At 61.9% G+C, this 57,671-nt stretch carries 45 protein-coding genes (1 of these 45 only partly in view); 21 read left to right on the plus strand and 24 right to left on the minus strand.

Features of this window, described 5'->3' with window-relative positions; genetic code table 11:
* From treS to treY, 6 genes are all read left to right on the plus strand, one after another.
* Positions 1-2,728 carry the 3' portion of a maltose alpha-D-glucosyltransferase gene (treS, locus tag ACTJLB_RS28450; RefSeq protein ID WP_204523781.1) on the plus strand. It extends 734 nt beyond the left edge of the window, so the window shows 2,728 of its 3,462 coding nt (coding positions 735-3,462); the start codon falls outside the window, past its left edge; its stop codon occupies positions 2,726-2,728.
* Positions 2,721-4,931 (plus strand): 1,4-alpha-glucan branching protein GlgB, encoded by a 2,211-nt coding sequence (gene glgB / locus ACTJLB_RS28455; protein WP_440785250.1) that lies wholly within the window; start codon positions 2,721-2,723, stop codon positions 4,929-4,931. The genes treS and glgB overlap by 8 nt, the downstream gene beginning before the upstream one ends.
* Before the next feature lie 144 nt (positions 4,932-5,075).
* Entirely contained in the window at positions 5,076-7,295 is a 2,220-nt protein-coding gene (gene glgX / locus ACTJLB_RS28460; protein WP_020071038.1) for a glycogen debranching protein GlgX, read from the plus strand.
* 66 nt (positions 7,296-7,361) lie between these two features.
* Positions 7,362-9,281 (plus strand): malto-oligosyltrehalose trehalohydrolase, encoded by a 1,920-nt coding sequence (gene treZ, locus ACTJLB_RS28465; protein ID WP_440785251.1) that lies wholly within the window; start codon positions 7,362-7,364, stop codon positions 9,279-9,281.
* Positions 9,278-11,497, plus strand: a complete 2,220-nt coding sequence (gene malQ, locus ACTJLB_RS28470; protein ID WP_440785252.1) for a 4-alpha-glucanotransferase — start codon at positions 9,278-9,280, stop codon at positions 11,495-11,497. The genes treZ and malQ overlap by 4 nt, the downstream gene beginning before the upstream one ends.
* Positions 11,494-14,349, plus strand: coding sequence for a malto-oligosyltrehalose synthase (gene treY, locus ACTJLB_RS28475; protein WP_440785253.1), 2,856 nt, complete (start codon positions 11,494-11,496; stop codon positions 14,347-14,349). The genes malQ and treY overlap by 4 nt, the downstream gene beginning before the upstream one ends.
* Positions 14,350-14,410: 61 nt before the next feature.
* Here treY and ACTJLB_RS28480 read toward each other — a convergent pair whose 3' ends face one another.
* Both ACTJLB_RS28480 and ACTJLB_RS28485 read right to left on the minus strand, forming a co-directional pair.
* Positions 14,411-15,754: a hemolysin family protein gene (locus tag ACTJLB_RS28480; protein WP_020071042.1), complete on the minus strand. Its 1,344-nt coding sequence runs from the start codon at positions 15,752-15,754 to the stop codon at positions 14,411-14,413.
* A 92-nt stretch (positions 15,755-15,846) separates the two neighbouring features.
* A complete protein-coding gene (locus ACTJLB_RS28485) occupies positions 15,847-16,650 on the minus strand; it encodes a sensor histidine kinase (protein WP_087752729.1) in 804 nt (267 codons plus the stop codon).
* Between the two features lie 182 nt (positions 16,651-16,832).
* Between ACTJLB_RS28485 and ACTJLB_RS28490 the strand changes: the two genes are divergently transcribed.
* A complete protein-coding gene (locus ACTJLB_RS28490) occupies positions 16,833-17,174 on the plus strand; it encodes an FKBP-type peptidyl-prolyl cis-trans isomerase (protein WP_006047612.1) in 342 nt (113 codons plus the stop codon).
* Positions 17,175-17,207: 33 nt separating this feature from the next.
* Positions 17,208-17,990 carry an AraC family transcriptional regulator gene (locus tag ACTJLB_RS28495; RefSeq protein ID WP_020071044.1) on the plus strand — a complete coding sequence of 261 codons (783 nt, stop codon included), beginning with the start codon at positions 17,208-17,210 and terminating at the stop codon, positions 17,988-17,990.
* A gap of 124 nt (positions 17,991-18,114) precedes the next feature.
* On the opposite strand, the gene ACTJLB_RS28500 is transcribed toward ACTJLB_RS28495, so the two are convergent.
* The 17 genes from ACTJLB_RS28500 to leuC all read right to left on the minus strand — a co-directional run bounded on the left by ACTJLB_RS28500 (position 18,115) and on the right by leuC (position 37,273).
* Positions 18,115-19,305, minus strand: a complete 1,191-nt coding sequence (locus tag ACTJLB_RS28500) for an O-succinylhomoserine sulfhydrylase (protein WP_440785254.1) — start codon at positions 19,303-19,305, stop codon at positions 18,115-18,117.
* 322 nt (positions 19,306-19,627) lie between these two features.
* Complete coding sequence (gene purF / locus ACTJLB_RS28505) at positions 19,628-21,178, minus strand: amidophosphoribosyltransferase (protein ID WP_020071046.1); 1,551 nt, start codon at positions 21,176-21,178, stop codon at positions 19,628-19,630.
* A 144-nt stretch (positions 21,179-21,322) separates the two neighbouring features.
* A complete protein-coding gene (locus tag ACTJLB_RS28510; protein WP_020071047.1) occupies positions 21,323-21,817 on the minus strand; it encodes a CvpA family protein in 495 nt (164 codons plus the stop codon).
* A 7-nt stretch (positions 21,818-21,824) separates the two neighbouring features.
* Positions 21,825-22,784 carry an SPOR domain-containing protein gene (locus tag ACTJLB_RS28515; RefSeq protein ID WP_440785256.1) on the minus strand — a complete coding sequence of 320 codons (960 nt, stop codon included), beginning with the start codon at positions 22,782-22,784 and terminating at the stop codon, positions 21,825-21,827.
* A 29-nt stretch (positions 22,785-22,813) separates the two neighbouring features.
* A complete protein-coding gene (gene folC / locus ACTJLB_RS28520; RefSeq protein WP_440785257.1) occupies positions 22,814-24,124 on the minus strand; it encodes a bifunctional tetrahydrofolate synthase/dihydrofolate synthase in 1,311 nt (436 codons plus the stop codon).
* Between the two features lie 186 nt (positions 24,125-24,310).
* Positions 24,311-25,183, minus strand: coding sequence for an acetyl-CoA carboxylase, carboxyltransferase subunit beta (gene accD / locus ACTJLB_RS28525; protein WP_012428630.1), 873 nt, complete (start codon positions 25,181-25,183; stop codon positions 24,311-24,313).
* 79 nt (positions 25,184-25,262) lie between these two features.
* Positions 25,263-26,075, minus strand: a complete 813-nt coding sequence (gene trpA / locus ACTJLB_RS28530; protein ID WP_440785258.1) for a tryptophan synthase subunit alpha — start codon at positions 26,073-26,075, stop codon at positions 25,263-25,265.
* A gap of 50 nt (positions 26,076-26,125) precedes the next feature.
* Positions 26,126-27,037 carry a DNA-methyltransferase gene (locus ACTJLB_RS28535; protein ID WP_408425275.1) on the minus strand — a complete coding sequence of 304 codons (912 nt, stop codon included), beginning with the start codon at positions 27,035-27,037 and terminating at the stop codon, positions 26,126-26,128.
* A gap of 11 nt (positions 27,038-27,048) precedes the next feature.
* On the minus strand, positions 27,049-28,242 hold the full coding sequence (gene trpB, locus ACTJLB_RS28540; RefSeq protein ID WP_088176558.1) for a tryptophan synthase subunit beta: 1,194 nt from the start codon (positions 28,240-28,242) through the stop codon (positions 27,049-27,051).
* Between the two features lie 53 nt (positions 28,243-28,295).
* A complete protein-coding gene (locus tag ACTJLB_RS28545) occupies positions 28,296-29,021 on the minus strand; it encodes a phosphoribosylanthranilate isomerase (protein WP_087752690.1) in 726 nt (241 codons plus the stop codon).
* On the minus strand, positions 29,011-29,829 hold the full coding sequence (gene truA, locus ACTJLB_RS28550; protein WP_440785259.1) for a tRNA pseudouridine(38-40) synthase TruA: 819 nt from the start codon (positions 29,827-29,829) through the stop codon (positions 29,011-29,013). Before truA ends, ACTJLB_RS28545 begins: the two co-directional genes overlap by 11 nt.
* Complete coding sequence (locus tag ACTJLB_RS28555; RefSeq protein WP_440785260.1) at positions 29,826-32,138, minus strand: FimV/HubP family polar landmark protein; 2,313 nt, start codon at positions 32,136-32,138, stop codon at positions 29,826-29,828. Before ACTJLB_RS28555 ends, truA begins: the two co-directional genes overlap by 4 nt.
* 140 nt (positions 32,139-32,278) lie before the next feature.
* Positions 32,279-33,400, minus strand: coding sequence for an aspartate-semialdehyde dehydrogenase (asd, locus tag ACTJLB_RS28560; RefSeq protein WP_027805102.1), 1,122 nt, complete (start codon positions 33,398-33,400; stop codon positions 32,279-32,281).
* 405 nt (positions 33,401-33,805) lie between these two features.
* Positions 33,806-34,873 (minus strand): 3-isopropylmalate dehydrogenase, encoded by a 1,068-nt coding sequence (gene leuB, locus ACTJLB_RS28565; protein ID WP_029971412.1) that lies wholly within the window; start codon positions 34,871-34,873, stop codon positions 33,806-33,808.
* A gap of 86 nt (positions 34,874-34,959) precedes the next feature.
* Complete coding sequence (gene leuD, locus ACTJLB_RS28570; protein WP_020071058.1) at positions 34,960-35,613, minus strand: 3-isopropylmalate dehydratase small subunit; 654 nt, start codon at positions 35,611-35,613, stop codon at positions 34,960-34,962.
* 86 nt (positions 35,614-35,699) lie between these two features.
* On the minus strand, positions 35,700-35,858 hold the full coding sequence (locus ACTJLB_RS28575; RefSeq protein WP_440785261.1) for an entericidin A/B family lipoprotein: 159 nt from the start codon (positions 35,856-35,858) through the stop codon (positions 35,700-35,702).
* 5 nt (positions 35,859-35,863) lie between these two features.
* Positions 35,864-37,273 (minus strand): 3-isopropylmalate dehydratase large subunit, encoded by a 1,410-nt coding sequence (leuC, locus tag ACTJLB_RS28580; protein WP_027779578.1) that lies wholly within the window; start codon positions 37,271-37,273, stop codon positions 35,864-35,866.
* A gap of 407 nt (positions 37,274-37,680) precedes the next feature.
* Between leuC and ACTJLB_RS28585 the strand changes: the two genes are divergently transcribed.
* From ACTJLB_RS28585 to ACTJLB_RS28595, 3 genes are all read left to right on the plus strand, one after another.
* Positions 37,681-39,387 carry a putative bifunctional diguanylate cyclase/phosphodiesterase gene (locus ACTJLB_RS28585; RefSeq protein WP_440785262.1) on the plus strand — a complete coding sequence of 569 codons (1,707 nt, stop codon included), beginning with the start codon at positions 37,681-37,683 and terminating at the stop codon, positions 39,385-39,387.
* A 392-nt stretch (positions 39,388-39,779) separates the two neighbouring features.
* Entirely contained in the window at positions 39,780-40,745 is a 966-nt protein-coding gene (locus ACTJLB_RS28590; protein ID WP_408166866.1) for a LysR family transcriptional regulator, read from the plus strand.
* 242 nt (positions 40,746-40,987) lie between these two features.
* Positions 40,988-41,299: a DUF4148 domain-containing protein gene (locus ACTJLB_RS28595; RefSeq protein WP_087752696.1), complete on the plus strand. Its 312-nt coding sequence runs from the start codon at positions 40,988-40,990 to the stop codon at positions 41,297-41,299.
* Positions 41,300-41,409: 110 nt separating this feature from the next.
* Here the strand turns inward: ACTJLB_RS28595 and ACTJLB_RS28600 are convergent, their stop codons facing one another.
* Positions 41,410-41,976 carry a phosphate-starvation-inducible PsiE family protein gene (locus ACTJLB_RS28600; protein WP_440785286.1) on the minus strand — a complete coding sequence of 189 codons (567 nt, stop codon included), beginning with the start codon at positions 41,974-41,976 and terminating at the stop codon, positions 41,410-41,412.
* Between the two features lie 291 nt (positions 41,977-42,267).
* Between ACTJLB_RS28600 and ACTJLB_RS28605 the strand changes: the two genes are divergently transcribed.
* Both ACTJLB_RS28605 and ACTJLB_RS28610 read left to right on the plus strand, forming a co-directional pair.
* Positions 42,268-43,503, plus strand: a complete 1,236-nt coding sequence (locus ACTJLB_RS28605) for an NAD(P)/FAD-dependent oxidoreductase (protein WP_027805104.1) — start codon at positions 42,268-42,270, stop codon at positions 43,501-43,503.
* A 59-nt stretch (positions 43,504-43,562) separates the two neighbouring features.
* Positions 43,563-43,835, plus strand: coding sequence for a UBP-type zinc finger domain-containing protein (locus ACTJLB_RS28610; RefSeq protein ID WP_020071066.1), 273 nt, complete (start codon positions 43,563-43,565; stop codon positions 43,833-43,835).
* A gap of 53 nt (positions 43,836-43,888) precedes the next feature.
* Here ACTJLB_RS28610 and ACTJLB_RS28615 read toward each other — a convergent pair whose 3' ends face one another.
* The 3 genes from ACTJLB_RS28615 to ACTJLB_RS28625 all read right to left on the minus strand — a co-directional run bounded on the left by ACTJLB_RS28615 (position 43,889) and on the right by ACTJLB_RS28625 (position 48,252).
* Positions 43,889-46,723, minus strand: coding sequence for an AAA family ATPase (locus ACTJLB_RS28615; RefSeq protein ID WP_440785263.1), 2,835 nt, complete (start codon positions 46,721-46,723; stop codon positions 43,889-43,891).
* A 174-nt stretch (positions 46,724-46,897) separates the two neighbouring features.
* Positions 46,898-47,533, minus strand: coding sequence for an Hsp20/alpha crystallin family protein (locus ACTJLB_RS28620; RefSeq protein WP_440785264.1), 636 nt, complete (start codon positions 47,531-47,533; stop codon positions 46,898-46,900).
* A 143-nt stretch (positions 47,534-47,676) separates the two neighbouring features.
* Positions 47,677-48,252 (minus strand): HdeD family acid-resistance protein, encoded by a 576-nt coding sequence (locus ACTJLB_RS28625; RefSeq protein ID WP_288830832.1) that lies wholly within the window; start codon positions 48,250-48,252, stop codon positions 47,677-47,679.
* Between the two features lie 444 nt (positions 48,253-48,696).
* Here ACTJLB_RS28625 and ACTJLB_RS28630 point away from each other — a divergent pair, with 444 nt between their 5' ends.
* On the plus strand, positions 48,697-49,524 hold the full coding sequence (locus tag ACTJLB_RS28630; RefSeq protein ID WP_440785265.1) for a helix-turn-helix domain-containing protein: 828 nt from the start codon (positions 48,697-48,699) through the stop codon (positions 49,522-49,524).
* Between the two features lie 115 nt (positions 49,525-49,639).
* Here ACTJLB_RS28630 and ACTJLB_RS28635 read toward each other — a convergent pair whose 3' ends face one another.
* Positions 49,640-50,293 carry a BON domain-containing protein gene (locus ACTJLB_RS28635; protein ID WP_288830830.1) on the minus strand — a complete coding sequence of 218 codons (654 nt, stop codon included), beginning with the start codon at positions 50,291-50,293 and terminating at the stop codon, positions 49,640-49,642.
* Positions 50,294-50,725: 432 nt separating this feature from the next.
* Here ACTJLB_RS28635 and ACTJLB_RS28640 point away from each other — a divergent pair, with 432 nt between their 5' ends.
* From ACTJLB_RS28640 to ACTJLB_RS28670, 7 genes are all read left to right on the plus strand, one after another.
* Positions 50,726-51,256 carry a DUF1269 domain-containing protein gene (locus ACTJLB_RS28640; RefSeq protein WP_440785266.1) on the plus strand — a complete coding sequence of 177 codons (531 nt, stop codon included), beginning with the start codon at positions 50,726-50,728 and terminating at the stop codon, positions 51,254-51,256.
* Between the two features lie 245 nt (positions 51,257-51,501).
* Positions 51,502-52,140: an SDR family oxidoreductase gene (locus ACTJLB_RS28645; RefSeq protein WP_440785267.1), complete on the plus strand. Its 639-nt coding sequence runs from the start codon at positions 51,502-51,504 to the stop codon at positions 52,138-52,140.
* A 191-nt stretch (positions 52,141-52,331) separates the two neighbouring features.
* On the plus strand, positions 52,332-52,574 hold the full coding sequence (locus tag ACTJLB_RS28650; RefSeq protein ID WP_020071074.1) for a hypothetical protein: 243 nt from the start codon (positions 52,332-52,334) through the stop codon (positions 52,572-52,574).
* Positions 52,575-52,972: 398 nt separating this feature from the next.
* Complete coding sequence (locus tag ACTJLB_RS28655) at positions 52,973-54,187, plus strand: alkene reductase (RefSeq protein WP_440785268.1); 1,215 nt, start codon at positions 52,973-52,975, stop codon at positions 54,185-54,187.
* 89 nt (positions 54,188-54,276) lie between these two features.
* Positions 54,277-54,633: a host attachment protein gene (locus tag ACTJLB_RS28660; protein WP_440785269.1), complete on the plus strand. Its 357-nt coding sequence runs from the start codon at positions 54,277-54,279 to the stop codon at positions 54,631-54,633.
* A gap of 328 nt (positions 54,634-54,961) precedes the next feature.
* On the plus strand, positions 54,962-56,089 hold the full coding sequence (locus ACTJLB_RS28665; protein ID WP_020071077.1) for a porin: 1,128 nt from the start codon (positions 54,962-54,964) through the stop codon (positions 56,087-56,089).
* Between the two features lie 605 nt (positions 56,090-56,694).
* Positions 56,695-57,318 carry a hypothetical protein gene (locus ACTJLB_RS28670; protein ID WP_310071895.1) on the plus strand — a complete coding sequence of 208 codons (624 nt, stop codon included), beginning with the start codon at positions 56,695-56,697 and terminating at the stop codon, positions 57,316-57,318.
* The last annotated feature ends 353 nt before the right edge of the window (positions 57,319-57,671 follow it).

Consider the following 57,671-nt stretch of genomic DNA (forward strand, 5'->3'; position numbering starts at 1 on the left):
ACGCGAAGGCACGAACAACGAGAACCTGCCGGAAACGCATGCCATTCTGAAAAAGATTCGCGCGACTATCGACGCCGAATATCCGAACCGTATGCTGCTCGCCGAAGCGAACCAGTGGCCGGAAGACGTGAAGGAATATTTCGGCGACGAAGACGAATGCCACATGGCATTCCACTTCCCGCTGATGCCGCGCATCTACATGTCCATTGCGAGCGAGGACCGCTTTCCGATCACGGACATCATGCGGCAAACGCCGGACCTTGCCGAAACGAATCAGTGGGCAATTTTCCTGCGCAATCACGACGAACTGACGCTCGAAATGGTCACGGATTCCGAGCGCGATTACCTGTGGAATACCTACGCGAGCGATCGCCGCGCGCGCCTCAACCTCGGCATTCGCCGCCGCCTCGCACCGCTGATGGAGCGCGACCGCCGCCGCATCGAGTTGATCAATTCGCTGCTTTTGTCCATGCCGGGCACGCCCGTTATCTATTACGGCGACGAACTGGGCATGGGCGACAACATCCACCTTGGCGACCGCGACGGTGTGCGCACGCCGATGCAATGGTCGTCGGACCGGAATGGCGGCTTTTCTCGCGCCGATCCTGAGCAACTCGTATTGCCGCCCGTGATGGGTTCGCTTTACGGCTTCGACGCGGTCAACGTCGAAGCGCAAAGCCGCGATCCGCATTCGCTGCTCAACTGGACCCGGCGCATGCTCGCCACGCGTCGCGCGAAACAGACTTTCGGACGCGGCACGATCCGCTTCCTGAAGCCGGAAAATCGCAAGATTCTCGCGTATCTACGTGAGATGCCCAACGAGCCGCCGATCCTTTGCGTCGCGAATCTGTCACGCGCGCCACAAGCGGTGGAACTCGACCTGTCGGAATTCAACGGCTCGGTGCCGATTGAAATGACCGCCGATTCCGTGTTCCCCCCAATCGGCCAGTTGACTTACCTGCTGACGTTCCCGCCGTACGGCTTCCTGTGGTTCATGTTGTGTCCGGGCGGCCAGCGTCCGACCTGGTCGCAGGCGCACCCCGAGCCGTTGCCCGAATTCGTCACGATTGTGATACGCGAAGGTCAGGTCGGACCGACGCCCGAAAACGTGCGGCTCCTCGAATCCGAAGTGCTGCCTTCGTGGTTGAGCCGCCGGCGCTGGTTTGCATCGAAGGATCAGAAGATGCATGCTGTCCGGCTCGCCGCGTTGACCACGATCCCCAACGGAGGCTTCGCCTTCACCGAGATCGAAGCGGACGTTGGCGATCACACCGAACGTTATGTGGTGCCGATCGCAATCACTTGGGGTGGCGAGACGACCACGCCGCTGTTCCTTCAACTTGCGTTGGCGCGTGTGCGGCGCGGCCGCAACGTCGGGCATCTGACCGACGCATTTGCGTTGCCGATCTTCGCGCACGGCGTGATGCGCAAGTTGCGCGAACGCGCGGTCATACCGACCGTGCAGAAAAGCGAGATCAGGTTCATTCCAACGGAGCGTTTCGCTGAACTCGAAAATCTCGGCGAACGTCCGGAAATTCGGTGGCTCGCGGCGGAGCAAAGCAACAGTTCGCTCATCATCGCAGACGCTGCGGTACTGAAACTGGTGCGGCGCCTCGTGAGCGGGATTCATCCGGAAGCGGAGATCAGCCGCTATCTGACGCAGCTCGGTTATGCGAACACCGCGCCGCTCTTTGGCGAAGTGGTGCGCGTCGATCCCGAGGGCGTGCCGCATACGCTCGCGATTCTGCAAGGCTATGTCGACAACCAGGGCGATGCCTGGAACTGGTCGCTCGATCATCTGCGCCGCTCGGTGGACGAACTCGCAATCGCCGTCGATACCGACGCTTCATCGACGCCCGACCGCGGCAACGAAACTCTTCTGCTGGAAGGCTACTCGTCGTTGGCCGGCATCATCGGCAGGCGCCTTGGACAGTTGCACGTCGCGCTCGCCTCGCCGACCGACGACCCGGCATTTGCACCCGAACAGGCGAGTGCCGAGCAAGTGAAGGCATGGGTTGACGGCACGCAGTCGATGCTCGCGAGCGCGCTCGACCTGCTCGCGCCGCGCGTCGACCAGATGCTCGATGCGGAGACGAAAGCCCTCGCGAAAAGCCTGGTCGACCGGCGTGCCGCGCTGGTCGAGGCCGTCAACAAACTGGTTTCGCCCGACACGCAAGCGCAGCGGATTCGCATTCACGGCGACTTCCATCTGGGCCAGGTGCTGGTCGCACAGGGCGACGCCTATCTGATCGACTTCGAAGGCGAGCCGGCGCGCTCGCTCGAAGAGCGTCGGCAGAAGTCGAGCCCGCTGCGCGACGTGGCCGGCCTGATGCGTTCGCTGTCGTATGCGAGCGCCGCGGCGCAGTCCACGATGGAAAGCGCGCCGCAGCAGACCGCGGATCGCAAACGTTCCCTGTTCGACCGTTTCCGCGTGCAAGCCACGGAAACATTCCTGAAGGAATACCGCGCGGCCACCGCCGAAGCACCGACGCCGCTCGTCGCGCCGGAGGCGGAACAGGCACTACTCGATCTGTTCCTGATCGAGAAGGCTGCGTACGAAATCCGCTATGAAGCGGCCAACCGTCCGGCATGGCTCAGCTTGCCGGTGCGCGGACTAGCCGCGCTCGCAGGCCGTTTGCTCGGCGACAAAACCACGTCGCACGATCCGTCAACCCAGGCGCAAGACGCCGCCACACCGCCTCATCCGGCCGAGGGCGACTATGAGTGAACACGATCCGGCCGCAGGCCTCCAGCCGCTCGATATGGATGCGCTCGTCGAAGCGCGTCACCCCGATCCTTTCTCGCAGCTCGGACTGCATCACACCGACAGTGGTCCCGTGGTGCGCGCGCTGTTGCCCAACGCGGCGCACGTCAGCGTGATTTCGCGCGCCGACGGCTCGTTGCTCGGCGAACTTCAGGAGTTGCGTCCGGGCCTTTTTGCGGGCCGCGTGAGCGCGGCGGTGCCGTACCGTCTGCGTATCGACTGGCATGGCACGGAGCAGGAAATCGAGGACACGTATTCGTTCGGCCCCGTTCTCGGCGATGAACCGCTCGGGCGCCTCGCGGGCGGCGACCCTTATGCCGTGCTCGAATGTCTCGGCTCGCGTCCGATGGAAGTGGACGGCGTGCCCGGCGTGCGCTTTGCCGTATGGGCGCCGAACGCGCGGCGCGTCTCCGTGGTGGGCGACTTCAACGCGTGGGACGGCCGGCGTCATCCGATGCGCCTGCGTCATCAGGCGGGCGTGTGGGAATTGTTCGTGCCGCGGGTCGGGCCGGGCACGCGCTACAAATACGAGCTGCTCGCACGCGACGGCCATCCGCTGCCGCTGAAAGCCGACCCTTGTGCAATGCAGACCGAGAAGCCGCCAGGCACGGCCTCGGTCGTCGCACATGTCGACGAGATCGAGCAGTTCCCGTGGAGCGACCAAGAATGGATCCAGTCGCGCGGCGAAAAGCAGACGCCGCGCTCGCCGATTTCCATTTACGAGGTGCATGCGGAATCGTGGCTGCGCATCGCCGAAGAAGGTCAGCGAGGCCTGAATTGGGAAGAACTCGCCGAGCGCCTGATTCCCTATGTGAAGACCATGGGATTCACGCACGTGGAGTTCATGCCGGTCGCGGAACATCCGTTCGGCGGATCGTGGGGCTATCAGCCGCTTGGGCAGTTTGCGCCGTCCGCGCGCTTCGGCAAACCGGAGCAGTTCGCCGCCTTCGTCAACAAGGCGCACGAGGCCGGACTCGGTGTGATTCTCGACTGGGTGCCCGCGCATTTCCCGAACGACGCGCACGGCCTCGTCGAGTTCGACGGCACACCGCTTTACGAGCACGCCGACCCACGTGAGGGCTATCACCAGGACTGGAACACGATGATTTACAACCTCGGCCGCAACGAGGTGAGCGCGTTCCTGGTGGCCTCGGGCCTCGCGTGGCTGAAGCGCTATCACGTGGACGGCCTGCGCGTGGACGCCGTTGCGTCGATGCTTTACCGCGACTATTCGCGCGCCGCCGACGAATGGGTGCCGAATATTTACGGCGGGCGCGAAAACCTCGAATCGATCGCGTTTCTGAAGCGCCTCAATCATGAAGTGGGCTACGTGCCAGGCGTGCCCGGCGCGATCACCATCGCCGAGGAATCTACCGCCTGGCCAGGCGTGACGGCGCGCGTCGAAGACGGCGGCCTGGGTTTCAACTTCAAATGGAACATGGGCTGGATGCACGACACCCTGCACTACATGCAGGAAGATCCCGTCTATCGGCAGTACCACCATCACAACATGACGTTCGGCATGGTCTACGCGTATTCCGAGCGCTTCGTGCTGCCGCTCTCGCACGATGAAGTGGTGCACGGCAAAGGCTCGCTGCTCGGCAAGATGCCCGGCGACACGTGGCAGAAGTTCGCCAATCTGCGCGCGTATTTCGGCTTCATGTGGACGCACCCTGGCAAGAAGCTGCTTTTCATGGGCGGCGAATTCGGTCAGATCGCGGAATTCAATCATGACGCGTCCCCGCACTGGCATCTTCTCGACGACGCTCATCACCATGGCGTGCAGTTGCTGGTGCGAGACCTGAACCGTTTGTACAGCCACGAACCGGCGCTGCATCTGCTCGACAGCGAGCCAGGCGGCTTCGACTGGCTGGTGGGCGACGACAGCGCCAACAGTGTGTTCGCGTATCGCCGCACGGACGGGGCGGGTCGCGAACTCGTCGTGGTGTGCAACATGACGCCGGTGCCGCGCGTCGGTTACCGCGTCGGCATGTCGCGCGAAGGACGCTGGTCGGAAGTGCTCAATACGGATGCAGGCGTGTACGGCGGCTCGAATATGGGCAACGGCGGTCTTATTCATACCGAGGCGATTCAGAGCCACGGCTGGCCGCATTCGGCCTCCCTGACCTTGCCGCCGCTGGCGACGATCGTGCTGCGAGCCGATTGAGCGGAGACTGACAGGGAACCGGGCGCGACCGGGCGCCGCCCGGTCATGCCGAAGCGAGCGCGCGGCCGCGTGATAACCGGCCGCGCGCTCGTTGCATGAAGGCCCGCGCTAGCGCTGCATCAAACAGAACAAGGAAGCGGAACCATGTCGCATGCAATGCCCGACCGGCTTCTGCCTGGCTCGCCGTATCCGCTCGGAGCCAGTTGGGACGGCCTTGGCGTCAACTTTGCAGTGTTCTCGGCGAACGCGCAGAAAATCGAGCTTTGCCTGTTCGATCCCACGGGTCGCAAGGAGATCAAGCGCTACCCGCTGCCCGAATGCACCGACGAAGTGTGGCACGGCTATCTGCCTAACGCGCATCCGGGCACCGCTTACGGCTTTCGCGCGCACGGTCCGTATCAGCCGCAGCATGGGCATCGTTTCAATCCGCACAAGCTGCTGCTCGATCCGTACGCGCGCAAGCTCGTCGGCCAGTTCCGCTGGTCGGATGCGTTGTTCGGTTATCGCGTGCATTCGAATCGCGCGGATCTTTCAATCGACCGGCGCGACTCGGCGCCCGCGATGCCTAAATGCGTCGTGATCGACGAAGCGTTCGACTGGTCGCACGACAAGCGCCCTGATGTGCCGTGGGGCGAAACCATTATTTATGAAGCGCATGTGCGCGGCGCGTCGATGCTGCGCCCCGATTTGCGTCAGCATGAACGCGGTACGTTCGCGGCGCTGTCGTCGCCGGACTTTATCGAGCATTTGCTGAAGCTCGGTGTGACCGCCGTCGAATTGCTTCCCGTACATGCATTTCTGAACGACCGCTTTCTGGTTGAACGCGGCCTGCGCAACTACTGGGGCTACAACACAGCGGCATTCTTCGCGCCCGAGCCGTCGTATCTCAGCACGCACCGGCTCGACGAAATGCGCATTGCCGTGCGCCAGTTGCACGCGGCAGGCATCGAAGTGATTCTCGACGTGGTGTACAACCACACGTGCGAAGGCAACGAAATGGGCCCGACCGTCTCATGGCGCGGCCTCGACAACGCAAGCTACTACAGGCTGATTCCCGGCGACGAACGGCACCATATCAACGACACCGGCTGCGGCAACACGGTGAATCTGCCGCATCCGCGCGTACTGCAAATGGTGATGGATTCACTGCGCTACTGGTCGACGGCCTTCAATATCGACGGCTTCCGTTTCGATCTCGGCGTAACGCTCGGGCGCGAGCAGCATGGTTTCGATCCGGGCTCGGGCTTCTTCGATGCGCTGCGCCAGGACCCGATCCTCTCGCAACGCAAACTGATTTCGGAGCCGTGGGACATCGGTCCGGGCGGTTATCAGCTTGGCAATCATCCACCGGGTTTTGGCGAATGGAACGACCGTTTCCGCGATACCGTGCGCCGTTTCTGGCGTGGCGACGCGGGCCTTCGGCCGGATCTCGCAGCGCGCCTGACCGGTTCTGCCGATTTCTTCAACCGGCGTTTCAGGAAGCCGTGGGCGTCGATCAATTTCGTCGCGTCGCATGACGGTTTTACGCTTGCCGACATTACTGCGTATGAGCACAAGCACAACGAGGCGAATCGCGAAGGCAACAACGACGGTCACAACGAGAATTGCAGCAGCAACTGGGGCGTGGAAGGACCGACCGACGACCCGGCGATTCTCGAAACCCGAAAACGCGTGGCGCGCTCGATGATGGCCACGCTGCTCGTCGCACTCGGCACGCCCATGATGCTGGCCGGCGACGAATTGTTGCGCACGCAGAACGGCAACAACAATGCGTACTGCCAGGATAACGAACTGTCCTGGATCAACTGGGAAGCCGCGCAAGCGCCGGACGGCCGCCAGATGACCGAATTCGTGGCGCGCGTGATCGCGCTGCGCAAACGGCATCCGCTGCTGCGCGAAACGCGTTTTCTGTTTGGCGACCGTGAAGTGTTGCCGGGGCTTTTCGACATCGGCTGGTTCGACGAGAAAGGCGATCCGCTGACGATCGAAGCCTGGCAGGATCCGGAAGGACGCGCATTCACATTGCGGCGCGCGGGTCCGGGCCTGAATGGCGAAACGGAAGTATTGTTGATGATGCTCAACGCGAGTGCGGAAGGGCTGCGTTTTACGCCCCCTGCGCCGCACCTGGAATGGCACGTGCTGTTAGACACTGCGGATACGGAAAGCGCGCCGCACCGGCTCGCCGCGTTGGATATCGAAGTCGCGGCGCATGGCCTCGTGATACTGGCCGCGCAACCGGTCGGCGAGGCCGACTGGCAAGCGGGCTGGATAGCCGGCGCGCAGCATGGGCCACGTCTGTTGACTGCCCTGCCGCCCGATCCCGGCGAGCATCCGCCGACGAGCGACTCGTCGCCGACCACGTAGATCGCGGCGGCGATGCCGCCAACGGCGTGTGAGCAATCCGACAGCAAAACCGAATGGTGAAGAGTCATGTCAGAAAATCCAATCGACCCACACGCGCATCATTACGCTCATTGCCTGCCGTTTGGCGCGCAATTGCTGGGTCCCAAAGGGACGAGCCCACGCACACGGTTTCGTTTCTGGGCGCCGTCGTGCAAAAGCGTTCAGGTTGAAATCGACAACGGCCCCGCGAAAGGCGCGCATGAAATGACGCCGGCGGGAAACGGCTGGTTCGAAGCAAGCGTGGAAAGCGGCGCGGGCACGCTGTATCGCTTCCGTCTGGACGACGGCAATGCGGTGCCCGATCCGGCGTCGCGCTTCCAGCCGCAAGACGTGCACGGCCCGAGCGAAGTCATCGACCCGCGCGCGTATCGTTGGGAACATACGGACTGGCATGGCCGTCCGTGGGAAGAAACGGTGTTGTACGAGCTGCATGTCGGCGCAATGGGCGGCTATGCGGGCGTGCAGAAGCGCTTGCCGGCGCTCGCTGCGCTTGGAGTGACCGCCATCGAACTGATGCCGTTGAACGATTTTCCCGGCAAGCACAATTGGGGCTATGACGGCGTGCTGCCGTACGCGCCCGACTCCGCATACGGCCGTCCCGAAGAACTCAAAGCGCTGATCGACGCCGCCCACGGTCTCGGCCTGATGGTGTTTCTCGACGTGGTCTACAACCACTTCGGACCTGACGGCAACTACCTGCATGAATACGCGCGGTCGTTTTTCCGCGAAGGCACGCATACGCCGTGGGGCCCGGCAATCGACTTCGACCGCACTGAAGTCAGCGATTTCTTCACGGACAACGCCATCTACTGGATCAACGAATATCGCATCGACGGGTTGCGTTTCGACGCCGTCCACGCCATCGACAATCACGCATGGCTGCGCGAGCTGTCCGATCATATCCGCGCGCACGTCCAGCATGGCCGCCACGTGCATCTCGTGCTCGAAAACGAGCACAACAGCGCGAGCCTGCTCGAGACGCACTTCGACGCTCAATGGAATGACGACGCGCACAACACGCTGCACGTGCTGCTGACCGGCGAAACCGAAGGCTATTACCACGCCTATGAAGATCAGCCGATTCGGCGTCTCGCGCGCGTGCTGTCCGAAGGTTTTGCGTATCAAGGCGATCCGTCGCCGATTCATGACGGGGCGCCGCGCGGCGAATCGAGCGGGCATTTACCGCCGACGTCGTTCGTCATGTTCCTGCAGAACCACGATCAGATCGGCAATCGCGCATTTGGGGAGCGCCTGCGCAAGCTGACCTCGGACGACGCATTGCGTGCGGCGACCGGGTTGCTGCTGCTGTCGCCGCAAATTCCGCTGCTGTTCATGGACGAGGAGTACGGCTCCACGCAGCCGTTCCTGTTCTTCACCGACTACACCGGCGATCTCGCCGATGCCGTGCGTGAAGGACGCCGCCGCGAGTTCGCGCGCTTCTCGTCGTTCAGCGATGAGAAACGCCGTGCGCAGATTCCCGATCCGAACGACGCAGGGACGTTCGCCGCATCGTCGCCGCCGGAGACCGCGACGGCACCCGCGCACGACGACGAAGCGAAAGACCGGCTGGACTGGATGCACTTCTACAAGTCCGCGCTGGCCGTACGCGCCAAACTGATTACGCCGCGACTGAAACACGGCAAGGCACTCGGCGCAACGGTGCTCACCGACGAGAACGGCGCTGACGCGAATGCGTTGATCGCGCGCTGGAAACTCGGCGACGGCGAGACGTTGTCGTTCGCGCTCAATCTGTCAAAGCAGAGTGTGCCGTTCAACGACGTGCCCGCGGGCAAGGTCATTTTCGAAACGCCGCCGCGCGTGCGCGAACAGATCGATGCGAACGTGTTGCCGCCGAATGCGTTCGTCGCGTGGCTGACCGGCGACATCGACGACTACGCGAGCGGTCACGATGCGCGCGTTGTCGGCAAAGAGGAGCGCCGCACGTGAGTACCCGACGCCCTAACGACACGATAGCCACACTTGCGACGCGCGCCGGCTTCGAGGTGGAGTGGGAAGACGCGCATCGCAAGGTGCATCGTGTGCCCGAGAACACGCTTGCAGTGCTGCTCGAACGGATGGGCTTGCCATGCGGCAATTCCACGCAGATCCGCCAGAGCGCCGCAGCGCTCGAAGCCGAACTGTCGGGCCGCAAGCTGCCGCCGCTCATGACTGCTGAAGTCGGGCGCGGCATAGCATTGCCTGCGTCGGCGCTGAAGTCGGGCAGCCACTACCGGATCGAACTGGAAAGCGGCTCGATCATCGACGGACGCTTTACCGCGCCCAAAGGCGAGCAGGCTTTGCTCGCGCCGATCGACGAACCCGGCTATCACACGCTCGTGATTCACGAACAGCGCGTCACGCTCGCGGTAGCGCCGTCGCGTTGCTATACCGTCGACGACGCGTGGCGCGCCTTGCGCAACGACGACGGCGGCGACGACGCCAGGACTCCGCCGCTATGGGGCATCGCCGCGCAGCTATACGGCCTGCGACGCACGGGCGATGGAGGCATTGGCGATTATTCGGCGCTCTCGCAATTTGCGACGAAAAGCGCGAAGCACGGCGTGCATGCGCTTGCCGTCAGCCCGACGCACGCCATGTTCAGCGCGGAGCCGAATCGCTTCAGCCCGTATTCGCCGTCGTCGCGTTTGTGGCTGAACGTCACGCATATCGATCCGGCCGCCGTGTTCGGAGCAGACGCTGCACGCGCCGCGATGGAGTCCGCGCAAGCCACCGACGCGTGGACGCAACTCGAAGCCTTGCCGCTGATCGACTGGCCGAACGCCGTGGTGCTGAAGCTGAAAGTCTTGCGCGCGCTGTTCGAGAATTTCTGCAGCCAGGAACGTGCGCAAGGCGGCAAGCAGGACACGCCACGCGCACTGGAATTTCACGGATTCTGCGAACGCGCGGGACGTGCGCTCGAAGATCACGCGCGTTTCGAAGCGCTACAGGCAGCGCAACTCGCACAAGGCGGCAACGGTCATTGGCGAAACTGGCCTGAAGCCTTGCGCGATCCGCGCAGTCCCGAAGTCGATGCGTTCGCCGAAGCGAATCGCCATGAAGTCGACTTCCATCTGTTCCTGCAATGGCTCGCGGCCAAGGGGTTGTCGCACGCGCAGCACGCAGCGCGGGAGGCAGGCATGGCCGTCGGGTTGATCGCCGACCTCGCGGTGGGATGCGACAGCGCCGGCAGCCACGCATGGTCGTATCGCGACGACATGCTGCAAGGCGTATCTGTCGGCGCACCGCCCGACCTGTTCAATCAGGCCGGTCAGAGCTGGGGACTCACCACCTTCTCGCCGCGCGCGATGCGCACGCAGGGCTTCTCCGCTTTCATCGACATGTTGCGCGCCGCGTTCGCGCATGCCGGCGGCATTCGCATCGATCACATTCTCGGTTTGCGGCGTCTGTGGCTCGTGCCCGAAGGCGAAAGCGCGCGCGACGGCGCTTATCTGCGCTATCCGCTCGAAGACCTCTTGCGTCTTATCGCGCTCGAATCGTGGCGGCATCGCGCAATCGTGATCGGCGAAGATCTCGGGACCGTGCCGCCCGGCTTCCGCGAACGCCTCGACGATCATGGCATTGCCGGCATCCGCGTGCTGTGGTTCGAGCGTGACGAAGACGGCACCGGCTTCAAGCCGCCGCAGTCCTGGGACCGCAACGCGGTTGGCACCACCACGACTCACGATCTGCCGACCGTCGCCGGTTGGTGGCGCGGCAGCGACATTACGTGGCGCAACAAGATTGGGCAGACGACGGCGCGCGCCGACGGCCGCGATCCGGAAGAAGCGGCGCAGGAAGAGCGCGCAAGCGACCGCGCCGAATTGTGGCGCGCGTTCCAGCAAGCCGGCGTCGCCGCGCCCGATGTCGAAGCGCCGCCGCCCGAGAGCCCGCCCGTCGATGAAGCCCTCGCATTCGTTGCGGCGACGCCGAGCCCGCTCGTCACATTTCCGCTTGAAGACCTGCTCGGTCAGACCGACCAGCCGAACCTGCCGGGTTCGATCGACGAGCATCCGAACTGGCGCCGTCGCGGGAATCTGTCTGTAGACGAGATGTTTGAAGACGACAATTTCTGCGACCGCCTTCTCGCCGTCGATCGGGCCCGCAGCACCGCGACTGTTTCTAATCCATCAGCCAACACTTCTTCGGGGCCTGACACGCCATGACCGTCCCGCGCTCCACTCTTCGCCTCCAGTTTCACCGGGGCTTTACGTTCGACGACGCCGCGAAGCACGTCGACTACTTCGCGGCGCTCGGCATTAGCCATGTGTACGCGTCGCCCATTACCACGGCCGAGCCAGGCTCGATGCACGGCTACGACACCGTCGATTACACCCAGGTCAGCGCCGAATGCGGCGGCGAGGCAGGCTTGAAGCGCCTCGTCGACAAACTCCACGCGCGCGACATGGGCCTCATCGTCGACATGGTGCCGAACCATATGGGCGTCGGCGGATCCAGCAACGCGTGGTGGCTCGATATCCTTGAATGGGGGCGACATAGCGCCTATGCACGTCACTTCGATGTCGACTGGCATTCGCCCGATCCGGCTTTGCGCGGCAAGGTGTTGCTGCCGACACTTGGCGGCCCGTATGGCGATGAACTCGCGTCGGGCCGTATCGCGTTGCACTTCGCGGCAGATAGCGGACGCTTTTATGTCGGCTACGGACCGCACGTCTTTCCGGTGTGTCCGACCGACTACGCGTCGATTCTGCAGAGCGCCGACCGCGCCGATCTCAGCGCACTCGCCGAACGCTTCCATGGACTGACGACGCAGCCCGCGGATCAGCCGCGTGCCGCCGAAGGGCGCGACGCTTTGCGTGAGTTCGTCGCGCAAAGCGGCAAGTCGGCAATCGATTCCGTGATCCAGACGTATTCCCCCGAAGACCCGCTCACGCGCGACCGCCTGCATCGGCTGCTCGAGCGTCAGCACTTCCGTCTCGCGTGGTGGCGCACCGCCGCCGACGAAGTCAACTGGCGGCGCTTCTTCGATATTTCGACGCTCGCCGCGGTGCGCGCCGAGCGGCCGGATGTGTTCGAAGCCGCGCATGCGCTGGTCTTTCGCCTTTATCAGGAAGGCACGATCGACGGTTTGCGGATCGACCACGTCGACGGACTCGCCGAGCCTCGCGAATACTGTCAGCGGCTGCGGCAACGTCTGACAGAGTTGCGCGACACCACGCCGTATGTAGTCGTCGAAAAGATTCTTGCGCGCGGCGAACCGCTGCGCGACGACTGGCCGGTGGACGGCACCACCGGCTACGACTTCATGAACGACGTGGGCGCGTTGTTGCACGACCCGGCGGGCGCGGAGCCGCTTGCGCAGGCGTGGACCGAACTCACGGGACGCAGCGCGAATTTTGCGGACGAAGCACTCGTCGCACGGCGCAAGGTTCTTGCGGAAAATCTTTCGGCGGAACTCGACCGCGCGGCGCGAGCGCTGCATCGCATTGCGCGCGACTCGCTCGCCACGCGCGATTACACCTTCACGACATTGCGCCGCGTGCTGACCGAACTGGTCGTGCATTTTCCGGTGTACCGCATTTATCCGCAAAACGGTCTACGCAGTGCCGCCGACAATGTGTTTTTCGAGCAGGCGCTGGCCGGCGCGCGCGCGACGCTTTCCCGCGCCGATCATGGCGTTCTGGAGCGCGTCAATGCATGGCTCGGCGGCAGCGTGGACGAAGCGCCCGCAGGGCGTCATGGCCAGCAGCAGCAAGGGCAGAACGGTGCACCGCCAAACCATGCGGGTTCGGCGCGGCGCACCGCGCAGACGCTGTTCTCGCAGTTGACTGCGCCGGTTGCGGCGAAGGCCGTCGAAGATACCGCGTGCTATCGCTACGGGCGGCTGTTGTCGCGTAACGAGGTGGGTGCCGATCCGGGAGAATTCGCGTTGTCAGTCGAGCAGTTTCATGCGGGCAATGTCGAGCGCTCGCAGCGCTTTCCTTACGCGATGCTCGCAACAGCGACCCACGATCACAAGCGCGGCGAAGACGTGCGCGCACGGCTCGCGGTACTCAGCGAGATCGCGCACGAGTGGAGCACGACCTCGCGTGCATGGTCGACGTTGAACGCGCCGCACCGGCGTTCGCCTGAAGGCACGCCGATCAGTAGCGTTGCACAGGACACTAGCTACGACTGGGCGCCCGGCCCCGCCGCTGAAGCGATGCTGTATCAGACGCTGGTCGGTTGCTGGCCACCGGACCTGAAGCCGGACGACGAAGCGGGCGTCAAGGCATTGGCTGAGCGCGTCGCGCAATGGCAACTCAAAGCACTGCGCGAAGCCAAGCTGCAGACCAACTGGTTCGCACCCGACGAAGCATATGAAGCCGGTTGCCGCGACTTCCTGTTCGACATCATGGCGCCGCAGCGGCGGGACGGCTTCCTCAAGGAGTTGGCCGCGTTCGTCGCGCGGATTTCGCGCGCCGGCGCGGTCAACAGTTTGCAGCAGACTGTCTTGCGGCTCGCATCGCCTGGGATTCCGGATCTTTATCAAGGTACCGAGTTGTGGGACTTCAGTCTCGTCGATCCGGACAATCGCCGGCCCGTCGATTTCGAGCAGCGTGCGACCTGGCTTGCCCAGGCGCCGCCTTCGGAGTTTCTGTCGACGTGGCGCAATGGACGTGTGAAGCTCGCCGTCGTGCAGCGAGTGCTCGCGCTGCGTGCGCATCTGCCGGAGTTGCTGAGTCAGGGCACGTACCTGCCGCTGACCGTGCGGGGCGCGCATGCGTCGAATGTGATTGCGTTCGCGCGGCGACATGGGAATGCGTGGGCTGTCGTCATAGCGAGCCGGCTCGCGGCCGGCTTGGTCGGCGAAGAAGGCGATCTGCCGATGGTCGATCCGGAGAAATGGCAAGACACGGCGGTCGAGATGCCGGCGGATCTGTCAGCGCGAGCGTTGTTCGACTGGCTGAGTCCGGCTGCGCCGAAGGTCGATGAAAACGGCTTGCTGTATTTGCGCGATGCCCTTGCGGCAATGCCGATTGCAGTGCTCGTCGAGGACGGCGTGCCGCGCAATTGAGAGCGGGCGTGATTGCCGGCTTGCCGAACCGGAACGAAGGCGGTGTTGGAGTCGTGAGACTCTAGCCGCCTTCGTCGTCGAATACCTTGGGGTACACCCGCACCAGCACGATGCGCGGACCCTTCATCTTTTTCACGACGACGTCGAAGCGATCGAATTCGACTCGCTGCCCTTCTGTAGGCAGATCGTTGAGCGCCTGAATGACGAGACCGCCAACCGATTCGGCCTTGCCTTCATCGATGTCGATACCCAGCGCGCGCTCCAGCGACACGACCGGCAAGCTGCCCTTGCCCATCAACGTGCCGTCGTCCATGCGAGTCCAGTCGGCGTCGCCCTGACGGAACTCGTCGTGAATCTGGCCGACCAGCGCGCCGAGCAGGTTGTCGAGCGTGAGGAAACCGATAGGCTTCGAGTTCTTGTGACCGACCAGCGCGAAGTGCGGCGCTCCTTTGCGGAAGCGGCGAAACAGTTCGAGCGCCGGCATTTCCGGCTTGACGTATTGAACTGGGCGCGCGTACTGCGAGAGATCGTCGAGCGTACTGCCGGCGTGGCGGGCCAGCAGCAGGTCCTTCAAATGGATCATGCCGGCTACGCGCTCGCCTGAGGCGTCTTCGAACAACGGGTAGCGGCTAAAGCGATGCCGCGCCACGACCTGCATGTTCTCGCGCAGCGGCAAGTCCAGCCGCAAGCCGATCATTTCGTACGACGGCCGCATCAGGTCGGACACCGTCATGCGCGAAAAGTCCAGCGAATGCGCAATGGTGTTCCACTCGTCCTGGCTATACGCGTCTTCCGGTGCGCCGCGTTCCGATGCAACGTTGGTGCGGCGGCTGCGCAGAATCAGCTTCAGCTCGTCGGTGGAATAGTGGGAGTCGTGTGCATGGTCGGCGTTCAGACCGGCGAGCCTCAGCACCGCATTGGCACTTGTGTTGAGCACCCAGATGGCCGGATACATTGCCCAATAAAAGCCGTACAACGGCGTGGCGGCCCACAGAGAGACCTTCTCCGCTTCGCGAATTGCGAGCGACTTCGGCGCAAGTTCTCCCACCACGATATGCAGAAACGAAATACACGAAAACGCGAAGAAAAGCGAAATGCCGTGGATCAGTTTCTCGGATTCCACGCCGGCGAGGCTGAAAAGCGGCGTGAGCAGTTCGGCAAACGCAGGCTCGCCGATCCAGCCCAGGCCGAGCGACGCGAGCGTAATGCCCAACTGACAGGCCGACAGATAAGCGTCGAGGCGGCCATGCACCTTGGCAAGCAGCCGTCCGCGCATGCCGTGCCTTTCGGCGAGGCTCTGCACGCGCGTCTGCCGCAATTTGACCAGGCCGAATTCAGCCGCAACAAAGAAACCGTTCAGGGCGACGAGAAACAACGCACCGATAAGGGCGACAACCTGGATCAAGGCGGAGAGCTCCGGCGACAAAAGTTGTCAGTATAGAGGTTGAAAGCTCGCCGAAAAGTTAATCGCGAACAACACGTGCAAGGCGCGGCCGTTCATCGGGGCGACGAAGCGCTCAACGGAACACGCAAAGCGAGCGTGGCCGGCGCGGTTTCAGTGGCGTCATGCTGGTCGAAGCTGCCGCCGTGCGCCTGCGCGACACGCTTGCAGAGCGCAAGTACCCATGCGATGCGGTTAGCTTCCCGCGTTTCCCGGGCCTGCTTGCGCGCGAACGCTTCGAGCACATGAGGCAGCGACGGATCGTCCAGTGCGGCGCTCGTCTGGTACGTGACAGCCGCATGCCAGCTGGTCGCATCCGCGCGCGATTCCAGCGTGACAGTCGCGCCTTCTGCGCTGGATTCGACGGCAAACGTGAGCATCAGCCACAGCGCAGCGGCAAGACGCTCGCGATCGCCATTCAGTTGCTCGGTGGCGAGCTGCGAGTTGATTGCGATCTCCACGCGTCGCGAACGCGCGAGTGCCGAGCGCACCTCTTCGGCGGTTTCATCGAGCAGCGGATGAAGCGGGAACGGCTCATAAACGAGCGCGAGCGTTTTGGTTTCCGCGCGCGTGGCGTCGACAATCGTTTCGAGCAGCTTGACCTGCTGATCGACGCCATTTCGGATGCCGGTGACCGCGCGCTGCGAATTGGGATCGTTGGCGTCGAGCTTACGTTCGAGCACGTAAGCCCAGCTATGGATAGCGTTCAACGGACCACGCAGATCGTGCGATACCAGCGAGAGCACGTGGTCGCGCATGAACAGCGCGGTTTCAGCGCGCAAATGCGCGGTGCGTTCGGATACGGCGAAGCCGGAAGTCACCGGTTGTGCGCCAGCGGATCCGGTTGAAGACGTTGTCACGATCGACCTCTCTGGCAATGCATCATGATTGGGGAGCCCCATTATAGGCATGCCGCCGGGCGTCACCACCCTGGCCGGATGGACGGCTGGAACGCAATCGTCGTGCCACGCGGCATTGTTCGACCGCACCACGTCAACGCGCCTACAATGTCGGTTTCACGTTTTGAACTGAGGAGCGACATATGTCGACTGTGACTACCGAATCCGGCTTGAAGTATGAAGACATCGTTGAAGGAACGGGCGCGGAAGCGGTTGCTGGCAAGACCGTCAGCGTGCACTACACCGGCTGGCTGACCGACGGCCAGAAGTTCGACTCGAGCAAGGACCGCAATGATCCGTTTGCGTTCGTGCTGGGCGGCGGCATGGTCATCAAGGGCTGGGACGAAGGCGTGCAAGGCATGAAGGTCGGCGGAACGCGCAAGCTGACCATTCCGCCGCAACTCGGCTACGGCGTGCGTGGCGCAGGCGGCGTGATTCCGCCCAACGCGACGCTCGTGTTCGAAGTCGAATTGCTCGACGTCTAAATCGTCGTTGCTGTTCGCCATGGCGCCTTTCCGATGACGCACGCCGTTGTTACCGCACCGAGCGTTTCGCTGCGCCGCTTCGAGGCGGCGCAAGCGTCGGACGTGCACGACTTTCACCAGGTCGTACTCGGGCTCCATGGCGCGATGGTGATGTCGGTGGACGGTGTCGCGCAACGCATCGACGCACACTGCGCCTGGCTCATTCCCGCGGGCGCGCGGCACGATTACGCGGGCCTCGGCGAGAACCGGCAGCTGGTGCTGGATCTTCCGGCTACGACGCTCGCTGTGCCCGAGCGTCTGTTTGACCGTGCGCGAGCCGTCGCCGTCGACGCGCCGCTTACCGAACTTATTCAGCGCATTGCGTCGCGGGCCGCGAACGGTGCGCCGGCGGACGATCTCGACGCCCGTCGTTTCCATTGGGATGCTGCCGCACGTCTGGGCGCGGCGCTGGTGGCGGGCGCGGCGATGAAATGCACCGACGCCGACGCGCCGGCCGCGGGACTCGACTTCGCGAGAATCGACCGCTGGCTGCGCGCGCATTTATCAGAGCCGCTACGTATCGCCGATCTCGCCGCGCACTGCGGCTTCGGCATGCGGCGCTTTCACCAGCTTTTTATAGAAGCGTTCGGCGAAACGCCGCATCGCTATTTGCAGCGGCTGCGGCTCGATACGTCGCTCACGCTACTCGCCGATCCGCGGCTTTCGCTGACTGACATTGCGTTGGACATCGGCTTCGGCGATCAGAGCGCTTATACGCACGCGTTCACGCGACGGTTTGGTCTCGCGCCCGGTCAATGGCGAGCGTTGCGGCATTGAGCGTCGCGCAGTTGAGCGTTGACCAATGACGCGGTGACACGCCACGCTTTGGGGCATGAAAAAGGCGCGCTGACCGACCATCTCAGCGCGCCATGTACCACTCTTTTCGATAACGCAGACTGCCTCAGCCTGCCAGACCGCGCTCCAGATCGGCCCGGATATCCGCTGCGTTCTCCAACCCCACGGCGAGACGAATCAAGCCTTCCGTAATGCCTGCAGCAGCGCGCGCTTCGGGTGTCACGCGGCCATGCGTTGTCGTCGCCGGATGGGTGATAGTCGTGCGTGTGTCGCCGAGATTGCCGGTGATCGAGCAGATTTTCGTGCTGTCGATTACGCGCCAGGCGTTCGCTCGCATCTGTTTCGGCGTGTCGCCCTTCAACTCGAACGAGACGATAGCGCCGCCCGCCTTCTGCTGACGCATGGCCAGCGCGTGTTGCGGATGCGATTCGAGGCCAGGATAAAACACGCGTTTTACGGCGGGATGGTCATCGAGCCAGCGTGCAATTTCGAGCGCGTTCGCCGACTGCTTTTCGACGCGCAGCGACAGCGTTTCCATGCCCTTGAGCAACACCCATGCGTTGAAGGCGGACAAGGTCGGCCCGGCGCTCCGCACGAACGGAAACACCTTTTCCATGATGAACTTCTTCGAGCCGACCAGCGCGCCGCCCAGCACACGCCCTTGGCCGTCGAGGAACTTGGTGGCCGAATGCATGACGACGTCGGCGCCAAGCTTGAGCGGCTGTTGCAAGGCCGGGCTGCAGAAACAGTTGTCGACCACGAACAACGCATTGGCGGCTTTGGCGATCTTGCTGATTGCTTCAATGTCGGCAACCTCGGTCAGCGGATTCGACGGCGTTTCGAGGAAGAACATTTTCGTCTCCGGACGCACGGCGTTTTTCCACGCGTCCAGATTGGTCGGATCGACAAACGTAGTGGTGATGCCGAACTTGCTGAAAATCTGCGAGAACATGCCGAGCGTGGAACCGAACAACGCCTGCGAACTGACCAGGTGGTCGCCCGCTTGCAGCGTGGACATCACGACGGACATGATCGCCGCCATGCCCGAAGCAGTCGCCATGCACGCTTCGCCGCCTTCGAGCGCGGCCAGACGGTCCTGGAACATCGAGACGGTCGGGTTGGTGAAGCGCGAATACGTGTAATAGTCCTCGGAATTCTTGAAGCGTTCGGCGGCGTCCGCTGCGCTCGCGAAGACGAAGCTCGACGTCAGGAATATCGCTTCCGAATGCTCGTTGAAGTCGCTGCGCACCGTGCCCGAGCGGACTGCCAGCGTATCGAAGTTCAGGGAGTCGTCCATGTTCGTTGTGGTTTCCAATGTTCCATGACTGCGTTCGGTGTGCGGCTAGTATGCGGTTGTATGCAACGAAACCGCGGCCGAACGGCAGCAACAAAAAAGCCCGCTTCTGTGCCGGCGCTTTTGCGTCGGTACAAGCGGGCTTCATATGCGGGGAAAGCTGGAGCGGAGGCGGATGGTTGCGGCTTGCCCACCATTCGCTTTAGCTGTTTTGGGTTGCCCCGCGTCCGCAAGCTGAGATCAAATCGACGCAAGCTGCCATGCTAACACGCTCGCGGCGCGGCGTGCAGCGAGGCGCGCCATGCCGCGAACGCCAGCGCTGAACTCAGCCCACCGACAACTGCAAATGCAGCTGCGAGCGCGCTGGACCGCCGCCGTCGATCGCTTCGCTCGCGGCGTCGCGATCCGACTGCGAAGACGGTGCGAGACGCGCGGTTTCGATGCGGTCGAGATACTCCGTGGTCACGTCGCCGGTCACGTAGTTGCCGTCGAAACACGACGCCTCGAACTCCTTCAGCGCAGGATTGATGTCGCGAACAGCTTGCTTGAGCGCGTCGACGTCCTGATAGACGAGATGGTCCGCGCCGATCATGCGTGCCACTTCTTCGTCCGAACGGCCATGAGCGACGAGCTCGCCGCGCGTCGGCATGTCGATACCGTAGACGTTCGGGAATTTCACCGGCGGCGCGGCCGAAGCAAAAATCACCTTGTTCGCGCCGGCATCGCGCGCCATCTGCACGATTTCGTGCGAGGTGGTGCCGCGCACGATAGAGTCGTCCACGATCAGCACGTTTTTGCCCTTGAACTCGATGCCCATGGCGTTCAGCTTCTGGCGCACCGACTTCTTGCGCACCGCCTGGCCCGGCATGATGAACGTGCGGCCGACATAACGGTTCTTGAAGAAACCTTCGCGATACTCGACGCCCAGCTTCTTTGCGACCTGCATTGCGGCCGGACGGGACGAGTCGGGAATCGGCATCACGACGTCGATTGCGACGTCAGGCAGCTCGCGCCTGATCTTCTCGGCGAGATAGTCACCCATGCGCAGGCGCACGTTGTAGACCGGCACGCCGTCGAGCACCGAATCCGGACGCGCCAGATACACGAGCTCGAAAATGCACGGGTTCAAGCTGGGGTTCGTCGCGCACTGCTGCGAATGCAGATTGCCCTCGATGTCGATGAAAATCGCTTCGCCCGGCGCGATATCGCGCACGAATTCAAAACCGATACCTTCGATCGCCACCGACTCCGACGCGAGAATCCATTCGACGCCTTCCGCCGTTTCCTGCTTGCCGAGGCAAAGCGGGCGAATGCCGAACGGGTCGCGGAAGCCGAGCAGGCCGTAGCCGGCGATCAGCGAAACAATCGCATACGAACCGCGCACCCGGCGATGCACACCCGACACGGCCTTGAAGAGCGCAGCCGGATCCAGTTGCAGGCCCGAGCTCGAAAGCTGCAATTCGTGCGCGAGCACGTTGAGCATGACTTCCGTGTCGGAATTCGTGTTGATGTGGCGGCGATCGATGCGGAACATCTCATCTTTCAGTTGCTGCCAGTTGGTCAGATTGCCGTTGTGCGCGAGGATGATGCCGAACGGCGCGTTCACGTAGAACGGCTGGGCTTCTTCTTCGCTCGACGCCGAGCCGGCGGTCGGGTAGCGCACCTGGCCGATGCCGGTGTTGCCCGGCAGGCTGCGCATGTTGCGCGTGCGGAACACGTCGCGCACCATGCCGTTGGCCTTGTGCATGTGGAAATTGCTGCCGTTCGCCGTGGCGATGCCGGCGGCGTCCTGACCGCGGTGCTGCAGGAGCAGCAGGCTGTCATAGATCAGCTGGTTGACCGGAGAATGGGAAACTACGCCTACGATGCCGCACATGGCATGTCCTTCAAAGGTACGAAATTCGTCAGAGCGGCCGGTGCCTCGCAAGCGCACGATATGACGCGCGGGTTCGCGACATGATGTAGAGGCAGCCGGTTTGAGCCGGATTCCTGCGGCGTTCCTTAGACACTCAATTGCTCGTCACACGCGGACGTAGGCAGCGAGCGTCTCCGGAAGCAGCGGTTTCATTACGTGCACGCCCTCTACCGCATATGGCCGCAGCAAGGCGTTGCGCCAGAATTCCTGTTGGGGCAATTCGGTCAAGCCTGCGAGGGCGACCAGAATCAGCACCAGAACGACCCCACGCACGAGGCCGAACATCAAACCGAGCGAGCGGTCCACGCCGCTCAGGCCGGTAGCCTGCACGATGCGGCCAAGCAGCGCGTTCAGCACGCTCGCCACCAGCACCACACCGATCGCCACCAACGCGAAGGCCAGCAGCCACTGTGTCAGCGCGCCGCCCGGCCACGTGGACGGGATATACGGCACGACATAACCGACGAAGCGGCAAGCAATGAAAAACGCCGCAATCCAGCCGATAAGCCCGAACACTTCGGACAAAAACCCGCGCCACGTGCCGCGCAAGGCCGACAAACCGATCACCGCCATTACAGCGTAGTCGAAGGCAGTGAACATCGCTCGCTTACTGTGCAGCGCCGTTGTTCGCGCCCGACGACAGGCCGGCCTCACGAACCTTTGCAATTGCGGCACTTGCCGCTGCCCGGTCCGCAAACGGGCCGGCACGCAAAAGTGTGAGCGTTGTGCCGTCAGCCTGTTTCCGATGTTCGGTATATGCGGGCACTCCGGCCGCTTTCAACTTGGTTGCCCAACTGCGCGCATTCGCTTCGTTTGCAAAAGCGCCGAGCTGCACAGCGAAACGGCTGCCCGGCGGCGACGCCGGCGTTCCCGAATTCGCGTCCGTATTGGCGACGGCGTTGGATTCCTCCGCCGATGGCGCGGCGGACGTTGCATTGCTGTGCGGTGCCGGCTTGCTGGCCGGCTTCGCGGCAACGGCTGGCGCCGCGGTGGCTGGCGCAGGTGCAGGCGCGGCGTTGGCGGCAACGGCGGGTGCCTGCGGCTTCACAGCCGGCTTGGCGGCGGGCGCAGGATTCGTGCTCGCTTCCGCCGGCTTGGCGTCCTGCTTTGCTTCCTGCGTCGCGTTCTTCTTTGCGCCGCCTGACTGCGTTTGCGCAGACGAAGTAGCGGGCGCGAGGCCTGAAGCCGTGAGCGCTGAGTCGGGCGTCGGATTGTCCGGCGCTACGCCAGCCTGAGTGTCTTCCTCGCGCCGCGCGAGCTTGGGCGCCGGGCGACTCGGAATGTCGATGGAGATGTCGTCTGTGACAGGCTTCGGATGCGAGTCGAGCACCATGGGCAGCACGACCACCGCCGCTACGACCATTGCGATTGCACCAACCAGCCGACGCCGCGCGCGCTGCTTTTCGGGCAACGTGGGGTCGAGCAGCATCGCATCGGCGTCGACGGTGCGCTCCGTGCGGCGGGTTCGCCGCTCCACGCGCTCGCTACGGGCAGCCCGGGTGGAACTGGTGTTTGCGTCGCGCCGGCTGGGCGCGTCGTCTTTCTTGCCGAACGAGAAAATTCCCATGAATCGCTTGGTTCGAGCGTGGCGCCCGTTCAGTGTTGCTGCGATTTACGGTAGGCCATAACGCCGGCTACCGTATAGAAACTGCCGAAAACCACGATTCTATCATTCTCTGACGCCCGCTTTAGCGCATCTTGGTACGCCTCGGCAGGCGTGGCGTAGCGCGTCACAGTGCTGTCGGCGCTGTCGCCCACGCCTTGCGCGTGCAAGGCGGCTTCCAGTTCTTCCGCCGATGCCGCTCGCGGCGTCGGCAAATCGGTCACACACCAGTGGTCGATCTCGCCCTTCAGGTGCGCGAGCACGCCGGCAATATCCTTATCGCCCATCATGCCGAACACGCCGTACGTGTACGGAAAAAAGCCCATGTTGCCGAGGTTCTGGCTCAGCACGGCGGCTGCATGCGGATTGTGGCCGACGTCCAGCACGACTGCCGGTTTGCCCGGCAGGACCTGGAAACGTCCGGGCAATTCGACGTTCGCGAGACCGAGCCGGATGTCCTGGGCCGAGACCGGCAGACGGTCGCGGAGTGCCTCCAGCCCGGCCAGCGCCGCGGAGGTATTGATCAACTGATTCGCGCCGCGCAGCGCCGGATAGGCGAGCGCGGACCGGCGCAGCGTCGGGCCGACGTAGCTCCATTGCTGGCGCTCGCTGCCGGCCTGCCCTTCGTAGCGGAAATCGCGGCCGAATAACCACAATTCGGCGCCAATCTGCGCGGCATAGTCGATCAGCGTTTGCGGCGGGACCGGGTCCGCGCAGATCGCCGGCTTGCCCGCCCGGAAAATGCCAGCCTTCTCGAGCGCGATTTTCTCTCGCGTGTCGCCGAGGTATTCCGTGTGGTCGATGTCGATGCTCGTGATGATCGCGCAATCGGTGTCCAGAATGTTCACCGCGTCGAGGCGGCCACCCAGACCGACTTCGAAAATCACCGCGTCCAGTCCGCGCGACGCAAATAGGCTCATGATCGCCAGCGTCGTGAATTCGAAGTAAGTGAGCGAGACCGGCTCGGCAAGGCTCGCCCGTGCGGTTTCGACCTTTTCGAAGTGCGACAGCAGTTCGGCGTCGCTCGCCATCTCGCCGTTTATCCGCGCGCGCTCGTTGAACGACAGCAAATGCGGAGAAGTATGACAACCCACGGTAAAACCGGCGCGCAGCAGGATCGATTCGAGGATCGCGCAAGTCGAGCCCTTGCCGTTCGTTCCGCCGACCGTGATCACCGGGCACGCGAACGACAGTTCCATCGCGTCGCGCACCTGACTGATGCGCGTGAGACCCATGTCGATGCCGACCGGATGCGCGGATTCAAGGTGCGTGAGCCACGCGTCGAGGGTGGGGAATGTGGTCATCGGGTGAATCGCGAGAAAATCATTGAGCGGTGCGACGAACATGCGCGGGACGGCACATGGTGCTGCAGGTGAGACCGTGATTATCCCGGAAATGGCAGCGCGCCGCTTGATTGCTCACGCGGCGCGCTGTTTTTACTGCTTTTCAACGAGGACGGCGTTCGACGGGCTGTTCCCGTCAAGCGCCGCTTACGCGACGGCGTCCGCCGGCTGATGGCTCAGCAACGCCATCAATTGAGCGAGTTCTTCCCGCAGCTTGCGACGGTCCACGATCATGTCGATGGCGCCCTTCGTCAGCAGGAACTCGGCGCGCTGGAAGCCTTCCGGCAGTTTTTCACGCACCGTTTGTTCGATCACACGCGGGCCGGCGAAGCCGATCAGCGCCTTCGGTTCCGCGATCACGACGTCGCCGAGGAACGCAAAACTCGCCGAGACACCGCCCATGGTCGGGTCGGTCAGCACAGAGATGAACGGCAGCTTGGCTTCGGCCAGCTTGGTCAGCATGGCGGTGGTTTTCGCCATTTGCATCAGCGAAAGCAGGCTTTCCTGCATCCGCGCGCCGCCCGAAGCGGTGAAGCAGATGAACGGCACTTTTTGCTCGAGCGCGTTCTGGGCGCCGCGCGCGAAGCGCTCGCCGACCACCGAACCCATCGAGCCACCCATAAACGAGAATTCGAAGCAGGCCACGACGACTGGCAGCGTGTGAATCGCCCCGCCCATGACGACCATTGCGTCGGTTTCGTCGGTGTCGTCCATCGCCTCTTTCAGGCGGTCCGGGTACTTGCGGCTGTCTTTGAACTTGAGCGCGTCGACCGGGACGATTTCCTGACCGATTTCGTATCGGCCTTCAGGATCCAGCAAGCCGTCCAACCGCTCGCGCGCGCCGATACGCATGTGGTGATCGCACTTCGGGCAAACGTGCAGATTCGCCTCGACGTCGTTGCGGTACAGCACGGCTTCGCACGACGGGCACTTGATCCACAGGCCTTCCGGAATCCCCTTGCGGTTTTTCGGGTCGGTTTGTTTGATTTTCGGCGGCAGCAGCTTATCGAGCCAGCTCATATTCAATCCTTCTGGGGTCAACGGTCGAGCAAACGGCGGGACAAACCCGCCGCTCGCACTACAGACGACAAAATTACTGTTATCGGGCGGTCGCGACGCTATCGAGCGCTTCGCGCACTTCGGCGACGAAGCGTGTGAGCGTCCCAGCGGCGGCTTCGGGAGCCGTCTGCTCGAGCAATTGCACGATACGGCTGCCGATTACAACGGCGTCGGATACTTCGGCCACGAGACGCGCCGTTTCGGCGTCACGGATGCCAAAACCGACGCCCACCGGCAAGGGCACGCGCGACTTGATGGCCGGGATTTTACTCGCGATGCTGGAAACGTCCAGATTTGCTGCTCCGGTCACGCCTTTCAACGAGACGTAATAGACGTAGCCGCTGGCTATTTTGCCGACTTCCGCAATACGTTCGTCGGTCGACGTGGGCGCCAGCAAAAAGATCGGGTCGATGCCCGCCGCGCGCATTTTTTCGGCGAAGTTAGCGCATTCTTCCGGCGGATAGTCGACTACCAGCACACCGTCGACGCCCGCTTCTTTCGCTGCCTTCGCAAAGGCTTCCGCACCCATGCGTTCGATGGGATTGGCGTAGCCCATCAGCACGACCGGCGTGGTGTCGTTGGTCTCGCGGAAGCGTTTCACGTCGGCGATCACGTGGCGCAGCGACACGCCGTGTGCGAGCGCCCGCTCGGACGACTGCTGGATGACCGGACCGTCCGCCATTGGGTCGGAAAACGGCACGCCGAGCTCGATCACATCGGCGCCGCCGGCGGCAAGCGCGTGCATGAATTCGACCGTGCGGGCTGGATCCGGATCGCCGGCCGTCATGAAAGGAATCAGGCCTTTCTTGCCTTGCGCAGACAGCGCGTCGAACGTGTTCTTGATACGGGACATGGTGTTATTCTCGATTAAGCGACTGCTGCGCTGGCGCTCGGTGCGTTGCGTCATTGAACTTCGGTTTGCCGCTGAGCCTTGGGTTTGGCCGGCCGACGCGTTGCGGGCGCGGCAGCAGCCGCGCTCACGCGTTCGCGCGCTATCGCGCAGTAACTTTCATTGATCTCATAGCCGACGAATTCGCGCTGCTGACGGGCGCAAGCGACTGCGGTGGTGCCGCTGCCCATGAAAGGATCGAGCACGCGGCCGCCCTTCGGACAACTTGCCAGCACCATTCGCTCGACAATTTCCAAAGGTTTTTGCGTGGGATGATCGACGCGCTCGGCGTGTTGCCGGTGCAGCCTCGATACAGACCAGACGTCCTTTGGATTATAGCCAAGCTCCAGCCACTTACTGCCCTCGAACAACTTACGCGAACGCGCCTTCTTCGTGACTGCATCGTACGGGATGCGGACGGGATCGAGGTCGAAATAGTAATCTTTCGACACCGCGAAAAAGCCGATGTTGTCATGCACCGAAGTAAACCGGCGCACCGTTCCGCCCATGCTCGGCACACGCCGGTCCCAGATGATTTCGTTGATCATCGTGAGCTTTGTCTTCAGGAAGCTGAAGATTTCCGGCGCGTACTGCCACGTGCAAAAGATATAAAGCGAGCCCGACGGCTTGAGCTTCGGGATTGCCAACTCAAGCCAACCACGCGTCCAGGCGAGAAAATCGTCGCCGGTTCGCATGTCGGAGTCGTTGCCGTAATCCTTGCCGAGCCCATATGGAGGATCGCATAGGATCAGGTCGATCGACCCGTCGGGAATGTTCGCTACATCGGTCAGAAAATCGCGGTTCAGCAACTGGATGCCCGCAGGCACCTGCGGCAAAAGCAGAGCAGGCGCCCCAGGCGTCAGCGGCGCGCCGGCCGGCGGTATTTCAGTGGTCGCCGGTTGCGGCTCGTCGAACTCGTCCCGCATCGGTGCGGTGCTCAGAACTGGATGCCCGATCGCTCGGCGACCGTGTGCATGTCCTTGTCGCCGCGGCCCGACAGGTTCACCAGAAGGTGCTTGTCTTTGGGCAGCGTCGGCGCGAGCTTCGTGGCGTAAGCCAGCGCGTGGCTGGACTCCAGCGCCGGAATGATGCCCTCGATGCGGCAGCAGTCGTGGAACGCCTTGAGCGCTTCTTCGTCGGTGATACCAACGTATTGGGCGCGGTTAATCTCTTTTAGCCACGCATGCTCAGGGCCGACGCCCGGATAATCGAGGCCCGCCGAGATTGAATGTGTCTCGATGATCTGCCCGTTCTCGTCCTGAAGCAGATAAGTACGGTTGCCGTGCAGAACCCCTGGACTGCCGCCGATCAGCGAGGCGGCGTGACGGCCCGACTCGATGCCGTCGCCCGCCGCTTCAACGCCGATGAGCTCGACCGCGGTGTCGTCGATGTACGGGTAAAAAATGCCCATAGCGTTCGAACCGCCGCCAACGCACGCGATCACCGCGTCCGGCTGCCGCCCGATGAGTTCGGGCATCTGCACTTTGCACTCGTCCCCGATCACACGCTGGAAGTCGCGCACCATCATCGGATAAGGATGCGGCCCCGCCACCGTGCCGATGATATAGAACGTGTTTTCGACGTTCGTCACCCAGTCGCGCATTGCTTCGTTCAGCGCGTCCTTCAGCGTGCGCGACCCCGACTCCACCGGCACAACCGAGGCGCCGAGCAGCTTCATCCGGTAGACGTTCGCGGCTTGGCGGCGCACGTCTTCGGCGCCCATGTAGACCACGCATTCCATGCCGAAACGCGCGGCGATGGTCGCCGTGGCGACGCCGTGCTGGCCGGCGCCGGTTTCGGCGATCACGCGCGGTTTGCCCATGCGCTTGGCCAGCAATGCCTGGCCGATCACGTTGTTGATCTTGTGTGCGCCGGTGTGGTTAAGGTCTTCGCGCTTGAGAAAAATCTGCGCGCCGCCCAGCAGTTCGCTCCAACGCTGCGCGTGGTAAATCGGCGAGGGCCGACCAACGAAGTACTTCAGTTCGCGCTCGTATTCCGCGACGAACTGAGGATCTTTCTGGAATTTCTCGTAGGCAGCACGCAGCTCGTCGAGCGCGTGCACAAGCGTTTCAGCGACGAACACGCCGCCAAACTGGCCGAAATGGCCTCTTTCGTCAGGCAAGTTGTACATGGTGATCACTCATATCTGGCGCGCGGCATTTTTTGGGGTGCCGCGCCGCGAAATCATCCGGCATCCGCCGCGCGCACCGCGCGCACGAATGCCGCCATCCGGGCGTGATCTTTCACGCCCCTGGCGCCCGGTACTTCGATGCCGCTCGAGACATCGACCGCGTACGGGCGCACGCGATGGATCGCGTCACTGACGTTTTGCGCGTTCAACCCACCACTCAAAACGGCCCGACGCGCGAGTTCTGCTGGAATAAGTGACCAATCGAAAACCTTCCCGCCGCCGCCATAGCCTTCGACATGGGTGTCGAACAGAAAGCCGCTGGCAGCTGAATAGTTGAGAGCCGATTTTACCAAATCGGCCGGTTGAGTATCCGCCGCAACTCGCAGCGCGCGCAACCAAGGCAAACCCGCAACGCCGGCGAGCGATTCGCATTGGTCCGCCGTCTCGTCGCCGTGGAACTGCAACAGCGAAAGCCCGACGTTGCTGACCACCTCGCGCATCCAGTCGGGCGTGGGGTTCACGAACAAGCCGACCACCGACACGAACGGAGGCACCTGATGCACAAGCTCGACGGCCTGCGCAACGCTCACCGAACGCGGGCTCGGCGGGTAGAACACGAGGCCGATGGCGTCGGCGCCGAGATCTATCGCGCAGCTGACGTCGGCGGGTTTCGACAGCCCGCACAGCTTGATGCGCGTTCGCCGCGGAATGCCTTGCTCAGGCGCGGCAGCGCCGGCTTCGTTCGCGAGGCTGTCAGTCCCGTGATTTTCAAAGTTCATGATGTGCCTGCTCGTTCCATACGGTACTCCACGGCACGCTGCCGGTCTGCGGCGCGGGCACCGCGAAGTGCTCAGGATAGCCCACTTGCGCAAGATACAACCCGTCCGGCATGAAGGTTGGCGCCGCCCATTCGCGGTCGCGGCTCGCGAGCACTTCGGCCATCCACGCGACGGGGCGCCGACCCTTGCCGACATAGACCAGGCACCCCATCAGGTTGCGCACCATGTGATGCAGGAACGCGTTCGCCCGGAAACGGAAATGGATGAAGTCGCCCTGTTGCTGAATGTCGATCTGGTACAGATGCTTGACCGGCGTCTTGGCCTGACATTGCGACGAGCGAAACGCCGAAAAGTCGTGTTCACCGATCAAAAGGGTCGCTGCCGCCCGCATCGCGTCTATATCGAGCGGCGTGTGCACCCAGCCGGCGCGCGCTGCGAGCATCGGCGAGCGCACGGGATGCACGTACAACAGATAGTGATACGTGCGCTCGAACGCCGAAAACCGCGCGTGGAACGCTTCCGGCATCGGCTTCGCCCACTGCACGGAGATCGTCTTCGGTAAAAACGAGTTCGTCCCGCGAATCCACGAAATGTCCGCTCGATCGAGCTCCGTATCGAAATGCACGACCTGGCCGAGCCCATGGACGCCCGTGTCCGTGCGGCCGGCGACTACGGTGTGCACCGGCGTCCGTGCGAATTCGCGCAGCGCCTTTTCGAGCTCGTCCTGAACCGTGTTGCCATGCGGTTGCGACTGCCATCCGCAGAACGCCGAACCGTCGTACTGGACGCCTAAAGCAATCCGCTTCACGACAACGGAGCGAGCGTCGAGAGCAACGCGCGGGCGTCGTTGCGCGTGGCCGGATCGTTTGACTCGATCACTTCGTTAATCAGCGTGCGTGCGCCGGCAAGGTCGCCCAGTTCGATGTACTCGGCCGCCAGGTCCAGCTTGTTGCGCGCGATGCGGGCCAGGTCGGCAGGCGTGAACGCCGGTAACGGCTGGGCCGGGCTTGGCGGCAACTCCAGATCGAAATCGAGCTTCAGCGCGCCGAAGCCCGCTGTACCGAGGTTGCCGGCACCGAGACCTGCCACGGCAGCACGGCCGGCGGTCCCGGCTGCGATTTCGTCCGCCGCATGCGGGGCTTCGTCCGCATCGGGCGGCAGCACGGCCTGGCGCGCCGTTGCTTCCTGCGACGCGACGGGCTGTGTGCTCAGCGACTCGGGCGCATGAACGGTTTCTGCCGCCGAGTCCACGCGCGGCGGCAAGGGCATATCGAGACTGCCGAATGCATCGAGCGCGTCGCGCGGGAAGTCCGCCGGCGCCTGGACGCGCGGCTGGTCGGCCGCTGCCGGCTGCGCGGGCGTGTCGACTTGATCGTCGTGGACTTGCGCGGTTGTCGCCAGCGGCTGCGGACTCAACGGCTCCATCGGCTCGGTCGGCAACGGCTCGTCGTCCCATTCGAGACGATGCGAAAGCGGTTCCGGCTCCCACGCTTCGTTAACCTGCTCGAGCGGCTCGAGCGGCGCGCGCGGCAGCGCGTCGGCGCCTAGCTCGGCGGCGGCGTCGAGGCTGGCGACCGTCGTCGCAGCGTCCAGTTCGTGGTGAACCTGCGCTGGCGGGGGTTCGGGTTGTTCCAGCGCAGCGGCTTCCGCGGGCGCGGCGTGGTCGTCGCTCAGGTCGGCGTTCGGCGCCGGGAAGTCCGCCGATGGCTCATGCTCTCCGGCTGGCTGCGCCGTCTCGCGCACGCCCGCGACCTGGTCGGCAGCGAATTGCGCAGTATCCCGCTCTGCTGCTCCCTGCTCTGCCGCCTGGCGCGCTTCAGCCTCGCGCGAAGCGGCTGCGCGAATTTCCGCCTCGCGCTCTGCGGCAACACGCTCCGACATTTCGCGAGCGGCGGCTTCGCCCTCGGCAGCTTCGCGCTCGGCGGCGGCCATCGCGGCCGCATGCTGCGCGGCGGCGGCGTCGGTCAAGTTAGGCTCGACCACCTCGTCTGCAGGCACAACACGATTAGGCTGCTCAGCCGCGCCGGACGGCGCTATGCCGTCCGCTGACGCCGCGTGTTCCTCCTGCGCCAGACGCTCACGCTTGCGCCGGCCAAGACGCAAGGCGGTCAACAGCACGACCAGCGCAGCGCCGACCGCCGCCGCGATAGCGAGGTTCGTCTGCGAAATGCCCGTATCGTTCGACGTGGTGGTCGCCGTACCCGGACGACCGGGCACGACCGCGGCAGACGACGCGCCCGCTGCCGATTGCGTGCCGCTTGCAACAGGCGCGACCGGCGCTGCTGGGGCCTTGCCGATGCCGTGCTTCTGCAACTCCATCAGCACGCGATTCTTGAGCGCGAGCAACTGCTGCAAGCTCGACACTTGTGCGCGCGGCTGCGAGGCGCCGGTGGCGGCGGCTGCCTCGCTTGCCGAGGGCTGGACCGAGCCGGCCCACACATGCGTGCCGCTCGCAGCCGATGCAGCTTGCGATCCGGCAGCAGTAGCAGCAGCCGACGATGCCGCGTCGCTCGTCACAGCGGAGCTTGCGTCGCTGGCTGAGCCCTGAACCGCAGGCGACGTCGCAGCTTGCGTAGCGGGGCTCTGCCCGCCTGCCGTACTCGCCGCTGCTGCATTGCCCGGCGCGGCGCTGCTTGCGCCGGATCCGACTGCCGCATTCGACGACGAGCCGTTGTCAGCCGTCGGCACCGATGCCGGACCCGCTGCAGACGCAGCAACCGCGCCGGACGCGTCCAGCGCTGGCACGTTCAGCACTGAGCCCAATCGCATGCGGCTTGGATCGTGGCCCATGAACGCGCTCGGATTCGCGTCGAAGAGCGCGCGGGCCGCGCGAGCAAGCGTGGCGCGGTCGTGTGACTGCGTGACGGCAATCGCCACGTCGTTCAGCGACTGACCGGGCCGCACCGTATATTGGCTCCCAGTCGCAGAGGAGACGGCCGCGGTTCCGGAGGCGGATACCGAAGCGCCGTCCGGCGCGCTCGCTGCGTCGACGGGCGCGGCGATGGCGCTGCTCGAAGCGGCGCCAGCCAGCATCAACGCCAAAGCGGCTGCGACCGCAAGGCGGCCGGTATCTGGGCGCGCAAACATGGCCCGAAGGGAAGAGAGTCGAAGATTCATCGGGACTCCTGGCGCGTCAGCGCGCGGCCCTTTTTTGCGGTTATAAAAAGACAAGATATTCGGAGCACACAAATGAAAAAAGCGCCGCGCAAGCGCGACGCTTCTTGAGTTTTCTACGCGTCGTGACCGCGTAGTTTACTTTACTTGTCGAGCACAATGCGAAGCATACGGCGCAGCGGCTCGGCCGCGCCCCACAACAGCTGGTCGCCGACCGTGAATGCCGACAGATATTCACCGCCCATGGCCAGCTTGCGCACCCGGCCGACTGGCACCGTGAGCGTTCCCGTGACCACTGCCGGCGAGAGGTCGCGCATTGACGCTTCGCGCTCATTCGGGACAACCTTGACCCAGTCATTGCCCGAAGCGAGGATGCTGTTCACTTCGTCGAGCGGCACGTCCTTGTTCAGCTTGATGGTCAACGCCTGCGAGTGGCAACGCATTGCGCCGATCCGCACGCACAGGCCGTCTACCGGAATCGAACCCGGGGTGCCCATGGCCGGCTTGCCGAGAATCTTGTTGGTTTCGGCGCCGCCCTTCCACTCTTCCTTCGACATGCCGTTGCCGAGGTCTTTGTCGATCCACGGAATCAGCGAGCCGGCGAGCGGCACGCCGAAGTTGTCGGTCGGCATGCGGTCGCTATTCATGGCGGACAACACGCGGCGGTCGATATCGAGAATCGCCGACGACGGATCAGCCAGATCTTCTTTGGCTGCACCGTATAGCGTGCCCATTTGTTGCAGCAGTTCGCGCATGTTCTGCGCGCCCGCGCCCGATGCAGCCTGATACGTCATGGCCGTCATCCAGTCGACGAGGTTTTCGCGGAACAGGCCACCGAGCGCCATCAGCATCAGGCTGACCGTGCAATTACCGCCGATGAAATTCTTCTGCCCCTTCACAAGCGCGTTCTTGATCACGTCGAGGTTGACCGGATCGAGAATGATGACCGCGTCGTCCTTCATGCGCAGCGACGAAGCCGCGTCGATCCAGTAGCCGTTCCAGCCGGCCGCGCGCAGCTTCGGGAACACCTCGTTTGTGTAGTCGCCGCCCTGGCAAGAGATGATTGCTTCGCACTTCTTCAGGTCTTCGATGCTTGTTGCATCTTTGAGCTTGGTCTCGTTTTTGGCGAACGACGGCGCGTTGCCGCCCGCGTTGCTGGTGCTGAAAAATACCGGTTCGATCAAGTCGAAATCGCCTTCCTGTTGCATGCGTTGCATCAGGACGCTGCCGACCATGCCGCGCCAACCTACGAGACCTACGTTCATGACTTCATACCCTTCGAGTGGAAACTTCCCCGCATCTTTGCCCGCAGTGACCGCGCGGGGAAGATGAGCGGGCACGACGGACGATCAGCGCTTCGTGATCGTTTTCGGGGTAATCGTTTTAATGGATGTTGCGGTGGTAATGGCGAGCTTAACCACACGGGCCGTTTTGCCGTGCAGTTTCGAAATCGAGGAGATTTGAGCCGTTTGTGCCATCGCTACAATATACACGAAAACCGGAATCCGGCGACGTCAAAGTCGGTCGCTGCCGTCCGTATTACGCACGAATCGGCCTTTTTGAAGGCCGATTCGCGTTTTTGAGGCCGATTAATGACCTGACTGATGAACTGACCGATCTTCCGTCAAGCCAGCCGCGCAGCCGTAAGCTTGTCGACGCGCGAGCGGTAGTTACAGCGCCGCGACGACGGCGTCGCCCATTGCGACAGTGCCGACCTGCTTGCAACCGGGCGTGAGAATGTCGCCGGTTCGGTAGCCTTGTTCAAGCACCTTCTTCACCGCATTTTCGATGCGATCCGCCTGCTCGGCCTTGTTCAGCGAATAACGCAGCATCATGGCAGCCGACAAAATGGTGGCCAGCGGATTCGCGACGCCCTTGCCGGCGATGTCCGGCGCGGAACCGTGCGACGGCTCGTACAAGCCCTTGTTGTTTTTGTCGAGCGAGGCCGACGGCAGCATGCCGATCGAGCCCGTCAGCATTGCCGCTTCGTCCGAAAGAATGTCGCCGAACATGTTGCCGGTCACGATCACGTCGAACGACTTCGGCGCCTTGACGAGTTGCATCGCGGCGTTGTCGACGTACATGTGCGACAACTCGACGTCGGCGTATTCCTTCGACACGTCGATCATGACGTCTTTCCAGAATTGCGACGTTTCGAGCACATTGGCTTTGTCCACCGAGGTCAGCTTCTTGCCGCGCTTTTGCGCGGCCTGAAACGCGACGTGGGCGATGCGGCGCACTTCGGGCTCCGAGTAGCGCATCGTGTCGAAGCCTTCCTTCGCGCCGGCGAACAGGCCGTCCGGCGCTTCGCGCACGCCGCGCGGCGCGCCGAAGTAGATGTCGCCGTTCAGCTCGCGCACGATCAGAATATCCAGACCCGAAACGATTTCTTCTTTCAGCGACGACGCACCGGTCAATTGCGGATAGCAGATTGCCGGACGGAAGTTCGCGAACAATTGCAGATGCTTGCGCAGACCGAGAATCGCCTGCTCGGGGCGCAGCGCGCGTTCGAGCTTGTCGTACTTCCAGTCGCCGACGGCGCCGAACAGAATGGCGTCGGCTTCCTTAGCGAGCGCGAGCGTGGAATCGGGCAGCGGATGACCCTTCGCTTCGTAGCCCGCGCCGCCAACCGGCGCTTCTTCCAGTTCAAACTTTTCGCCAAGCACGTTCAGAACCTTCACGGCCTCTTTGACGATTTCGGGACCGATGCCGTCGCCCGGCAGCACTGCGATCTTCATGCGAATTCCTTAATGATTGTCTTCCAGGCTTCGAGCCTGAGCTAACAGACGCGCCTTAAACACTCAAACACTCAAGCGCGCAAGTTTCAACCGACGATGCGATGCGCGAGCCACGGCTGCTTCGCAATACGCTCGGCTTCGTACTGGCGAATCTTGTCGGCGTGACGCAGCGTGAGGCCAATGTCGTCGAAACCGTTCAGCAGGCAGTACTTGCGGAACGCAGCGACTTCGAACGGATACTCAGTGCCGCCGTCCGAAGTGCGCACGACTTGCGCTTCGAGGTCGATGGTCAACTGAAAACCGTTGAACGCATACGTTTCGTTGAACAGGTGATCGACCTGCTGTTCGCTCAGCACGATCGGCAGCAAGCCGTTCTTGAAGCAGTTGTTATAGAAAATGTCGGCGAAACTCGGCGCGATGATCGCGCGAAAGCCGTATTGCTGAAGCGCCCAAGGCGCGTGCTCACGCGAGCTGCCGCAGCCGAAATTCTTGCGCGCGAGCAGCACCGAAGCGCCCTGATAACGCGGCTGGTTCAGGACGAAGTCCGGATTCAGCGGACGCTTCGAATTGTCCTGACCCGGCTCGCCGTGGTCGAGATAACGCCATTCGTCGAACGCGTTCGGACCGAAACCCGTGCGCTTGATCGACTTCAGGAATTGCTTCGGAATAATCGCGTCCGTGTCGACATTCTCGCGATCGAGCGGGGCCACGACGCCTGTGTGTACGGTGAATTTATCCATGACGCTTGCGCCTGTTTCAGGACCGGGCGATGCGCGTGGCGGCATGAAGGCCGCTCGCCGCGTCGCCGGCAAAAATCAAAAACCGGTTATTTTTCAGCGTGATTGCTGATCGAATTGCCGAGGTGCGACATGTCCTGCCCAAATCCGTGCACCGTGTTGCAGCCGGTCAGACCGAGCAGTAGCCCAGCCAGAGTACCGAGCGCGAAGCGGCGCAAAAGAGCGATGCGATTCATGTTCTTCATCATGCGATTTATCCCAGCTTGCGAATATCGACAAAATGCCCTTCGATGGCCGCGGCTGCGGCCATGGCGGGGCTCACGAGATGGGTACGGCCACCGGCGCCCTGACGACCTTCGAAATTACGATTCGACGTGGACGCGCAACGCTCGCCCGGATCCAGCCGGTCGGCGTTCATCGCGAGACACATCGAGCAGCCCGGCTCACGCCATTCGAAACCGGCGTCTGTAAAGACCTTGTCGAGGCCTTCACGTTCCGCCTGCGCTTTGACCAGACCCGAACCCGGCACAACCATGGCGAGACGGATGTTCGGCGCGACGCGGCGACCCAGTTTCTTCACGACGTAAGCCGCGGCGCGAATGTCTTCAATGCGCGCGTTGGTACACGACCCGATGAAGATTTTATCCGGCTTGATCGACTCGATCGGCGCGTTCGGTTCGAGCGCCATGTATTTGAGCGCGCGTTCCATTGCATCGCGCTTGACCGGGTCTTTCTCGCGCTCGGGATCCGGCACGCGGCCGTCCACGGCGGTGACCATTTCCGGCGACGTGCCCCAGGTAACCTGCGGCACGATGTCCGCCGCGTTGAGCTCGACAACGCGGTCGAACTGCGCGCCTTCGTCGGACTTGAACTGCTTCCAGTACTCGACCGCGTGATCCCACTCCGCGCCTTGTGGCGAGAACGGGCGACCCTTGAGATATTCAATGGTCGTGTCGTCGACCGCGACCATGCCGGCACGCGCGCCTGCTTCGATCGCCATGTTGCAGACTGTCATGCGGCCTTCCATGGACAGCGAGCGAATCGTCGAGCCGCCGAATTCGATTGCGTAGCCAGTGCCGCCCGCCGTGCCGATCTTGCCGATGATCGCGAGCACGATGTCTTTCGCCGTGCAGCCGCGCGGCAACGGCCCTTCTACTTTCACCAGCATGTTCTTGCTCTTCTTCTGCAAGAGCGTTTGCGTGGCGAGCACATGCTCGACTTCCGACGTGCCGATGCCGTGCGCCAGCGCACCGAACGCGCCGTGCGTGGACGTATGCGAGTCGCCGCAGACGATCGTCATGCCCGGCAGCGTAGCGCCCTGTTCCGGCCCGATGATGTGCACGATGCCCTGACGCAGGTCGTTCATCTTGAACTGCGTGATGCCGTAGGCGTCGCAGTTCGAATCGAGCGTATCGACTTGCAGCTTCGACACCGGATCGGCGATGCCGTGGCTGCGGTCCGTGGTGGGCACGTTATGGTCCGAGACGGCCAGATTCGCGCTGATGCGCCACACCGGACGCTGAGCCAGCTTCAGACCTTCGAACGCCTGGGGGCTGGTCACTTCGTGCAGCAGGTGACGGTCGATATAGAGAATCGTCGTGCCGTCTTCTTCCGTGTGGATCACGTGTGTGTTCCACAATTTGTCGTAGAGAGTCTGTGCCATGGTATGCGGGGTAGTAATGACTGCGGGCTGACTGTGTCGGTCGATTATGCCACGCAAAGCCTCGCCCCGGGGCGCCTCGCGATGGGAAAAAGCGATAAAAAACAGTGAGTTGGGTGGTAGTGCCGATACCTGTATCGACGTTACCCTGATGAGCGGGGAGAGCGTGGCGGTGATTGCAGAAGAAATCTGTTCCCGCAGAACTTTCCGGCGCATCACGAGGAACAGTGTTCCCGCTTGATCGACGGATTGATTGCGAACGCAATGCACGATGAATGAGCGACTCGCTCAGCGGCGCGGCGCGACAGCTTTCAGTGTTCGAAACGCTGGCAAGTACGATTAGAATGCGACGAGCCCCGGTTTGCGCACGAGCGACGCCTTTGATCCGACGCGAATAGAAGGACAAAAAAATGGAACGACAGTCCGACTCTCGTCCTCCCAGCCCGACAGATGCCGGCCACCGACAGTCTGCACCGACCCACCTCGCTGACATGCTCGACAGCTTGAGCGACGGACTCATGTCGATCGACAGGTCGTGGCGCTTCACCTATCTCAACCATACAGCTGAACGATTCTTGCAGCAGGAACGGCAAAACCTGCTCGGACGCGACATATGGCAGTGTTACCCGGACCTGGTAGGCTCCGGCTACTATCGCGTCTATCAGGAGACGGCGGCAACGGGTCTTCCCGGCCGGCACACTGACTATTACGCACCGCTCGCCACGTGGTTTGAGGTTCGTTCATTTGCGCACGACGATGGCATTACCGTGCTCTTTCGCGACGTCACACGTGAACGCGAGCACGCGGCGCAACTGGAATTCGAAGCGAGCCACGACTATCTGACCGGGTTGGCGAACCGGCGCAAGTGCATGGAAATTCTGTCACGCGCGGTCGCTGAGGCTGCTTCGCCTCGCTCTACGCACGATGCTTCAGACGCGGTCCTGTTTATCGACCTTGACCATTTCAAGGAAGTCAACGACGCCTTTGGTCATGCTGTCGGCGATGAACTGCTGCGCGGCTTCGCGAAGAGGCTGACGGCCATTCCCGATCCAGCATTTTTCGCCGCACGCGTAGGGGGCGACGAGTTCGTTCTGTTGTTACGCAACACCACGGAAAGCGCGGCAGAAGCGTTCGCGCATGCGGTGCTTCGCGAACTTGCAGCGCCATTCGAAGTATCTGGAAGATCCGTCTCGCTGTCGGCTAGCATTGGCATCGCGCTGCTAAGAGAAGCGCCAGGTTCGGCCGAGACGTTGCTCAATCATTCCGACGCGGCCATGTACGCAGCGAAGTCATCTGGCCGTTTCCAGGTGCGCTCGTACGATGGAGCCCTCGACCGGGGCGTGCGTGAGCGCCTTGCTTTGCGCATGGATCTTCGTGAAGCGTTTGAGGCGAACCAGTTCGAGCTTCATTTCCAGCCTCAGATATCACTCACGAACAATTCCGCAATCGGTGTCGAGGCGCTCCTTCGCTGGCGTCATCCTGAACGAGGGTTGCTGACTCCGCACGCATTCCTCGCAGTCTTACTTGAGTCCCCTTACGAAGGGGCGCTCGTCGAATGGCTGCTCAACGCAGTTTGCCGGCATATTGCTGAATGGCGACGGCAGGGCATAACCGTACCGCGGGTCAGCCTCAATCTGTCGGCTCGGCAACTTCTGAGCGTGGGTCTTACAGACAAGATTCTCCATATCGCGACGAAATACGACGTTTCCCCCGCAATGCTCGACATTGAGGTCACGGAGGATTCGCTGGTAAGCGATATCGAAAAGGCAACGTCCATCCTGTCCGCGCTGAAGCAAGCGGGCATATCCACATCGCTGGACGACTTTGGCTCCGGGTACTCCAGCCTCGGCTATCTGGTCCGATTGCCTATAGACACGCTGAAGATCGACAAGTCTTTTGTTCGAGCACTGGCCGAGTCACAGAAGGCGTCGACGGTCATTCGAGGCATTGTCGGTCTCGCACGTTCGCTGGGCATGAAAACTATCGCGGAAGGCGTCGAGTGCCAACACCAGGCCGAAGAGTTGAAGGACGCCGGGTGCGATGCCATTCAAGGCTATGTGGTCAGCCGCCCGCTTGACTCGAAGGCCCTGGCGGAGTTTATGTTACGAGTGTCGTAGCGCGATTGAAAGTAATGTAGGCGACTTCAGCTTGCAACTGCGTGATGCTGATAATGCGGCTGATAATGCGGCCCGCCTGCTGTTTGTTCCAGGTCGACTTGCCGCGGCTTTGACCGCACGGCGGCGGCTGTGACGACCGGTCCGAAAGCAGCAGAGCGAAGTGGCAAGCGGGCTTTCGCACCCGGAGCATTTCTCGGGTTGTGCCGTGCACACGAATGCTCTCCGATCAACCCGGCGGGAAAGCATGTCGACAGCGAACGCAGTACACTCTCCATGACGGACTTGCAATGCTTGCAACAGCACAAGGCCTGAGCGCTGAGGCGCAGTCAACGCGCCGCTGCGCTTGAGCAAATAATCCCGACTCCCACTTCCGCTGCACGCGTCAGTGATCGATGGACACATTACAGAACATGCGCGTTTTCGTGCGCGTAGTGGAGGCCGGCAGTTTCACCGCCGCCGCTCAGTCTTTTAATTCGACGACCGGCGCCATGTCACGCGCAGTCTCCGAACTGGAGGCTCATCTGCGCACGCGCTTGCTCAATCGCTCCACACGCCGTCTCGCGCTCACTACCGCAGGCGAGCGTTATCTCAAGCGATGTCAACAGATTCTTGCGGATATCGACACAGCGGAAGAAGAAGCGAGTTGTGCCCACGAACGCCCGAGCGGCGCGCTCCGTATGCATAGCTTTGCGAGTATCGGACAACACTATGTGCTGCCCGCCATCGCACACTATCGCGCGCTTTATCCCGACGTGACCGTTGAGCTGACACTGTCGCAGCGCATGCCGGATCTTTTCGAAGGCAGCGCGGATGTCGCCGTGATTGGTGCTTCTGCACTACCCGATTCCGACCTCGTTTCGTTCCCGCTTGGAACGACGTTCAGCATACTGTGCGCATCGCCCTCGTATGTAAAAACGCACGGTGCGCCGCAGCGGCCGGCGGATCTTGCAGACCATGAGTGCCTGATTCTGCAGACGCCCGCATTCGCGCCGCACGAGTGGATACTCGACGGGCCGAACGGCAGTGAGGCGATGCAGATCGACGGCCCGGTTCAGGTGAATATCGCGGAGTCGCTAGTCGTTGCGATCCGGGAAGGAATGGGCATTGGTATGGTGCCGCTTTACGCGGCAATCGCCGGATTGAGGGATGGCACGTTAGTACGCGTATTGCCGGACTACACGCTGCAGAAAATGCATGTTTATGCGCTGTATCCGTCGCGGAAGTTTATCGACGCAAAGACGAGGACATGGGTGGAGTTCTTGCGCGCGCATTTGCCAAAGGTGATCGCCCGCGACGAGGCGTTGCTGGCTGAGATTGGCCGAACCGATAGCGGCAGCGATGCGAAGCCGCGCGGATAGCGTGCCACACATAGGTCTGTCACACCTTGCAGATACCGAAGTCACTCACGAGCGGCGTGTGAAAGCGTATGCCTTTGCACACGCGCAATGAGTTCCCGCGAACGAGAGGTTTACCCAAATCCAAGAACAATCTTCTGCACGGAGCACCCTTAATTTTAAGCGCCTGCTTATTTAGACTGTGATCACTGGTTTACGAACAGGGCTGTTCGTAGCAGGACAAACAAGTCTGGAGGTAGGTAATCATGAAGTCTCTCATTCACGCCGTTGTCGTTGCCGCTGCCCTTGCTGCTCCGGTAGTGTCGTTCGCGCAATCGAATGGGTCAGTCACCCGTGCACAGGTACGCGCCGAACTGACCCAGTTGCAAAACGCGGGCTATCACGTTGGTGACGGCGACAACGCACACTATCCCGAAGCCATTCAGGCTGCTGAAGCCAAGGTTGCTGCGCAGAACGGCGCGACAAGCGGTTACGGCGGTGAGGTGAAGGGTTCGTCGGAATCAGGACACCCGTCAGTGACAAATGCGGACTGGAACGCGATGTACAACCACCCGTAATGCATTAGTTTTGGATGTGCGCGGCAGGATGCCAAAGTATCTGTCCATCCGCGCCGTCGGGTTCCGTCGTAGATCGATATGCGGTCGGTCTCGTGTTGCCGGAACTCGGGTCAATTGTCGCCCTGCTCGCCTTCGCCGGCCCCTGCCCTTTGCCGTCGCTGCGCGAGCGCAACGCGATCGTGTTCCGCTTGCGCAGCGGCCGTTGCGTCGATCGGGTCATCACGCTGCCGCATCAGCCAGTAGACGCTCCCCAGCGCCACCAACGCAAACGCAAGCGCCGCGATCTGGGCCGGCGCACCGGCGGGATCGAGAATAATAAATTTGCGGGCGATCGCCAGCAGCGCAACCAGAAGTACTGTTTTGACCTGCACGATGTGATCGCGCCGGGCCATCACGCGCGTAATCGAATGTTTGAATTCCATAGCGATCAACAGCGTCATGATCATGCCGAAAACGGTCTGATACACCGCGTGATCCAGCGGGTTCAGCGCGTTCGAAACCAGCAACGAGATCACCGCGCGAATCAACTGCCAGAGCGACACGAGGATGATGATAGAAATCACCACGCTCAGGACATGCGTGACAATCTGCTCGAATCGTTCGTAAAAGGTGAGCAGATCCCGCTGTACGCGTAACGTATCGAGATCCTTACGCAGCCAGCTTTTCTTTCTTTCCATGATTTGGCTCCGCAGCGGCCGGATTGTCCAAGCATACCCGCAATAACGACTAGACTTGAAGCATCGTAGACGCATGCGCGGCAACAAGAGCGTATGCGTCATTCAATCGGAAGACGCGGAAGACGAGCGCGTCGCGATGTAAAGGAACGATCGGCGGAAAGCGAACAAAATCCGGGAGTATCGCGAAAGACGCCCACTCACCGTGTGCTTACGATGCACCAATATGGCGGCCCGCGGTTATCCCAACGCGAGCGCCTGCTCGTGAACGTCATCTGAGGCGGATAGCATCTCATGGTCAGAATCTATGGACCCATGCGCAGCGCAAACGGCTACGCAATACGCGACTTCCTGCATCGGAGCGACATTCCGTTCGAATGGATCGAACTGCGCAGCGATAAAGAAGCGGAGGAACTGGCGCACGTTCAGCATCTTTCCGATTCGCGCTTGCCGGTCTGCGTCTTCCACGACGGCACGCGGCTCGAATGTCCGACCATCCGGCAAATCACGGAAAAGCTCGGCTGGTTCGCAAGTCCATCCCGTGAAGCCTACGATCTCGCGATCTACGGCGCGGGACCAGCGGGATTGAGCGCGGCAGTGTACGGTGCATCGGAGGGGCTGCAAACCGTACTGGTGGAGCGTTGGGCATTGGGCGGCCAGGCAGGCAGCAGCTCCAAAATCGAAAACTACCTGGGCTTCCCACAGGGCTTGAGCGGCGCGGAACTCGCAGAGCGGGCGCGCGTTCAGGCCGTCAAGTTCGGCGCCGAAATCCTGCTGGCGCGCGCCGGCGTGCACGCGGAGTTTCCGCCAGGCCGTGGCATCGTATCTCTGGAAGACGGCACACGTATCACGGCGCGCACGTCTATCTGCGCGACCGGGGTGGCATATCGCACGCTGGCCCTCGCGGGTGAAGAGCGCTTTCTCGGCGCGGGTCTCTACTATGGCGCCGGTGCGAGTGAAGCCGAGCTGATCGATGGCGAAGACGTATATGTGGTGGGCGGCGGCAATTCGGCAGGACAGGCCGCCATGCATTTTTCGCAGTCGGCCAACCGCGTCTACATGGTCGTGCGTGCCACATCGCTCAAGAACACGTTGTCGCATTACCTGGTGGATCGCATCACGTCCGCGCCGAACATCGAAGTACGCACGTGCACCGAAGTTACCGCGCTCGCAGGCGGTGACGTGCTGGAGGAGGTCACGCTGACCGATATCCGCACCGGCCGGCAAAGCACGGTAAAGACGAACTGGCTGTTCGTCTGCATTGGCGGGGTGCCACAGACCGAGTGGGCGCAGGAGGTCGGCATTGTCCGCGATGAAGGCGGCTACCTCGTGACCGGTCCCGACCTGCAGGAATACCGGGCGCACTTCAACTGGCCGTTAGAGCGCGCGCCGCTGCATCTGGAAACATCTATGCCCGGCGTATTCGCAGCAGGCGACGTGCGTCACGCGTCGATCAAGCGCGTGGCGTCAGCAGTGGGCGAAGGCGCAATGGCTGTGGCGCTGGTGCATCGCTATCTAACTAGCGCTTGAGCGGACGCGCAACCTTGATCCACGCGCCTTTGCGCGTACCTTGTCCGAGGAGTACGAACATGACCCCTGGTTGCACGCACCAAGGCGCGGCCCGCATTTTCCACACGCCCATCGACTATTGCGAGGACTGTGTGAAGCTCGGCCAGCCGTGGGTACATTTGAGGCTTTGTCTTTCGTGCGGACACGTCGGCTGTTGCGATTCGTCGCCCAACCGGCATGCAAGCAAACATTTTCTCGCGACCGGCCATCCGCTGGTCCGTTCGATCGAACCCGGCGAAACGTGGATCTGGTGTTATCGCGACGAGATCGTCGTAGGTGAACTTGAGTCGTAACGGCAAAACCGGCCGCATTTGCGGCCGGTTTTGCGTTCTTCGGCATGCCCGCGTCACGCATGCGCCGGTGCCTGTTTCGGCGCCTCGTTCGGCGCTTCTGCAGGCGTTGCTCCTTTTTGCACACGCACCGAATGCGTACCCGAGTCGTAGGTCATTGTGACCTTGTCGCCGTCGCGCACGTCGCCTCGCAGCAGAGCATCGGCGAGTTGCGATTCCACTTCGAGCCGAATCTTACGTTTGAGCATCCGCGCGCCGAACTCGGGGTCGTAGCCGATCTGCGCAAGGTGATCGCGCAAGCCATCGTCGAACGACAGATCGATGCCTTGGGCCAGCGCCGTACGCCGTACGCGCGCAAGTTGCAGATCGACGATGCTGCGAATCTGCTCCTTGCCGAGCGCATGAAACACAACCACCTCGTCGACGCGATTGAGAAACTCTGGCTTGAAATGATGCCGCAGGATCTCCATCAACCGGTCGCGCAGTGCAGGATAGTCGAGCTGCTTCGAGTCGGCCTTCATGTTGTCCTGGATCACCTGTGAGCCAACGTTGCTGGTCGCGATGATGATCGTGTTGGTGAAATCGACCAGACGTCCCTTGCCGTCGGTGAGGCGCCCTTCGTCGAACAGTTGCAGCAGGAGGTTGTGCACCTCCGAGTGCGCCTTTTCGATTTCGTCGAGCAGCACTACGCAATATGGCCTGCGCCGCACGCGTTCGGTGAGTTGACCGCCTTCCTCGTAGCCAACATATCCGGGCGGCGCACCAACTAGCCGTGCCACCGTGTGGCGCTCCGAATACTCGCTCATGTCGATGCGCACCAGCGCGTTCTCGTCGCCGAACACCGAAGCGGCAAGCGCCTTCGCGAGTTCGGTTTTGCCGACGCCCGTTGGGCCCAGAAAGAGGAAGCTGGCAGTCGGCTTGCCGGCTTCCGTCAGACCGGCGCGCGAAAGCCGCACTGCTTTGGCGACCGCGGAGACGGCTTCATCCTGGCCGACCACGCGCTCCTTCAGGCGGTCTTCCAGTCGCAACAGCTTTTCACGGTCCTGAGCAGTGAGTTCAGCCAACGGTACACCCGTGAGCGATGAAACGATCTGCGCAATATCCTCCGCCGTGACTTCCTGCGAACTGGTGCCGCGCTCTTTCTTCCACGTTTCAGTGGCTTCATGCAGGCGTTTCTGTTCGGTGACGAGCTTCTCTTCCAGTTCCTTGGCTTTATCGAATTTCTTTGCAGCGCTGGCCGCGTCCTGTTCCTGTTTGATGCGGCGGATGGTCGCCTCGACATCGTGCAATGGCTGCGGACGCGAATTCGACGAAATGCGCACGCGTGCGGCGGCCTGATCGAGCAAATCGATTGCCTTGTCTGGCAGAAAGCGTGCGGCGATATAGCGGTCCGAGAGCTTTGCAGCAGCATCGATCGCCTCTTCGGTGATCTTCACCTTGTGATGCGCTTCGAGCCGGTCGCGCAGTCCACGCAGAATCTCGATCGTTTCCTCGACGCTCGGCTCAGGCACCATGACTGGCTGAAAGCGCCGCTCCAATGCCGAATCCTTCTCAATGTACTTCTGGTATTCGTTTAACGTGGTCGCGCCCACGAGGTGCAACTCACCGCGAGCGAGCGCGGGCTTGAAGACATTGCCGATATCCAGACCGCCTTCGCCGCCGCCCTGGCCAGCGCCGACAATGGTATGCAGTTCGTCGATGAACACAACCAGACGGTCCTGGTTCTCGATGATCTCGTCCAGCACCTGCTTGACGCGTTCCTCGAACTCGCCACGATACTTCGCGCCTGCCACGACGCTATTGATATTCAGTTCGACCACCCGCTTGCCACGTAGCACTTCCGGCACCTGGTCCTGAGCAATGCGTTGCGCAAGGCCTTCGACAATAGCGGTCTTGCCCACACCGGGCTCGCCGATCAGCACCGGATTGTTCTTGCGCCGCCGCGCGAGCACTTCAATGGTGGTTTCAATTTCCTTGTCACGGCCGATCACCGGATCCAGCTTGCCTTGACGCGCAAGCGCGCTGAGATCGCGCGCGTACTTGTCGAGCGTGGGCGTGGTCGAGCGGCCCTCCATCTTGCCGTCTTCGGCACCCTGGCCGACCACCTTGACTGCTTTTTGCCGCAGCGATGGCGACGACAGCCCGAGCTTGCGCAGCAATTCACCTGCAAAGCCGTCTTCTTCCTCGACGAGCCCAATCAGAATGTGTTCCGGTCCGACGTAGCTGTGACCCAGTTCCTGCGACGCCTTCAACGCGTTTTCCAGTGCACTTTTGGCGCGCGGCGACACGCCGATCTGCTCGTTGTCGCTCGGCTCCTTACGGGTGCCGCGCGGCGCCGTCTGGTCGATGGTCTTCTTGATCTCTTCGGGATCGAGCTTGAATTCCCGCAGGACTTCCTGCACGACATTGTTATCGGCGAGCGCCAGCAACAGGTGTTCCGTATCGACTTCGTTCTTGCCGTATTCGACGGCTGCTTGCGCCGCAGCTTGCAGGCGGTCCAAACCGCTCTGGCTCAGGTACGTCTGCAGGTCCACCGCTTCACGCGCCCGGCGATGACGGCGTGTCCGGCCACCCGACTGTCCGCCCGCTGAATCGCCGATTTGTCCGCTACCGGTGCCTGTGTCCTGATCCGCGCCGCCGGATTGTCCGGGCGCGCGTCTAATGCGTGACCGGCTGCCGCGGTCGTCTTCCATCTGCGGCCACATGTCGTCGAACAGACTTTCGAAAAGTCCGCCGTGAAAGAGGGATTCGAGCGGCGACAGGCGGCGCTGATTACGCGCCATGAACTCCATGTAGTGCTGATCGCACAGCATCAGCTGACGGCGTTGGCCGTTTTCGGTGATCGTGATCTGCGAGGTTGCTGGCTTTCCACAAACACTGCACTCGGCCATGATGATCTCCTGTCCGTCCGTGAGCGCATCGCTTTGCGGGCGGGTAATGGGTGGGTGGAAAATCTCTGTTCCGCTGCTTATTCCGATGCCGCCCCTGTTTGCGCGCCGGGCTTCATCGAGACCGCGGAAGCTGACCGGTTGTTCACGACAGGCATGACTGCGGAGTGCGGATCTTCACTTGATCTCGATGCGCCGCTTCGGTGCCGGTTCTCCGGCCGCTTTGGGAACGCGCAGCGTCAGCACGCCGTTTTCGAATCTGGCCTCTACCCGATCGAGATCGACGCCTGCGGGCAGTGGGACCGCGCGCTGAAAGTGTCCAAACGACCGCTCGACGCGATAGCATCCTTGTTCTTCGCTCGTCGATTCCAGGCGCTTTTCGCCACTGATGATCAGCATGTCTTCAACCACTTCGAGCTCGACGTCGTCACGGGTCATGCCTGGCAATTCGGCGACGATACGCAGTGCGTCGCCTTCGTCGGTAACATCGATCCGCGGTTGAAACTCGCTGGCGCTGAAGTCGTCGAACCAGCTTCCGAGCGGTCCACGGCCGCCGAACGGATCGCGTATCAGTTCGGCCAACAGATGAATCGGATCGGGCAGCGGCCAGGTGGCAGCTGAAAGTGCTACCGGCGCAGCAGCGGCTGCCGCCGGTGCAGCGTTACCCGTTTGCGTGCCGCCAGTCTGCTGCGCAGTTGACCTCGCGCTTTGCTGACTGGTGTTCGGCGCGCCGGCGCCCCCCGATGCGCTCTGTTGCGCGGGGTGCGAGCGCAAAAACCGGAACGGGTTCCATTTGTCGAGATCGAGAAGCATGTGATTCTCCCTTCGTGAGGTACGCCAGTGCCAGACCTGAGGCTGGACCACTGGAGGAGACGGACGGTCCACTCGATCTCCGGATGCGAGGTTTGCCGCGGGCGTGACCTTTTGACCCACGACGAGTCCCTACAGCGGTGAGCTTACGGATGCAATGGCGCGTGTGGCTCGCCGGTCAGGCCGTCATGGTGCCAGGCACGCGCAGTGATGCCGACTACGAAAAGCAGCGCGCCCGTGAACAACGCATACACGCCGATCAGCCAGACAAGCGTCAGCGCGCCGGCGCCCGGAAAGACCAGCACGAAGATGCCGAACAGCACGGCGAGCACTCCGGTGAGCACCAGCATCCACGCATTGCGCAGACGCCTATGCAGCCGGGTTGCCGCGATCAGATCGAGTACGCCGGTGATGATCGCGTTTGCGCCGATGACGGCGATCAGCACGAGCGTGGTAAGTCCCGGCACTAACGCGGCTATCACACCAGCTGCGACGCTGCAGATACCCAGCAGCAAGAGCACCCACCATGTGCCGTGCGTCGAGCGGTAGCGGATGGCCGCAACGATCGTGACAATGCCGCCGGCAATTGCGTAGGCACTGAAGAGAGTGATGAGCAGTAGCAGAGTAAGACCCGGCCAGAACAGCGCCAGCATGCCGAACAGCAGCGCTACCGTGCCGCGCAGAATGAGCATCCACCAGGCGCGCCCAAGTAGTTCATCCATGTGGGACTCCGAGCCGTAACGTCAGTTAATGAACTTCAGTCTAGGCTCCGCGCATCTGCGATTCTTTCGCGTTTCTGCCATGTGTTTCGCAATTCTGCGTTGAGTCAGGACGCATGGCGAACAGCATCCAGATTGGTATCCGGATGCACCGAAATGACCCGATCCATCACCGCGTCTTATAGCGGCTCGCCGTGAGGAGTTCTAACATGAACTTTGCAGCGCACGGTCCGTGCATTGCGTCATTCATGACATTCTTGTGGCACAGGACCGGTCGGTATCGTTTTCAATCGTCGTGTCAAACGTCGTGCCGGATTGCCCAGCAATGAAACTGCGCTCCGTCAACGAAGCCGGTTGCTTCTGCCCATATTACGAACCCGCCTTAAGCAGCCTTCAATTCGGCCTAAGCTTAGGTATGCGCCGCGGCATAAGGAGACTTTGCTCATCATGAAGCAAGCAATAGATTCGACTCCTGATCACGGGTCACGCTGCCAACCGATGAACGTCGCTTTCACCAATGGCGAGCTGAATCTGGTGCATGGATTTCGGCTCGTTATACCCACGGGCAACACTGTTGTGCAGGCTGTGGGCTCCGACGACCTCGGAACGAGTCACTCGATTCTCATAAGTGCTCCATTTGTCGCAGTTATTACTGGGGCGGCGCAGTTGGCCACGAACGCTGACAACGATCCCAGCGGATGGCTTATCGCACTTAGACCGAGCGTACTGGGCCAAGTCTCGCAAGATGCGTTTGGGGCCCTCCCGAAATGGTCCGAGTCTTGGGATCCCTTCTTGCGGGAGGCTGCGGATACATTGAGTGCTTTAGCGAATGCGGATGTTTTCGACGCTGCGTGCGCCGACGCTTTTGCCGATGTCATTTCGGTGCACATCGCTGTCCGTTACGGGCACTGTGCTGGTGCGATCGAGCCGGACATGCCTATTACGCGTCAAATGCTGGCTCGCATTCAAGCCTTCGTTCACGACAACATCGCCGAAACCATTCTGGTCGAGCAACTCGCAGTTCTGGTAAACATGAGTGTTTCAAAGTTTGCACGCGTTTTCAAAACGGCGACAGGAAGCCCGCCCCATCTGTACGTGACACTCGAACGAGTGAAATTTGCGAGAGCGATGTTGTGCGAGGAGACCATTCCGTTGGTCGACGTTGGCGCACGCGCGGGATTTCAGACGCAGCAGCATTTCACCGACGTGTTCCATAGATATACCGGTGTGACGCCGCGCGCATTCCGGCTTTCCCACCGGAGATCCGGTAATTAATTCGTTTAGCGAAGTTGCGAACAGGTAACAACCGCTGTACTTCTGCGATCGCGATTGATGCCCCCGTAGCGGCGGACCTATGCGGGTTCGCCTTGATTTATGACCCGCGAACCTGTCAGTAATCGACGGTGATCCGGTTGTCGACCCGCATCACACCGGGGGCAAGCCATGCTACCCGCTCGGCCTCCTCGCGCTCGGCCCACGAGCGGACCGTGCCGCGCAGGACGACATTATTGCCATCGGCCTCCACAGTGATGTTCTGTGCGTCGACTTCCGCGTTGCGCTTGAACGCGTCCTCGATCTTGCGCTTGAGGTCGTCGGGCTCGACCTTCGGCTTGATCTCAATCTCGTTCGTCAGGCCGGTTACGCCGCTCGCCCGTAGCGCCGTATCTGCCGCGCGGCGGCGCTGATAGTCCCATTCGACTTCGCCCTTCAGCGTCACATCTCCGTCCCTGACAACCACCTTGATGGTGTCCGCCGCATCAGGCAATTCGACCTGCAGTTGGGCAATGATCTCGCGCACGATCTCCGGATCGGGCGGCCTGTTGATCAAAGGCAACCGCACCTCCACATCGTTTGCAACACCCCTCACGCCGCGCACGCGCGTCGCGTCCTCTTCGGCCTTGCGCCTCTGCCGGAAGCTGCGCGCGAAACCGGACAATGTGACCGCACCGTCCTTGACCGCAACCCCGATATCCGATGCATCAATGTCCGGGTCCCACTTCAGTTCGTTCTCTACGTCTCGCTTGAGGTCTTCGTCGGCGCTCATCACGCTCCTCGTCGGTTTGTTGATGGACTAACGCGCGCACGCGGACCACGCCCTACTCCACACGCATCGGTCCGCAATAGGGCAACGGTATGACGCGCCGGGCCCATTTTCTTCCGTACGCCTGCGCAGTTTTGCGCAATGCCACCTTACGTTCACATTCGAAAGCCGCGCAGCACAGCGCAGAGATCCGACACGTCTTCGCAGGAATGAGGAAGAAGTGCAACCGTCAAGAACCTAGTCTTGAGGTCATCGTCATCGCGACAATGACCCGTCCACATTCCAGGGTGCGCGCCGGGCGCGACATGCACGGTTGGCTGACACCGCTGCTGTTTTGCGGCGCGGTCGACATCTTGCGCGCGGCACTGAGCATGAGTGCAACCGTCTTGCCGCGTAAGCGGTCTGCGCTTATTTCCAGAGAAAAGGAGCAAATCGATGAGCGATTTAGTCGTTGTAAGCTTTAAAGGCGAAGAAACGGCCGACCAGGTGTTGACCAAACTCCAGCAGATGCAAAAGGAGCACCTGATCGACCTTGAGGATGCCTGTGTTCTGGTCCGCAGCGCGAATGGCAAGGTACACCTCAAGCAAGCCGTCGATCTCGTCAAGATCGGCGCGCTCAGTGGCGCGGCGTGGGGTGGCCTGTTTGGTGCGCTGGTTGGGCTCATGTTGCTCAATCCGCTCGCCGGACTGGCTACAGGCATGGCCATCGGCGTTGGTACGGGCGCGCTGTCGGGCGCGCTCTCGGACTATGGAATCGATGATGATTTCATGCGTTCGACGGGCAAGAACATCGAGCCGGGTTCGTCGGCACTCTTCATCCTCGTGCGTCAAGTGAATTTCGACAAGGTCCTGCCTGAACTGAAGCCTTTCGGCGGAAAGGTATTGAAAACGTCTCTCACCAACGATCAGGAGGAACGCCTGAAAAAGGCACTAGAGAGCTTGAACAGCAGCGGCACGACAGCATAAGCATCACTGCGCTGCATCACGGTCGTGGTCGTGAGTTGTGTCGAAGCTCGCAGTTGGGTCGGATCGACACCCGGACGCGGAGTACGAACGGAAGTGCGATCCGGACATCGCTTCCAACCCCGCGCGAACCCATGCAAGCTGACCATGCCGCCCTTGAGCGTCACCTCGGTATCTGATGGCCTGCGGGAAAGCGTCAGCACAGCAAAAGCTCGCGCATCCCGCGGATGCCTTCCTGGAGAGACACGATGAGCATTGCATTAATTGGCGCCACCGGCCGCACCGGCCGGTTAGTCGCGGAAAAATTGCACCGCGCGGGCATTCCGTTTCGTGCATTGCTGCGCGACGAGACGCAGCGGGCCCACTTCGAAAGCCTCGGCGGGAGCCCCGTGATCGTCGACCTGACGCAGGACTTTTGCGCGGCGCTTGCGGGGGTTAATACGGTTATCTTTGCCGCTGGCTCCGCTGAATCCGAGGGCGCCGAGCAGGAGCGTCAGATCGACCGGGACGCAATCATCAAGGCGGTCGATTGCGCAAAGCAGTATGGCGCGGACCGCTTCATCGTCGTCAGCACGTTGCTGGCATACGCCCCTGAATCCGCTCCAGATGCGCTTCGGCATTACGCCCAGATGAAGCGCGCATCTGACGATTATCTGATCGGCAGTGGACTCGATTATCTTGTGCTGCGTCCCGCCACACTGACTATGGAGCCCGGTACCGGGAAGATTGAGATCGTGGCCGACGCGCAGTCCGCTCGTGCTCCCGTTGCGCGCGAGGATGTTGCCGATGTCGCGCTTGAAGCGCTCAGGATCGGCCTTGTCAACACGATCGTCGGATTTGCTGGTGGCAGCAAACCGATCGACGACGCGTTGGCCGCGCTTCATTGACGTTGCGCGCCGCTCATGCCAGATCGTCGCGCCATAGGCGGTGACGCAGGCCGCCAGTTGCGTCGAGCACTCACACGCGCGCAACGGCGCGAACGTCCGGGCGAACATTCCGACAATACGAACTAGACTGAAATGTCGGCCGCCTGCCCGCGAGAACAAAGCCGTGCGGCCCGTCGCGATGGAGAACTCCCATGCCGAAGACCGTTTTCTCAGCCGAGCAGATTCGCGATGAAGCGCAAAGTCGCGTGGCAAAAATTAGCGCGAATACGCCGGAAGAACTGCGCGTGCGCATACCGCTGCCCGAACGGCACCCGCCCGATGCCGCCGGCAGGAACTGGAACATGGTGCCGCTCAACGAGAAGGGCACCGACTTCACCCACGAGGTCCGGCGCATCGTCGAAGACATGCGCACCGAGTTCGTTCTGCCGGATTGACGCTGCAACGCCGCAGGATCGCGTGAGCGGTTCCGTTGAACGAGGTCGGGCACACAACGGCTTGTATGGTCGGGCGATGAGTTCGGAGAGTGAACCGGACGATCTGTGCGCGGCACTCACGCTGTACGCCGATGACGGCGGCGTGGAACTCGACCGGAACGCAGCCGGACATGCGTTGGGTCGTTGCAGAGGACCAGACCCGGCCCGATGAAGCGATAGACCGCGCGGCGGCAGGATCGCGACAGATCTGGGCAGAAACCGGAAAGAAGCGTGCGCGGACCATGGCTAGAGTGGCTAGAAGCGGAATCAGGACAATGTGATCCGACGCCGACGCCGACGCCTGGAAGCGTCCATGGCAGTACTTTTCGGGCCGATTCAAAAACGCAAGGAGCGAATTCATGCCGGATACGGAAACCACGTTTGCTGCCGCCGGGCAGCACGACGATCAGATCCCGCTGCGCAAGCTCTTCGAACCCGTCAAGGTGGGGCCGTACAACCTGCGACATCGTGCCGTGATGGCGCCGCTGACGCGTTCGCGCGCGAGCCGGCCAGGCAACATACCGTCTCAGCTCAACGCCTGCTATTACGCGCAGCGGGCATCGGCCGCGCTCATCATCAGCGAGGCGACGCAGGTGTCGATGCAAGGACAGGGCTATGCGTGGACGCCCGGGATTCACAGTCGCGAGCAGGTCGAAGGCTGGCGGCTCGTGGCGAACGCCGTGCACGAGGCGGGCGGGTTGATGTTCATGCAGCTCTGGCACGTCGGACGCATATCGCACCCTTCGTTGCAGCCTGATGAAATGCTGCCTGTTGCGCCGTCTGCGCTCCAGCCGAAAGCGGAGGCGTTCATCGAGAATGAGCGCGGCGAAGGTGTCCTCGCGCCCTGCGTCACGCCCCGCGCGCTGCAGATCGAAGAGATGCCATACCTCGTGCGCCAGTATTTCAGGGGTGCGCGCAACGCAAAGGCTGCCGGTATGGACGGCGTCGAAGTGCACGCAGCGAACGGGTATCTGCTCGACCAGTTCCTGTTGTCGGGCACAAACCGCCGCACGGACGAATATGGCGGGTCGAGCGAGCGCCGGGCCAAGCTGCTGTTTGAGGTGATCGAGACGGTTTGCGAAGTCTGGGGGCCCGAAAGGGTGGGCGTGCGGCTTTCCCCTCTCGGCAGCTTCAACGACATGCATGACGACGATCCCGAGGCGACGTTCTCGTACATCATCGAGAAACTCAATCGATACCGGCTCGCTTATTTGCACATCGTCAATCCCGCGCTGGCGGCGACCGGTGAGGACGGCACTTTCACGGAGCGTGCGAAACGCATGAGCGAGATGATACGGCGCACCTATCGCGGTGTGCTGATGGTCGCAGGCGGGTTCGACGGCAGCAGTGCGGAAAGATGGCTCGAGGATGGCAACGCGGACGTGATCGCGTTCGGACGCCCGTTCATCGCCAATCCCGATCTCCCCGAACGCCTCCGGTTGCATGCTCCGCTCAATTCGCCGGACCCGTCCACGTTCTACGGAGGCGGAGAGCGCGGATACACCGACTATCCGTCGCTTGCGCAGGAGCGCGGGGAGGCCCCACGGTCCGTCATCGACGGGCGTTGGAGATAGACCGTCGTTGACCGGCGAGCCCGCTGACGTCACGCGACGATTTGCGATGGCCGCAGAGTCGGCGATCGATCATTGCTGAGAGGCGCACCATGGTTGGGACTACCTGGGTTGTCGTTGCCGACGGCAGCCGTGCACGAATCTTCGAGACACCGGGACTTAAACTGGAATTGCGGGAAATCGAAGACCTCGTCAATGTCGGCCCAAGTGGACCGGCGCTGAGCGAGAAGGATCGCGAAAAGTTCGCGAAGACCGTCGCCGACTATATCGAACTGGGGCGACTCCATCAGCGGTATCAGCGATTGCGATTAGCCGCCGAGCCGAAGTTTCTCGGGATGCTGCGCGCGCGCCTGAGCGAGGAGACGCGTCAGATGATTTTCGAAGAGATCAACGAAGACCTCTCGGCCCTCGATGCGCGCGCAGTTGAAGCGCACCTGCGAAGTCACTGACGGCGAACTGCACGGTCGCAGGCCGCAGCAAATACGTCAAGCCGTCAGAGCGTCGGGCCTGCACGCGGGCGTGTTCTCTCTGGTTCGCGGCGGCGGCTAACCCCAATACCGTCGCTTCGATACAACAGCGATTCGAGCCGTGGGATGAAGCACGGAAGCGCTGCGCCTTGTGGGCTGGGACACCACCAGAATTGTGGCGAAATTGTGGCGAATTACTTCGGAAATACGCAAAGGTCCAATCCAGACCGGAAATGAAGTGCGCCGCCTGGACGGTTTTATACTCGCCCCGCTGTCTTCTGACGCAATCCCAACACGCTCGAGTTATTTCATGAAAAAGATTCGCATCGCCCTCGCTGTCTCCGTTGCGCTTGCCGCGACGGCCGCCCACGCACAGACCTCGGTCACGCTGTACGGCCTCATCGACGCCGGTATCACGTACACGAATAACGTCGGCGGAAGCAGCCGGGTTGCACTGGCGAGCGGCAACATCAGCGGTAGCCGCTTCGGCCTGCGTGGCACGGAAGATCTCGGTGGCGGCCTGAAGGCCGTCTTCGTGCTCGAAAATGGCTTCAACGTCAATAACGGCACGCTCGGCCAGGGTGGCCGGATGTTTGGTCGCCAGGCGTATGTCGGCCTGAGCAGCAACAGTTTTGGCACCGTCACGTTGGGCCGCCAGTATGACTCCATGGTTGATTTCGTCGCACCGCTGTCTGCCACGGCGGGCCCGTTCGGTGACTCGGGTTTTGCGCATCCGTATGACAACGACAACCTGCAACATAGCGTTCGCTTCAACAACGCGGTCAAGTTCACCAGCCTTGACTATGCGGGCTTCAAGGCTGGCGGTATGTATGCGTTCAGTAACACCCAGACCGGCTTTGCTGTCGATCGTGCTTACAGCGCGGGCGCCAGCTACAAGTTCGGCGGCTTGAACGTGGCTGCCGCCTACCTGCAGATCAATGGTTCGGGCGCTTCGAATCCGAATACGACGGGTGCCGCTGATCCAACCGAGTTCAAGGGTGGCCTGACGTCGGATGTACAGCGTACGGCTGGTGCAGGCGTGAGCTACGGCTTCGGCCCAGCGACGGTCGGCTTTGTTTACACGCACAGCCAATATCAGAATACGAACGCGTTCGGGCTGAAAAATGGTGGCGCTCATTTCGACAACTACGAACTCAATGGCAAGTACGCAGTTACGCCAGCGCTCATGCTCGGCGTTTCTTATGCCTACACCGATGCGCATCTGAGTGGTGCAACGTCGTTCGGCGCCGATCCGAAGTGGAATCAAGTCAACGCGATTGCGCGCTACTCGCTGTCGACGCGTACGGAGCTGTATGCCGAAGCTATGTACCAGCATGCAACCGGCAACAAGAACGTCGCAGTCATGTACAACGCAGGTGGCGCTTCATCGACGGGCAATCAGGTCATGGGTTCGGTCGGTATACTCACCCGCTTCTAAGGAAGTCTGGCGCACAGGGTTAGCGAGTTAGCCCTGTGTTAGCGCAAGAGCCGTGTGCGCCGGCGAGCCGCCCGCCGGCGCAGATTCACCTTGGGCTCGGGCACAGCGCACTTCAACGAAGACTCTTCGGAGTCGTCGGGAATCACTCGATAAAGTCTATCGTCCTCTCAACGCGATTCTGAATGCGCCTGCGTTTTGTCCGATATTCGTTTGGCATCGGCAAAGTTTGTGGACTACGCTCCCCTTTGCTATGCGACATTAAAGCGTGGCTGACTCACGAAGTCACAAATTCGCGGACTTTCGTGCACCCCTTCTGCACGTGCCTGCCGACGCCGGGCAAAACTACTGCTTGGTGAAGCGTTTCGCCAGTTAGTTTCGCCAATTAACTAGCTAACGAACGACGAGCTTTCTCGCATCCTGTGAGCCAAAGCTAATAGCACCGACGGCCCTCTTTCTTCCATCGCTCGTTTCCGCAAACAGCGGCAGCCCTATCGCTGCACCGATTCTCTAATTCCATTCCGTTTGAATTGGGCGTCTCATCCCGCCAGGCAATGGGCCCCTGCGCTGAGATGGTTCGCGCCAGATTGGGTAACAAGGAGATTATCGTGAAGATCAAACCATTCAGCATTCTCTCAGCAACCGCCGTGGCGCTTCTCTTACTCAGCGGCGCCGCGCAAGCCGAGGGTCCCGGTGGACACGACAGCCACGAGGGACACGACGGACACGGCGGCCCACGCGGCCTTTGTTCGAACGCAACGCTCAGAGGCCCGTATGCATTTACCGGTCACGGTGAAATTATCGGATTGATAGGACCGAATAATAAAGTCGCTCCCTATGCGTCCACGTTGATTCTTGATGACGTCGCCCTCGTGACGTTCGATGGCACGGGCGGCTTCACGCGCACCGACTTCGGCATGATCGGCGGGCTGCCGAAAGGGGGCCTCACGACGTTCAATCCAAACCAGAACGGAACATACTCGGTGAACTCCGATTGCACCGGCACCATGAAAATCATTTATACCGCCGGGGGAGCCGTGCCGGCGGGTGTCGAGACTGACCTGAACATGGTCATCGCTGCGGATGGGACGCTCGTCGAATCCGTTGTTTACAGGGCGGTCACTGTCTCTGGCGCGAGCGGAGACAACTCGGTAACGTGCCCGCAATATTGCGAGCAGGCTGTGCAAGAAAATTTTGAGGGGAAGAAAATCGTTGTCTACGGCTTCCGCTAATCGGGTTCCAGATGGGCTCACGCTTGCTGAGGCGCTTGCCATGAGCGGCGCTGAGCCCAGCCTTGGGCGAAAGTTCCTGGTCCTTTGCTTCCGCACCGTCTGCCTGACGATAGGGTCGCTTCCTCGACCTCTCGCACTCGTCTAAATTCTTGTGCAACCCCGGCGAAATACAGCCAGGTGAAAGTCAACGTTCACGGACTCGACGCAATCAGTTGCACATTGATAGTCCGGCAGGTTGTTGCGTTACCCATCATCGCGGGGAGACGGCGATCACGGCAGGCACAATGAGGTCGAACATGTGCTTCTCGTCAGCTTCGACGGTTTGCACGAGTAGTAGATAGCCTGAAGCGAAA

The organism is Paraburkholderia sp. 22098 (assembly GCF_052045935.1).
GTDB lineage: Bacteria > Pseudomonadota > Gammaproteobacteria > Burkholderiales > Burkholderiaceae > Paraburkholderia > Paraburkholderia caledonica.

What these genes read in the sequence shown, in the direction of transcription:
- glgB (WP_440785250.1), top strand. Translation starts at nt 2,721, where the DNA reads ATGAGTGAACACGATCCGGCCGCAGGCCTCCAGCCGCTCGATATGGAT.
- glgX (WP_020071038.1), top strand. Translation starts at nt 5,076, where the DNA reads ATGTCGCATGCAATGCCCGACCGGCTTCTGCCTGGCTCGCCGTATCCG.
- treZ (WP_440785251.1), top strand. Translation starts at nt 7,362, where the DNA reads ATGTCAGAAAATCCAATCGACCCACACGCGCATCATTACGCTCATTGC.
- treY (WP_440785253.1), top strand. Translation starts at nt 11,494, where the DNA reads ATGACCGTCCCGCGCTCCACTCTTCGCCTCCAGTTTCACCGGGGCTTT.
- ACTJLB_RS28490 (WP_006047612.1), top strand. Translation starts at nt 16,833, where the DNA reads ATGTCGACTGTGACTACCGAATCCGGCTTGAAGTATGAAGACATCGTT.
- ACTJLB_RS28495 (WP_020071044.1), top strand. Translation starts at nt 17,208, where the DNA reads ATGACGCACGCCGTTGTTACCGCACCGAGCGTTTCGCTGCGCCGCTTC.
- ACTJLB_RS28500 (WP_440785254.1), bottom strand. Translation starts at nt 19,305, where the DNA reads ATGGACGACTCCCTGAACTTCGATACGCTGGCAGTCCGCTCGGGCACG.
- purF (WP_020071046.1), bottom strand. Translation starts at nt 21,178, where the DNA reads ATGTGCGGCATCGTAGGCGTAGTTTCCCATTCTCCGGTCAACCAGCTG.
- ACTJLB_RS28510 (WP_020071047.1), bottom strand. Translation starts at nt 21,817, where the DNA reads ATGTTCACTGCCTTCGACTACGCTGTAATGGCGGTGATCGGTTTGTCG.
- ACTJLB_RS28515 (WP_440785256.1), bottom strand. Translation starts at nt 22,784, where the DNA reads ATGGGAATTTTCTCGTTCGGCAAGAAAGACGACGCGCCCAGCCGGCGC.
- folC (WP_440785257.1), bottom strand. Translation starts at nt 24,124, where the DNA reads ATGACCACATTCCCCACCCTCGACGCGTGGCTCACGCACCTTGAATCC.
- accD (WP_012428630.1), bottom strand. Translation starts at nt 25,183, where the DNA reads ATGAGCTGGCTCGATAAGCTGCTGCCGCCGAAAATCAAACAAACCGAC.
- trpA (WP_440785258.1), bottom strand. Translation starts at nt 26,075, where the DNA reads ATGTCCCGTATCAAGAACACGTTCGACGCGCTGTCTGCGCAAGGCAAG.
- ACTJLB_RS28535 (WP_408425275.1), bottom strand. Translation starts at nt 27,037, where the DNA reads ATGCGGGACGAGTTCGACGAGCCGCAACCGGCGACCACTGAAATACCG.
- trpB (WP_088176558.1), bottom strand. Translation starts at nt 28,242, where the DNA reads ATGTACAACTTGCCTGACGAAAGAGGCCATTTCGGCCAGTTTGGCGGC.
- ACTJLB_RS28545 (WP_087752690.1), bottom strand. Translation starts at nt 29,021, where the DNA reads ATGAACTTTGAAAATCACGGGACTGACAGCCTCGCGAACGAAGCCGGC.
- ACTJLB_RS28555 (WP_440785260.1), bottom strand. Translation starts at nt 32,138, where the DNA reads ATGAATCTTCGACTCTCTTCCCTTCGGGCCATGTTTGCGCGCCCAGAT.
- asd (WP_027805102.1), bottom strand. Translation starts at nt 33,400, where the DNA reads ATGAACGTAGGTCTCGTAGGTTGGCGCGGCATGGTCGGCAGCGTCCTG.
- leuB (WP_029971412.1), bottom strand. Translation starts at nt 34,873, where the DNA reads ATGAAGATCGCAGTGCTGCCGGGCGACGGCATCGGTCCCGAAATCGTC.
- leuD (WP_020071058.1), bottom strand. Translation starts at nt 35,613, where the DNA reads ATGGATAAATTCACCGTACACACAGGCGTCGTGGCCCCGCTCGATCGC.
- ACTJLB_RS28575 (WP_440785261.1), bottom strand. Translation starts at nt 35,858, where the DNA reads ATGATGAAGAACATGAATCGCATCGCTCTTTTGCGCCGCTTCGCGCTC.
- leuC (WP_027779578.1), bottom strand. Translation starts at nt 37,273, where the DNA reads ATGGCACAGACTCTCTACGACAAATTGTGGAACACACACGTGATCCAC.
- ACTJLB_RS28585 (WP_440785262.1), top strand. Translation starts at nt 37,681, where the DNA reads ATGGAACGACAGTCCGACTCTCGTCCTCCCAGCCCGACAGATGCCGGC.
- ACTJLB_RS28590 (WP_408166866.1), top strand. Translation starts at nt 39,780, where the DNA reads ATGGACACATTACAGAACATGCGCGTTTTCGTGCGCGTAGTGGAGGCC.
- ACTJLB_RS28595 (WP_087752696.1), top strand. Translation starts at nt 40,988, where the DNA reads ATGAAGTCTCTCATTCACGCCGTTGTCGTTGCCGCTGCCCTTGCTGCT.
- ACTJLB_RS28600 (WP_440785286.1), bottom strand. Translation starts at nt 41,976, where the DNA reads ATGGAAAGAAAGAAAAGCTGGCTGCGTAAGGATCTCGATACGTTACGC.
- ACTJLB_RS28605 (WP_027805104.1), top strand. Translation starts at nt 42,268, where the DNA reads ATGGTCAGAATCTATGGACCCATGCGCAGCGCAAACGGCTACGCAATA.
- ACTJLB_RS28610 (WP_020071066.1), top strand. Translation starts at nt 43,563, where the DNA reads ATGACCCCTGGTTGCACGCACCAAGGCGCGGCCCGCATTTTCCACACG.
- ACTJLB_RS28615 (WP_440785263.1), bottom strand. Translation starts at nt 46,723, where the DNA reads ATGGCCGAGTGCAGTGTTTGTGGAAAGCCAGCAACCTCGCAGATCACG.
- ACTJLB_RS28620 (WP_440785264.1), bottom strand. Translation starts at nt 47,533, where the DNA reads ATGCTTCTCGATCTCGACAAATGGAACCCGTTCCGGTTTTTGCGCTCG.
- ACTJLB_RS28625 (WP_288830832.1), bottom strand. Translation starts at nt 48,252, where the DNA reads ATGGATGAACTACTTGGGCGCGCCTGGTGGATGCTCATTCTGCGCGGC.
- ACTJLB_RS28630 (WP_440785265.1), top strand. Translation starts at nt 48,697, where the DNA reads ATGAAGCAAGCAATAGATTCGACTCCTGATCACGGGTCACGCTGCCAA.
- ACTJLB_RS28635 (WP_288830830.1), bottom strand. Translation starts at nt 50,293, where the DNA reads ATGAGCGCCGACGAAGACCTCAAGCGAGACGTAGAGAACGAACTGAAG.
- ACTJLB_RS28640 (WP_440785266.1), top strand. Translation starts at nt 50,726, where the DNA reads ATGAGCGATTTAGTCGTTGTAAGCTTTAAAGGCGAAGAAACGGCCGAC.
- ACTJLB_RS28645 (WP_440785267.1), top strand. Translation starts at nt 51,502, where the DNA reads ATGAGCATTGCATTAATTGGCGCCACCGGCCGCACCGGCCGGTTAGTC.
- ACTJLB_RS28650 (WP_020071074.1), top strand. Translation starts at nt 52,332, where the DNA reads ATGCCGAAGACCGTTTTCTCAGCCGAGCAGATTCGCGATGAAGCGCAA.
- ACTJLB_RS28655 (WP_440785268.1), top strand. Translation starts at nt 52,973, where the DNA reads ATGCCGGATACGGAAACCACGTTTGCTGCCGCCGGGCAGCACGACGAT.
- ACTJLB_RS28660 (WP_440785269.1), top strand. Translation starts at nt 54,277, where the DNA reads ATGGTTGGGACTACCTGGGTTGTCGTTGCCGACGGCAGCCGTGCACGA.
- ACTJLB_RS28665 (WP_020071077.1), top strand. Translation starts at nt 54,962, where the DNA reads ATGAAAAAGATTCGCATCGCCCTCGCTGTCTCCGTTGCGCTTGCCGCG.